The following is a 55,550-nucleotide window of genomic DNA, read 5'->3' as shown; positions in this document are numbered from 1 at the left end:
TATGTGCGGGACGCCGTCCGGCGCGCGGGCGTCACCGCGCCGCGCCTGGAGGACCTCGTCGCGACCCTCACCGAGCTCACCGCCGTGACGGTCGCCGACGCCCTGCGGGAGGCCCGCCTCGAGCGGGTGCTGGTGTCCGGCGGCGGGGTGCGCAACCCGGTGCTGCTGGACCGGATCCGGGCGCTCGCCGCGGGCGTCGCGATCGAGCCGGTCGACGTGGCGGGCGTGCCCTCCGACGAGAAGGAGGCCGTCGCGTTCGCGCTCATCGGCTGGGCGACCCTGCACGGTCTCCCCGGCAACGTCCCGAGCTGCACCGGCGCGCGCGGCCCCCGGGTGCTCGGCCGGCTGAGCCCCGCGCCGGGGGCCCCGCTGCCCGCGACCGAGGCCCTGCCCGCCTGGCCGCGGGTCGCCTTCGCCGCGGGGGCCGACGCGTGAGCGCCGCGGAGGCCGTCGCGGCCCTGCTCGCCTTGGGGGAGGAGGGCGCCCGCCCGGCGTCCGCCTCCGTCGCGATCTGGGCGGGGGACGACCTGGACCTCGCGGCCGGCGGGTGGGCCGTCCCGGCCGAGATCGGCGACGGCATCCCGATGACGAGCGCGCTGCTCCTCGACTGCGCCTCGGTCACCAAGGCGTTCGCGACGACGACGATCGCGATGCTGCTCGTTGCCCGCGGCGAGCTCCGGCTCGAGACCCGGGTGCGCGAGATCCTGCCCGCCTTCGTCCCGGCCGGATCCGACGCGATCACCGTCGAGCACCTCCTGACCCACACCGCCGGCCTCGCCCCGTGGCAGCCGCTCTACTGCGTGACGCGGGACCGCGACGAGGCGCTCGCGCTCGTGCAGCGGCTGCCGCTCCAGGAGCGCCCCGGCACCGTCTTCCGGTACTCCGACCTCGGTTTCATGCTCGCCGGCCTCGTGCTGGAGCGCATCGCGTCGGCGCGGCTCGACGAGCTGTTCCGCACGATGATCGCCGAGCCCCTCGGCATCCGCGCCCGGTTCGGGCCGGTTCCGGCGGACCTCGCCGCTGCGGGTGCGGACAGCGACGCCTGGGAGCACCGCATGGTCGCGACCGGCGATCCGTACCCCGTCGCGGCGCGCCCCGGCGACTTCGCCGGATGGCGTCGCGGTCTCGTGCGCGGCACCGCCGGCGACGTCAACGCGGCACACGCCCTCGGCGGCGTCTCGGGGCATGCCGGCCTCTTCGCCACGGCCGGCGACCTGGCGCGCATCGCCCGCGCCCTCTCCGCCGGCGAGCTCGTGCCCGCCGAGATCGTTGAGTTGTTCGCTCGCCCCTCCGCCGTCGAGCCGTCGCAGGGCGTGGGGTTCCGGCTCCGCGAGCTGCCGGGCGCCTCCCCGCGCCGGCTGCTCTGGCATCCGGGCTTCACCGGCACCTACGCCGCGTTCTCGCCCGACGGGCCGTTCGCGATCGCCGGCGGCGCGATGCGCCTGGTCGGCACGATCGGCCCGCTGACCGACGACGACCGCCTCCGGCGCGAGCCCGTCCCGGGGCCCCGCGTCACCGAGCTCATGCACGAGCTCGCCGGCCGTCACGCCGGCCGTCACGCCGACCCGAGCAGGGAGACCCGATGACCATCCCCGGAGCCCCCGAGGCCGGCGCCCCGGTCCTCTCGATCCGCGACCTCGCGGTGACGTTCACGACCTCACGCGGCGAGTTCGAGGCGATCCGCGGCATCGACCTCGAGCTCTCGGCGGGGGAGACCGTCGCCGTGGTCGGCGAGTCCGGCTCCGGCAAGTCGACCCTCGCGGCGGCGATCAACCGGCTGCTCGCCGACAACGGCCGCATCTCGTCCGGCTCGATCCGGCTGAGCGACGTCGACCTGACGAGCGCGAGCCGGAAGACGATGGTCGGCATCCGCGGCAACCGGATCGGCCTCGTGCCGCAGGATCCGATGACCAACCTCGACCCTGCGATGCGCGTCGGCGACCAGATCGTGGAGGCGCTCCGCGTGCACGGGCTCGCCCGCGGTGCGGAGGCGAAGCGGCAGGCGGTGGAGCTGCTGGAGGCCGCCGGCATCGAGGACGCGGAGCTGCGCTCCCGGCAGTACCCGCACGAGTTCTCGGGCGGCATGCGCCAGCGGGTGCTCATCGCGATGGCGCTCGCCTGCCGCCCCGAGATCCTCCTCGCCGACGAGCCGACCTCGGCGCTCGACGTCACCGTCCAGCGCCTCGTCCTCGACCAGATGGGCCGGCTCGCCTCCGAGCTCGGCGCCGCCGTGCTGCTCATCACCCACGACCTCGCGCTCGCGGCCGAGCGTGCGGACCGCGTCGTTGTCATGTTCCGCGGCGAGATCGTCGAGACCGGCCCGGCCGCCGATATCGTCGCCCGCCCGCGGCACGAGTACACCCAGCGGCTCCTCGCCGCGGCGCCCGGCATCGCCCGCCCCAAGGTCGTGCCGCCGGACCCGGCCGAGCCGGAGCCGGAGCCGCTCCTCCGGCTCGAGGGGGTCGTCAAGACCTACCGGCTCCGCGGTCGGCGCGAGCCGTTCCGCGCCGTCGACGGGGTCGACCTCGTCGTGCCGCGCGGGCGCACCGTGGCCATCGTGGGGGAGTCGGGATCCGGCAAGTCCACGACCGCGAAGCTCGCGCTCCGGCTGGAGGCCGCCGACGCGGGCCGGGTCGTCTACCGCGGCGAGGACGTCACCCGCCGGCGCGGCGACGCCCTCCGCGCGTTCCGCCGCTCGGTCCAGCCCGTGTTCCAGAACCCGTACGGGTCGCTCGACCCGCGCTTCACGATCGGTCAGGTCGTCGCCGAGCCGCTGCGCGTGCACGGGATCGGCGACGGGCCGGCCCGTGAGCGCGCCGTCGCGGCCCTCCTCGACAAGGTCGCCCTGCCCGCCTCGTTCGCCGACCGCTACCCGCACGAGCTCTCGGGCGGTCAGCGCCAGCGCGTCGCGATCGCCCGCGCGCTCGCCCTGGAGCCCGAGCTCGTGGTGCTCGACGAGGCGGTCAGCGCCCTGGACGTGCTGGTGCAGGAGCAGATCCTCGACCTCATGGTGACGCTGCAGCGCGACCTCGGGCTCTCGTACCTCTTCATCACGCACGACCTCGCGGTCGTGCGGCTCGTCGCGCACCACGTCGCGGTGATGAGGTCGGGTGCGATCGTCGAGAGCGGCGTCCCGGACGCGATCTTCCGCGATCCGCAGCAGGAGTACACGCGGCAGCTCATCGAGGCGGTGCCCGGGCGGGAGCTCGCGGGCTGACGCCGGGCCGTGCCGTACTAGGTTGACCGCATGCCGACGACGGAGCCCCGATGACCGCGACCGTGCTGCCCACCGGCGCCCTGCTGGACGCCCTGGAGCCGTGGCGCGCCGAGGAGTTCGCCGCCCACCTCGACCGCGCGCGGGAGCACATCCGGCCGTGGGTCGGCCCGTCGTTCGTGACCACCGACGTCGAGGGCGCTCGCCGCACCCTCCAGCGCTACGCCGACGGCGCCGCGCGGGACGGCATCCGCATCTTCGGGATCTGGGCCGACGGCGTGCTCGTCGGCGGGGTCATGTTCGTGGAGTTCAGCACGGCGACGGGCGGGTGCGAGATCGGCTGCTGGTCGGAGCCGGCGGGCGAGGGGCGCGGCCACGTCGGCGCCGCGGTCCGCGAGCTGCTGCGCTACGCGTTCGAGGTGCGGGGGCTGCACCGCGCCGAGTGGCGCTGCCGCACCGACAACGCGCGCAGCATCGCGCTCGCCGAGCGGCTCGGCATGACGTTCGAGGGGGTGCTCCGCGAGGCGTGGCCCGTCGCGGGGGTCTTCCACGACAAGGCGGTGTACTCGCTGCTCGCGCAGGAGTGGGAGGCCGCGCGATGACGGCCCCCGACGACACCCTGACGCCGGAGCTCGAGGAGGCGATCGCGCTCGGCTACGCCCGCCGCGACCGCGACGACATGGCGCCGACGATCCGCTACTTCGAGGAGCTGCTGGAGCGGCATCCCGGCCATCCGGTCCTCACCTACGAGGTCGCCGGCGCGTACGACACGGCCGGCCGGGAGGCGGAGGCGCGGGAGCGCTATGAGGAGGCGCTGCGGCTCGGGCTCTCGGGCGAGGCGCTGCGGCGGTGCCTCTGCCAGTACGGCAGCACGCTGCGGTGGCTCGGCGACCTCCCGGCGTCGCTCGCGGTCCTCGAGCGGGCCCGGCGCGAGTTCCCGGAGTCGGACGCCGTGCGGGTCTTCCTGGCGCTCACGCTCGAGGAGCTCGGCCGCGGCGACGAGGCGCTCGGCACCCTGCTCGGCATCGTGACCGCGCACGCCGAGGTCACCGATCTCGGGCGCTACGCGACGGGTCTCGCCGGCCTCGCCGACTGGCTGATCGCCGGGCGACCCGAGGACTGAGCGCCTAGGCCGGGGCGCCGGACGCCGCTCCGGTCCGGATCCGGACCTCCCGCTCCATGCGCTTCTCGTGCCGGGCGCGGCCCTTGACCGCCTCGGCCTCGCGGCTCTTCGGCGGCGCGCTCGTGACGAGCCGGTCGAGCATCCGCCGGGTCGCCTCCGCGATCTCGTCGATCGCCTGCTCGAACGCGGCGGCGTTGGCGCGCGACGGGCGCGTGGATCCGCTCACCTTGCGCACGAACTGCAGCGCCGCCTCGCGGACCTCGTCGTCCGTGGTCGGCGGCTCGAAGTTGTGGAGGCAGCGGATGTTGCGGCACATGCGGGCAGGGTAGCCCCGGCCTCGGCTCCCGCCCGAGCCTCAGGCCGGGCGCGGGCCCGCGTGCGCCGCCGGCGGGCGCGATCCCATCCGGCGCGCGAGCTCGTCCGCGACGCGGCGGACCTCCTCCGCGAGCCCCGCCCAGGCCTCCTCCGGGTAGCGCTCGGCGGGGAAGCTCACCGTCACGGCGGCCTGCGGCCAGCCCGTGCGGTCGGCGAAGGCAACCGCGACCGAGGCGATCCCCGCGGTGACCTCGCCGTCCTCGAAGCCGTGCCCGCGACGGCGGACCTCCTCGAGCACCGCGCGCAGCTGCGCGGGCGTATGAGGGCCGCGCTCGGACCGTCCGGCGAGCGACGCCCCGTCCGGAAAGAGGGCCCGCACCTGCGCCCGCGGCAGCAGGGCGAGCATGGCCCGGCCGCTCGCCGTGAGGTGGGCCGGGAGCCGGACCCCGACATCCGTCACGAGCGCCGGCCGGTGCGGGGCGCGCTCCTCGAGCAGGTAGATCACGTCGCGCCCGTGCAGCACCGCGAGGTGCGCGCTCTCGCCGATCCGGTCGACGAGGGCGGCGAGCAGACGCGCGCCGGCGCGGGCCAGCGGCTCCTGCCGCAGGTAGCCGGAGCTCAGCTCGAACGCGGCGACGCCGAGCGCGTAGCGGCGCTCCTCGGGGAGATGCACCACGAGGCCCTCGTGCTGCAGCGCGCGCAGGTGCTGGTACAGCGTCGAGCGCGGCAGGCGCAGCTCGCGGGCGACCACGGTGGCGGCGACCGGGCCGCGCTGACCGGCGAGGAAGCGCAGCACGGCCAGCACCTCGACGGCGGCGGGCGAGGTTCCCGCGACCGCGTCCATCGCTCCTCCTCCGGCGTCCGGGATCCCGGACGGTTTTCGTCCAGCATGCCACCCGGGGACGACCCCGGCGGAGTGGAATTCCGTGCATGCCGATCGTCGAGGATCTCGCCGCCGTCCCGATCACCGGGGCGGACCTGTCGGCCGAGGACGTGGTCCGCGTCGCCCGCTGCGGCGCCCCCGTCGCCGTCGCCGAGGCGGCGCTCGACGCGGTCGCCGCCTCCCGCGCCGTGATCGACGCGCTCGCGCGCGACGCCGTGCCGCACTACGGCGTCTCGACCGGGTTCGGCGCGCTCGCCTCGACCTCGATCCCGCCCGAGAAGCGTCGCGCGCTGCAGGCGTCGCTCATCCGCTCGCATGCGGCGGGCGCCGGACCGGAGGTGGAGGCCGAGGTCGTCCGCGCGACGCAGCTGCTGCGCCTGCGCACCCTCGCCACCGGGCGGACGGGCGTGCGGCCCGAGGTCGTCGGCCTCTACGCCGCCATGCTGAATGCCGGGATCACCCCGGTCGTGCACGAGAACGGGTCGCTCGGGTGCTCGGGCGATCTCGCGCCCCTGGCGCACATCGCGCTCGCCGCGACCGGCGAGGGCGATGTCACCGTGGACGGCCATCGGATGCCGGCGGCCGCCGCGCTCGCCGCCGCCGGCCTCGCCCCGGTCGAGCTGGTCGAGAAGGAGGGCCTCGCCCTCATCAACGGCACCGACGGCATGCTCGGGATGCTGTGCCTCGCGATCCACGACCTCCGCGTGCTGCTCGACGCCGCCGACGCGGCCGCCGCCATGAGCGTCGAGGCGCTGCTCGGCACCGACCGCGTGTTCGCCGCCGACCTGCAGGCGCTGCGGCCGCATCCCGGTCAGCGTCGCTCGGCCGCCGCGATCCGGGCGATGCTCGCGGGGTCGCCGATCGTCGCGAGCCATGCCGGCCCGGACGACATCCGCGTGCAGGACGCTTACTCCCTGCGCTGCGCGCCCCAGGTGCACGGCGCCGCCCGCGACACCGTCGACCACGCGGAGCGGGTCGCCGCGATCGAGCTCGGCGCCGCGATCGACAACCCCGTCGTCACCCCGGACGGCCGCGTGGAGTCGAACGGCAACTTCCACGGGGCGCCCGTCGGCTACGTGCTCGACTTCCTCGCCATCGCGGCCGCCGACGTCGCCTCGATGTCGGAGCGGCGCACCGACCGCATGCTCGACCCGGCGCGCAGCCACGGCCTCCCGCCCTTCCTGGCCGAGGACCCCGGCGTCGACTCCGGCCTCATGATCGCGCAGTACACGGCGGCGTCGATCGTCTCCGACCTCAAGCGGCTCGCCGTCCCCGCCTCCGTCGACTCGATCCCCACCTCGGCGATGCAGGAGGACCACGTCTCGATGGGATGGTCGGCCGCCCGCAAGCTGCGCCGCTCCGTCGACGGGTTGCGCCAGGTGGTCGCGATCGAGCTGCTGACGGCCGCCCGCGCGCTCGACCACCGCGCGCCGCTCCCGTCGAGCACGCCGATCACGCGGCTGCGGGAGCTGCTGCGCGAGGCGACGCCGGGCGCCGGGCCCGACCGGTTCCTGGCCCCCGAGATCGCGGCCGTGACCGCGCTGCTCGCCGAGGAGCGGCACCTGCCGATCGTCGGATCCGTCATCGAGGAGGACGCATGACCCCCGGACCCCGCCCCGTCCGCGCCCCGCGCGGCCGCGAGCTCACCGCCCGCAGCTGGCAGACCGAGGCGCCGCTGCGGATGCTCATGAACAACCTCGACCCCGAGGTCGCGGAGCGCCCCGACGACCTCGTCGTCTACGGCGGCACCGGGCGCGCGGCGCGCAGCTGGGAGGCCTACGACGCGATCGTGCGGACCCTCACGACGCTCGACGACGACGAGACGCTGCTCGTGCAGTCGGGCAAGCCGGTGGGCGTCTTCCGCACCCACGAATGGGCGCCTCGCGTGCTCATCGCCAACTCGAACCTCGTCGGCGACTGGGCGACGTGGCCCGAGTTCCGCCGCCTGGAGGGCCTCGGGCTCACGATGTACGGCCAGATGACCGCGGGCTCGTGGATCTACATCGGCACGCAGGGCATCCTCCAGGGCACCTACGAGTGCTTCGCCGAGATCGCGCGCCAGCGCTTCGGAGGCTCCCTCGCCGGCACGCTCACCGTCACCGGGGGATGCGGCGGGATGGGCGGTGCGCAGCCGCTCGCCGTGACGATGAACGGCGGCGTCGTCGTCATCGTCGACGTCGACGAGTCCCGGTTGCGGCGGCGGATCGACCACGGCTATCTCGACGAGCTCGCGGCGGACCTCGACGACGCCCTCGCCCGCGCGGCCGTCGCCGTCGCGGAGCGGCGCCCGCTCTCGATCGGGCTCGTCGGCAACACGGCCGAGGTGCTGCCCGAGCTGCTCTGCCGGGAGGCGCCGGTCGACATCGTCACCGACCAGACGAGCGCGCACGATCCCCTCAGCTACCTGCCCGTGGGCGTCGCGGTCGAGGACTGGCGGGGCGCGGCGGATAGCGATCCGGCCGGGTTCACCGAGCGCGCCTACGCCTCGATGGCGCGGCATGTGGAGGCCATGGCCGGCTTCGCCCGTCGCGGCGCGGAGGTGTTCGACTACGGCAACTCGCTCCGGGCGGGCGCAGAGCTCGGCGGCTACGGGGACGCCTTCGAGGTGCCGGGGTTCGTGCCCGCGTACATCCGGCCGCTCTTCGAGGAGGGCAAGGGGCCGTTCCGCTGGGCCGCGCTCTCGGGCGACCCGGCCGACATCCTCGAGACGGATCGCGCCGTGCTCGAGCTGTTCCCGGAGGACGAGGCGCTGCGGCGCTGGATCACGCAGGCCCAGGAGAAGGTGCGCTTCGAGGGCCTGCCCGCCCGGATCTGCTGGCTCGGCTACCAGGAGCGCCATCGGGCCGGCCTCCGCTTCAACGAGCTCGTCGCGTCGGGCCGCGTGTCGGCGCCGATCGTCATCGGGCGCGATCACCTCGACTCCGGCTCCGTCGCGTCGCCCTACCGCGAGACCGAGGCGATGAAGGACGGCTCCGACGCGATCGCCGACTGGCCGCTGCTGAACGCCCTGCTCAACACGGCGTCGGGGGCGACCTGGGTGTCGATCCACCACGGCGGCGGCGTCGGCATCGGCCGCAGCATCCACGCCGGTCAGGTGATCGTGGCCGACGGCACGGAGCTCGCCGCGCAGAAGCTGGCGCGGGTCCTGACGAACGACCCCGGCTCCGGCGTCATGCGACACGTCGACGCGGGCTACGCGCACGCGGCCGAGGTCGCGCGCGAGCGCGGGCTGCGCGTGCCCATGCTCGAGGGCTGAGATGGCGACCCTCGTCACGAACATCGGCGAGCTGAGAACGCTCGCCGCCGGCGACGAGCCGCGCCGCGACGCCGCCCTCGTGATCGACGGCGGGCGGATCGCGTGGATCGGTTCCGCCCGGGACGCACCCGCCGCCGACGAGGCCTACGACGCCGAGGGCGGCGCGGTTCTGCCTGGCTGGGTCGACTCCCACACCCACCTCGTCTTCGCCGGCGACCGGGCGGCGGAGTTCGAGGAGCGCATGGCGGGCCGGCCGTATGCCGCGGGCGGCATCCATCGCACCGTCGCGGCCACGAGGGCCGCGTCGGACGACGAGCTCCGCGCCAACCTCCGCCGACTGCGCGCCGAGGCCGCGGCGCAGGGGACGACGTTCCTGGAGACGAAGACCGGGTACGCCCTCGACGTCGAGGGCGAGCGACGGTCGGCGGAGATCGCGGCCGAGGTCGCCGACGTCGTCACCTTCCTCGGCGCGCACGTCGTCCCCGAGGGGGCCGACCCGGCCGCCTACCTGACGTCGGCCACCGGCCCGATGCTCGCCGCGGTCCGGCCGCACGTCGCGTTCGTCGACGTGTTCTGCGAGGCGGGGGCGTTCGATCCGGACCAGGCGCGGGCCGTGCTCGAGGCGGGACGCGCAGCCGGCCTCCGCCTCAAGGTGCACGGCAACCAGCTCGGCCAGTCGGGCGGGGTCGCGCTCGCGGTCGAGCTCGGCGCGACGAGCGTCGACCACGCGAACCACCTGTCGGCGGTCGATGTGGACGCGCTCGCCGCCTCCGACACCGTCGTGACGCTGCTGCCGTGCGCCGACCTCTCGACCCGGCAGCCGTTCCCGCCGGCGCGGGCGCTGCTCGACGCGGGCGCGACCGTCGCGCTCGCGACGAACGCCAACCCCGGCTCGTCGTTCACGACGTCCATGGCGTTCTGTATCGCGACCGCGGTGCTGCAGCTGCACCTGACCGTCGACGAGGCGCTGCGGGCGGCGACGCGCGGGGGAGCACGGGCGCTCGGGCGCGATCCCGACGCCGACGGGATCGGAGCGCTCGTCGTCGGCGGCCCGGCCGACCTCCAGCTGCTCGCCGCGCCCTCCGCGTCGCACCTCGCCTACCGCCCGGGGGTGCCGCTCACGCGGGCGGTCTGGAAGGGCGGCGTGCGGATCCATGGCTGAGCTCCACGACGATCCGCTCTGGCCGCGGGCGGGCGGCTGGCCGCCGCCGGAGCCCGGCGAACGGGCCGACGTCGCCCTCGTCGGCGTGCCCACCTGGCGCACCTCGATCACGCCCGGCGGCTGCGGCGCGACACCCGCCGCGGTGCGCGGGGCCCTCCGCCGGTACTCGCTCGAGACCGGGCTGCGCGTCGTCGACGCGGGCGACCTCGTCGATCCGGACGCGTCGTCCGACGTCGCCGCAGCGGTGATCGCCGCGCTCGACGCGCGGCTCGTCATCGCGCTCGGCGGCGACAACGCCGCGACCGTGCCCGTCGCGCTCGGCCGGGGCGCCGACGCCCTCGTGACGGTCGACGCGCATCACGACCTCCGCGACGGGGTCTCGAACGGGTCGCCCGTGCGCCGGCTGATGGAGGCGGGCATCCCGGGAGCGCGCATCGCGCAGCTCGGCATCGAGCCGCTCGCGAACTCCGCCGCCTACCGCGCGCGCGCCGAGGCCGCGGGCATCGCGGTGGTCGAGCGCCGCGAGCTCCGCGCCTCCCCGATGACGATCGCGATGCCGCGCGCCCTCGATGCCGTCGGTGCCGGCGGCCGCCGGATCCATGTGGATCTCGACGTCGATGCGTGCGACCGCGCCGTCGCGCCGGGCTGCCCGGCCTCGCTGCCCGGCGGGATCGCGGCCCTCGAACTCCGCGACGCCGCGTTCGCCGCCGGTGCGCATCTCGGGGTCGTCTCCCTCGATCTCACGGAGGTCGATGCGACGCGGGACGCCCCCGACGCCCGGACCGTGCGGCTCGTCGCGCTCTGCGTGCTCGAGGCCATCCGCGGGTTCGCGACGCGCCCGGCCGGGTCCGGCGGCACGCCGTAGGCCGAGCGGCGTCAGACGTCCCAGTCGAGGGTGCTGCCCGGGTCGGGGAGGGCCGGCCGGGCGTGGTGGTCGCGGATCGCGTCGCGCACCTCGTCGAGGAACGGCCGGACCTCGAGGTCCGCGACCGGCTCCGCGACCGGCTCCGCGACGATCTGGCTCGCCGGCCCGACCAGGACCTTCAGCACCTCCGGCCCCTCCGCTCCGACGGCCGGGACGTCGAGGGTGGCCGCGCGGCCCGCGTTGGCGAGCACCGCGGCGTACTCCAGGAGCGCCTCGGCCACCTCGTCGGTGGTGACGAAGGCGCCGCCGCCGTAGCTCACCCGCTGCATGCCTCGACGGTGCCAGACGGCTCCGCAACCGAGCGCCGACGCTCAGCCAACGCCCCGAGTGGTGGCCCTGGTCATCGCCTGGGCGCCACGGCCGCCCGTCGACGCCCGTGCCTACCGTCGACCGCAAACTCCAGGAGAGGGAAAGGACGCATCATGAGCGGCAAGCTGCTGTTCCTCGCCGGCCTCGCGGTCGGCTTCGTCGTCGGCGCACGTCAGGGTCGCGGAGCGTACGAGAGGCTGAAGGCACGGGCCTCCGATCTGTGGGCTCGCACCGCGCCGGGGAGGGCCTGATCATGCCCGACTGCACCGTCATCGCGACCTTCCAGGTCACGACCGAGGCCGATCGGGCCCAGGTTCAGGCACTGCTCGACCAGGGGCTCCGGGAGCTCGCGCCCATCGCCTCGCGGTACGGGGTGACGATCCGCGACGGTTCCGCGACCATCGAGGAGTAGGGGAGCCCTTCTCCCAGCCGGCGCTCAGAGTGCCGTGATCACGGGTGGGAGACGCCGGTCCAGGCACCGGACGGTCCCGCGGGGCGCCTGCTCGAGGCGCCGCATGAGACGGCCCTCATCCCCCGCCCGTACCGTCGTGGAGCGGCCGACAAGCCGAGGAAGAGGCAACAGCATGAGCGTCGTCGATACCCGGGCGACCCCCACGATCGAGCAGGAGCAGCCGGCGGAGTCCTCGCCGGTCAGGCGGTGGCAGGTGATCGCGATCGTCGTCGCCGGTTACGTGGCGGCCGCGGGCGCGGTCCTGGCGACGCTCCTGCTCCCGGTCCGATGACCCGCGGGCCGGCGGCCGGCGACCGGGGAGGCGTCACGCCGGTCCTGATCGTCGTGACCGCCGTGGTCGCGCTGGCCGCCCTCGCGGCGGCGGGGTACGGCGGCTGGTTCATCCTCACCCACTGACCCCGCGGTTTACGTGGACGATATGCGGCGGCTCCTACCATGGCCCCGTGCGGGTACTGGTCGTCGAGGATGAGCCGCTCATGGCCGGGGCGATCCGCGACGGCCTCCGTCTCGAGGCGATCGCGGCCGACCTCGCCGGCGACGGCGACACCGCGCTCGAGCTGCTCGCGGTCAACGCCTACGACATCGCCGTCCTCGATCGCGACAACCCCGGGCCGTCGGGCGACGAGGTCGCCGCGCACATCGTCGCCTCGGGCAGCGGGATCCCGATCCTCATGCTCACCGCCGCCGATCGCCTCGACGACAAGGCGTCCGGCTTCGAGCTCGGCGCCGACGACTACCTTACGAAGCCCTTCGAGCTCCGCGAGCTGACCCTCCGGCTGCGGGCGCTCGATCGTCGGCGCGCCCACCGCCGACCGCCGGTCCGGGAGATCGCCGGGCTGCGGCTCGACCCGTTCCGTCGCGAGGTCGTCCGCGACGGCCGCTATGTCGCGCTCACTCGCTAGCAGTTCGCGGTGCTCGAGGTGCTGGTCTCGGCGGAGGGCGGGGTCGTCTCCGCCGAGGAGCTGCTCGAGCGGGCCTGGGACGAGAACGCGGACCCGTTCACCAACGCCGTGCGGATCACGGTGTCGGCCCTGCGCAAGCGGCTCGGCGAGCCGTGGGTGATCGCCACGGTCCCGGGCGTCGGCTACCGCATCACAGACGGCGGCCCGGCCGACGGGGCCGCCCGTGCCTAGGCGCCCGGGGCTGAGCGTCCGGCTGCGCCTCACGCTCAGCTACGCCGGGTTCCTCGTCATCGCGGGCGGGCTCCTCCTCGCGGTCACGTACGTGTTCCTCCTGCGGTACGTGCCGACGTCGTCGTTCGACGGCCCGGGGCGCTACGACCTCATCCGGGCCTATCTGCCCGCCGCCTCCTGGGCGATGGTGTTCCTGCTGGCGCTGGGGATCGTCGGCGGCTGGGTCCTCTCCGGGGTCATGCTCGCGCCCCTCGCGCGGATCACGGTCGCGACCCGGCGGGCGGCGGCCGGCTCCCTCTCCCACCGCATCGAACTCGAGGGGCGCCAGGACGAGTTCCGGGAGCTGGCCGACAGCTTCGATCGGATGCTCGCGCGGATCGAGGCGCAGCTCGCCGAGCAGGCGCGGTTCGCCGCGAACGCCTCGCACGAACTCCGCACCCCGCTCGCGATCTCGCAGACGCTCCTCGACGTCGCTGCGAACGACCCCGACCGCGACCCCGCCGAGCTCATCGGGCGGCTGCGGACGGTCAACGACCGCGCGATCGAGCTGACGGAGGCCTTGCTCGTGCTGAGCCGGGCCGAGCAACGGGCCTTCGCCCGCGAGCGGGTCGATCTCTCGCTCGTGGCCGAGCAGGCGGCCGAGTCGCTGCTGCCCATCGCGGAGCGCAACGGCGTCGCCGTGGAGGTGCTCGGCGACGCGGCGGCCGCGCTCGGGTCTCCCGCGCTCCTGCTGCAGGTGGCGACCAACCTCCTGCACAACGCGATCGTGCACAACCTGCCGGAGGGCGGATCCGTCCGGATGGGGACGGCGCGCGCGGTCGGCGGCGTCCTCCTCGGTGTGGAGAACACGGGCGAGCGCCTCGCCCCGGAGCAGATCACGACGCTGACCGAGCCGTTCCAGCGGGGCACATCGCGCATCCGCAGCGATCAGGCGGGCGTGGGTCTCGGGCTCGCGATCGTCAAGAGCATCGTGCAGGCCCACGACGGGGTGCTGACGGTGGAGGCCCGGGAGGGCGGCGGGCTGCGCGTGACGGTGCGCCTCCCCTCGGCGCCCGCGGCCGCCTGACGTATCGCGCGCATATCGGCAATCGCATACGCGTCGGCAACGCGACGCTTCCTTGACTGGAGGCATGACCGCCACCGCCGCCCTCCCCCTCCCGCCCCGACTCGCGCACCGGCCTCCGGTCGGCCTCACCGTCTACGGTTGCGCGCCCGCGGAGGCCGCGCTCTTCCGAGAGCTGGCCCCGCGGCACGGTGTCGTGCCCGCGCTGGTCGGCGCCCCGCTCGCGCTCGTCGGCGACGCGGTGCTCCCGGCGCCGGGGAACGCGAGCGTGAGCGTGGAGCACACCTCCGAGGTGACGGCTGCGATGCTGGGCGCCTTGCACCGAGCGGGGGTGCGGCACGTGGCCACGCGCAGCATCGGCGTCGATCACATCGACCAGGCCGCCGCACGGGAGCACGGCATCGCCGTCACGAACGCCCGGTACGGTCCCGACGGCGTCGCCGACTTCACGGTCATGCTGATCCTCATGGCCGTCCGCCACGCAGGGAACGCGATCCGCGCGACGACACGTCGCGACCTCCGGCTCGGGGGGCGGCGCGACGCAGAGCTGCGCGAGCTCACCGTCGGCGTCGTGGGCGCCGGGCGGATCGGCGCCGCCGTGGTCGAACGGCTCCGCGGCTTCGGGTGCCGCGTCGTCGCCCACGATCCGGGCGGGACCTCCCGTGCGGCGGAGCGGGTCGGGCTCGCGGAGCTGCTGCGATCGAGCGACGTCGTCACCCTGCATGCCCCGCTCAGCGCCGCGACCCGGCACCTCATCGGCCGCGCGGAGCTCGCGGCGATGAAGCCGGGCGCGATCCTCGTCAACACGGCTCGAGGAGGTCTCGTGGACACCGTCGCCCTGCTCGGGGCGCTCGAGGCCGGGCACCTGGGCGGAGCCGCCCTCGATGTGATCGAGGGCGAGGACGCGGGGGAGGGCAACCCGTACCTCGGGCTGCTGCGCGCGCTCCCGAACGTCGTCGTCACGCCGCACACCGCCTACTTCACCGAGCGGGCGCTCCGCGACACGGTCGAGGAGACTCTCGTCATGGCCGTCGAGCTGGCCCGATGAGCCGCCCCGTCGTCGCGTTCCTCTTCGGTGGCGCGTCGGACGAGCACGACGTCTCGGTGAAGTCGGCGGGCGAGATCGCCGCCGCGCTCGACACGACACGATGGGAGCCGGTCTGGATCGGCATCACCCGATCCGGGGCCTGGATGCTCTGCGACGGGCCGGCAGCCGGGTGGCAGGACGGGAGCCTCCGCCGCGCCGTCGTATCGCCCGATCGCGACGTGCACGGGCTCCTCGTCGCCGAGGCCGATGGCGTGCGGGAGCTGCGCATCGACGCGGTCTTCCCGGTGCTGCACGGGCGAGGCGGCGAGGACGGCGCCGTTCAGGGGCTGCTCGAGCTCTCCGGCATCCCGTACGTGGGCTGCGACATCGCGGGCTCCGCGGTCTGCATGGACAAGGCCCTCGCGTACGTGGTCGCGCACTCCGCCGGGATCCCGACCCCGTCGTTCACGATCGTGCACGACGACCCGGTCCCGCCCGCGGTCGAGTACCCCGTGTTCGTGAAGCCGGCGCGCTCGGGGTCGTCGTTCGGTGTCCGCCGCGTCGACGCGCCGGGCGACCTGCCGGACGCGGTCGCGGACGCCCGCCGCTACGACCGGAAGGTGCTCATCGAGGGCGCCGTCGTCGGCACCGAGGTCGGCTGCGCCGTGATGGGCTCGGGGCCGGAACTCCTGGTCGGCGAGGTCGACATGATCACGATGGAGCACGGCTTCTTCCGCATCCACCAGGAGGCGGCGCCGGAGCAGGGCTCCGAGAACGCCGTCGTCACGGTCCCGGCGCCGGTCCCGCACGAGGTCCGCGACCGGATCCGCTCGACCGCCACGGCGATCTACCGGGCGCTCGGTTGCTCGGGGTTGGCGCGCGTCGACATGTTCCTCCGCCCCGACGGCGAGGTCGTGCTGAACGAGGTCAACACGCTGCCGGGCTTCACGTCGTACAGCCGGTATCCGCGGATGATGGCCGCCGCCGGCATCGGGATGACGGAGCTCGTGACCCGCCTCCTCGACGCCGCCCTGGCCGGCGCGCCCGTCCGGGTGCCGTGATGCACCCGGGGTTCGTCTTCCTCGACGAGGCGCTCGGCGGGGTGCGGTGGGACGCGAAGTACGCGACCTGGGACAACTTCACGGGCGCCCCGGTCGACGGCTACGAGGCGAACCGGGTGGTCGGATCGCTCGCGCTCGCCGAGGCGCTGCTCCGCGCGACGGGGCACGCGGGGGCGGAGGGGCTCGGCCTCCTGCTCTGGGACGGCTACCGCCCGCAGCGTGCGGTCGATCGGTTCCGCGACTGGGCGCGCGAGCCCGAGGACGGGCGCACCAAGGCGCGCTTCTACCCCCGGATCGAGCGCGCCGACATGTTCCGGCAGGGCTACGTCGCCGACCGCTCGGGGCACAGCCGCGGCGCCGCCGTCGATCTGACGCTGTACCGGCTCGACACCGGCGAGCTGCTGCCGATGGGCGGCGGGCACGACCTCATGGACGCGCTGTCGCATCACGGCGCGTCGGAGGCGACGGCGTCCGAGGCGGCGGCGCGGGCGACGCTCGCCCGGATCATGACGGGGAGCGGATTCCGCCCGTACGCGTGCGAGTGGTGGCACTACGCGCTCGCGGAGGAGCCGCATCCCGACGAGTACTTCGACTTCCCGCTGGCGGGCTGACCGTCGCGGGCCGGCTCCCGGGTAGCGTGCCCGGGTGAGCACGATGCGCGCCGTCCGGGTCCTGGCGTTCGGGCAGGAACCCGAGCTGGTCGACGTGCCCGTCCCCGCTCCGGGCCCGCGCGACGCGCTCGTCCGCGTCGAGGCGACGGGGCTCTGCCGCAGCGACGCGCACGCCTGGCGGGGCGCCGACGAGACGGCGCGTGCGCCCTACACGCCCGGCCACGAGTTCGTGGGAATCGTTGCGGCGGTCGGGGCGGAGGTGACACGCGTCGGGATCGGGCAGCGGGTGACCACCCCGTTCGTGTGCGGCTGCGGCGCGTGCGACGACTGCCGGGCGGGGCGCGCCCAGGTGTGCCGGTTCCAGGAGCAGCCGGGCTTCACCTACGACGGGTCGTTCGCGGAGTACGTCCTCATCCGCAACGCCGACCTGAACGCCGTGGTCGTGCCCGACGACGTCGATCCCGCGGGAGCGGCGCTCCTCGGCTGCCGATTCGCGACCTCCTACCGGGGGCTGGTCGACCGCGCCGCGCTCCGGGCCGGAGAGACGGTGGCCGTGCTCGGCTGCGGCGGGGTGGGCCTCTCGGCCGTCCTCATCGCGGTCGCCCTGGAGGCGCGGGTCGTCGCCGTCGACGTGGCGCCGGCCGCGCTCGAGCGCGCGCGGGCGGCCGGCGCGCACCGCACCGTCGGCATCGAGGGCCTCGACGACGATGCGGCGGTCGCCGCGATCCGCGGGGCGACGGACGGCGGGCCCGCGGTGGCGGTCGAGGCGCTCGGACGGGCGGCGACCCTCGCGGTCGGGGTGCGGTCGCTCGCGAGCGAGGGCCGGCTCGTGCAGATCGGGCTGCTCGGCGAGGATCCTGTCGTGCCGATGGGCGAGGTGATCGCACGCGAGCTCGCCGTCCTCGGCAGCCACGGCATGGCGGCGGCCGACTACCCGCGCCTGCTCGACCTGGTGCGGTCAGGCGGACTCGATCCCGCCTCCCTCGTCACCCGCACGATCGCGCTCGACGAGGCCCCCGCCGCGCTCAGCGCCCTCGGCGCCGGCACCGCGGCACCCGGAGTGACGATGATCCGCCCCTGACCCGTCGTCACCCGCGGTCCGAATCACGGAGATCCGGTCGCTTCGCCGCTGGGTGTCCGATGCCGCGGGTGCGGGGGTCAGGATCTCCGTGATTCGGACGACCAGCGCCGACGCGAGGGGACCTCGCCTGTCTTAGAGACGCATGGGGATGCGCTTGGTCGGCTGTGGCCGTGTCGATGCGATCGGAGGTGGCGCGGTGCCGGCGTGGCTGAGCGGGATACCCGTGGCGGGCGGTGCTGCGCTGATCGGGTCGGCCTCGGTCGCGGCAGCGGTCCTGATCGCCGCCGTCGCGACCGCCCGCTCGCGTCGACTCGTGATCGCGCTGCTCTCGGCGGTGCCCGGAGCGGCCGTCGGGCTCGCGACCGCGTGGATCACGACCGTCCCGCTCGATCTCTTCGACGTGCAGCTCAGCCCGGTGTCGACCGCGTGGATCGGCGCCGCCTTCGCCGCGGCCGGCGTCGCGGTCGCCGCGATCATCCAGGGCGGAACGCGGCGGCGGGTGCTCGGGGCGGTCGCCCTCGTGCTCGCGCTCCTCTCCGGCGCCCTCGGCGTGAACGCGGACTTCGGCCAGTACACGACCCTCGGGTCCTTCGTCGACCAGCCGATCGCGCTGCCGCTCGCGCGTCAGCTCGCGACGGCGCAGGCCGCCAACGCCCCCGGGACCGCCCCGCTCACCGCCGCGGCGGCCTCCGCGCCGGCCGCGGAGCTGTGGCGCGACACGCCGATCCCGAGCGCCCCGCACGACGGTGTCGTGGCGCAGGTCACGATCCCGGCGACGGTCTCGCACTTCCCTGCCCGCCCGGCCTACGTGTACCTGCCGCCGGCCGCGCAGGTGCCGGACCCCCCGCGCCTGCCGGTGCTGATCTTCCTCTCCGGTCAGCCCGGGGCGCCGCAGAACGTCATCCAGTCCGGCCGGATGGCCGACATCATGAACGCCTTCGCGCACGCCCACGGCGGCCTCGCGCCCATCGTCGTCGCCCCCGACCAGCTCGGCTCGCCCGCGTCGAACCCGATGTGCGTCGACTCCCCGCTCGGCGACTCGGCGACCTACCTCACGGTCGACGTGCCGAACTGGATCCGCACCCACCTCGCCGTCCAGCCGCAGCGCTCCGCGTGGGCGATCGGCGGGTTCTCGCAGGGCGGCACCTGCTCGATCCAGCTCGGCGCCGGATTCCCGAAGCTGTTCGGCAGCATCATCGACGTCTCGGGGCAGGTCCACCCCATCAACGGGAGCGTCGCCCAGACCATCGCGCGCGGCTTCGGCGGGGACGCCGCGAAGTACCGGGCCGCCCAGCCCCTCTCCCTCCTCGCCGCGCATGCGCCGTACTCTCACGTCGTGGGGGTCTTCGGGTCGGGAGCGCTCGACGCGAAGTACACGCCGGAGGCGAACACGGTCGCCGCGGCCGCCCGGGCGGCCGGGATCCGGACCTCGCGCGTCGTCTCGCCGGGCACAGCCCATGACTGGCACACCGTGCAGTGGGTCCTCGGCCGGCCGAGCACCCCGGTCTGGCGCCACCTCGGGATCGAGAAGCCATGACGCGGATCACCCGGTTCCTGCATCGCGCGCGACGCTATCCGGCGACGCTCGTCATCACGCTCCTGCTCGCGGGCCTCGGCATCACCGCGCTCGCGACCGGATCGCGCGGCCCATTCACGCTCGAGAGCGCCGGCCTCGACGCAGCGGGGCTCGGCGCACGGCACTGGTGGGTCGTCCTGTCGTCGGTCGTGCCGGTCGGCGGCCTGCTCCAGCTGATCGTCACGCTCGTGGCCACCGTCATCGGGCTCGGCCTGGCGGAGCGCGCGATGGGCACGCGGCGCGTTGTCGTGGCGTTCGTCGTCACCGGCGTCGTCGCGTCGCTGGTCGGGATCGGCCTCCAGACGCTCGGCACGCAGCTCGGGGAATCGTGGTCGCGCGCCGTGAGCGAGACCGACACCGTCGATCCCCTGACACCCGTCGCGGGCGCGCTCGCGTGGGCGTCGGCGTGGCTCGGTCAGCTGTGGCGGCGGCGCGTGCGCACCGTGCTCGTGGGCGGCGGGGCCGCGCTCCTGCTCTACTCCGGGCAGCCGGCGGACCTCTACCTGCTCCTCGCCGTCGTCCTCGGCCTCGTCGCGGGCCGGTTGCGGCACCCGGTGGTGCGCGCACCGCGCGGCGCGCGGGAGACCCGCTCGATGCTGTCGATCGTCGCGGCGATCCTCGCCGTGGGGCCGGTGCTGACGGTCGTGTCGGCGACCCGGTACGGCCTCCTCTCGCCGCTCGGAGTGGCGCTCCTCGGGGGCGCCCCGCGCGGCACCGCGGTGTGCCGGGCGCAGGACGTCGGCGCCGCCTGCATCGAGGGACTGACACATCACCGCCTCACCACGCCGGGCGGCCTGCTCGTTGCACTCCTCCCGCTCGTGCTGCTGCTCGTCGGCGCGCGCGGTCTCGCGGCGGGCCGGCGCGCCGCGCTCGTCCTCGTCATCGTCGTCAGCCTCCTCAACTCCGTCGCCGCCGCCTGGTACCTCGGCGTGCTGCCCGTCGTGGGCGGTCCGTTCGCGACGGGTGTGCGGGCCGGGCACGAATGGGAGCTCGCCCTGTCGCTGATTGTCAGCACGCTCATCCCGCTGGCGTTCGCGGTCGTGCTGTTCGTCTTCCGGCGCCTGTTCCCGCTGCACACGTCGGCGGCGCGCGCGCGGATGGGCGGCGCGGTCGGCGGGATCGGGGCCGCCGTGGTCCTCGCCGTCGTCGTCGCCGTGGCCGTCCTGCACCCGCAGGGGTTCACGCCGGCGCCCCGCCCGCTCACGGTGCTGCTGTCGATCGTCGACCGGCTGACGCCCGCTCCCTTCCTCCGTCACGCGATCGCGCCGCTGCGCGGAACGGACCCCATCGGCGAGGTCACCTTGGCCGTCGTGGGTCCGCTCCTCTGGCTCGTCGTGCTCGCGGCTGCGCTCGTCGTGCTCGGCGGGCGCCGGGTCGAGGCCGCGACCGCCGAGGCCCCCGGCATCGACGGTCTCCTCGCCGGCGGCTCCGGCACGCTGGGGCACATGGCGACCTGGCCCGGCGTGCGGCTCTGGACGGCGCCCGACGGCGCGGCTGGGGTCGCGTACCGGCTCGTCGACGGGGCGGCGATCACGGTCGGCGACCCGGTCGGCCGCGTCGCCGACCCCGATGCGCTCCTCGACGGTTTCCTGCGCTTCTGCGACACCACCGCGTGGCAGCCCGTGTTCTACAGCGTGCACGCAGAGTGGGAGCGCCGGCTCCGCTCGCGCGGCTGGTCGTCGCTCGTCGTGGCGGAGGAGGCGGTCATCGACCCGGCGACCTTCCAGCTCGCGGGCAAGGCGATGCAGGAGGTGCGCACCTCGGTCAACCGGGCCGACCGGCTCGGGCTGCACGCGGAGTGGCTGGTCGGCGACCGGCTGCCGCGCCGCCGGATGGACCAGCTCATGGAGCTCTCCGACGAGTGGATGGCGGGCCGCGACCTGCCGGAGCTCGGATTCACGCTCGGCGGCCTCGACGAGCTGGAGGACCCGGACGTCGAGGTGGGCCTCGTCGTCGACGAGGAGGACCGCATCCTCGCCGTCACGAGCTGGCTGCCGGTGCGCCGCGACGGCGCCCTCGTCGGCCGCACGCTCGACGTCATGCGCCGCCGCCGCGACGCGCCGAACGGCACCATGGAGTTCCTCATCGCCGACGCCGTCGCCCGTGCGCGCGAGGCGGGCCTCGAGCTGGTGAGCCTGTCCGGCTCCCCGCTCGCACGGTCCGAGACCACGACCCCGGGACCGCTGGACCGCGTGCTCGGCTCGCTCGGCGGCGCGCTCGAGCCGGTCTACGGGTTCCGCTCCCTCATGCGCTTCAAGGCCAAGTTCAAGCCGGCGCTGCGGCCGATGTACCTGGTCGTGCGCGACCCGCTCGCGCTGCCGACGATCGGCGTCGCCATCGCGCGCGCCTACCTGCCGGGCGCGGGCCTGCGAGAAGCCCGAGCAGTGCTATCCGCGCGCTGAGCGGGGTCCACGATGGGAGCATGCACTTCCGTCATCTGGGCAACTCCGGCTTCAAGATCTCCGAGATCACCTACGGCAACTGGCTGACCCACGGGTCGCAGATCGAGAACGACGCGGCGACCGCGTGCGTGCACGCGGCGCTCGACGCGGGCATCACGACGTTCGACACCGCCGACGTCTACGCGAACACCGCCGCCGAGACCGTGCTCGGCGAGGCGCTGAAGGGCGAGCGCCGCGAGTCGCTCGAGATCATGACCAAGGTCTTCGGGCCGATCGGGCCGAAGGGTCACAACGACGTCGGGCTCTCGCGCAAGCACATCCACGACGGCGTCAACGGATCGCTGAAGCGCCTGCAGACCGACTACATCGACGTCTACCAGGCGCACCGCTTCGACCACTTCACGCCGATCGAGGAGACGATGCAGACCTTCGCCGACCTCGTCCGCGCGGGCAAGGTCCTCTACATCGGCGTGAGCGAGTGGACCGCCGACCAGCTGCGCGCCGGGCACACCCTGGCGCGGGAGCTCGGCATCCAGCTCGTCTCCAACCAGCCCGAGTACTCGGCGCTCTGGCGCGTGATCGAGGCCGAGGTTGAGCCGACCTCGCGCGAGCTCGGCATCTCGCAGGTGGTCTGGTCGCCGATCGCGCAGGGCGTGCTCACGGGCAAGTACCTGCCGGGTCAGCAGCCACCGGAGGGCTCGCGCGCGACCGACGAGAAGGGCGGCGCGAACATGATCAAGCGCTGGATGTCGGATGACGTGCTGAACCGCGTGCAGCAGCTCACGCCGATCGCCGACGAGCTCTCGCTGTCGCTCGCGCAGCTCGCGGTAGCCTGGGTGCTCCAGAACGACAACATCGCGACGGCGATCATCGGCGCCTCGCGGCCGGAGCAGGTCGTCGAGAACGCGAAGGCGTCGGGCGTCACGATCCCGACCGAGCTCATGTCGCGCATCGACGAGGTGCTCGGCGACGCCGTCGAGCGCGATCCGTCGATCACGGCGACGCGGTCGCCCGCGCAGCGCGAGGCCTGACCCGCGCGGGTCGAGGAGCCGGCGCGGCCGGCGTATCGAGACCTCCATTCGCGCTGGAAGGTCTCGATGCGCCGCGTCGCGGCTTCTCGACCCGCCGTAGCGTGGCGGCATGACCGACACCGCCGCCGCTCGGAAGCAGGATCGCGGCTTCTTCGGCCAGCCCCGCCCGCTCGCGACGCTGTTCGGCGTCGAGACCTGGGAGCGGTTCTCGTTCTACGGGATGCAGGGCATCCTCATCCTGTACCTGTACTTCTCGGTGGCGGACGGCGGTCTCGGCATCCCGAAGCCGGTCGCCACGGGCATCGTCGGAGCGTACGGCGGCGCGGTCTACCTCGCGACGATCCTCGGCGCGTGGCTCGCCGACCGGGTGCTCGGCGCGGAGCGGACGCTCTTCGCGTCGGCGGCCGTCGTCATGCTCGGCCACATCGCGCTCGCCCTGCTCCCCGGGCTCGTCGGCGTCGCGGTCGGGCTCGTGCTCATCGCGCTCGGCTCCGGCGGCGTGAAGGCGAACTCCGCGTCGATCCTCGGCATGCTGTACGAGCGCGGCGACACCCGTCGTGATGCCGGCTTCTCGCTCTACTACTTCGGGGTCAACCTCGGGGCTTTCTTCGGACCCCTCCTGACCGGGCTCCTGCAGTCGACGCTCGGATTCCACATCGGATTCGGGCTCGCCGCGGTCGGCATGGCGGCGGGACTCCTCCAGTACGCGGTGGGCCGGCGCCGGCTGCCGGACGCGGCGCGCGCCGTGACCGACCCGCTGCCCGCCTCCCGGCGCCTGCCGATGGTCCTCGTCGCGGTCGGCGCGCTCGTGGTGATCGCGGTCCTCATCCTGACGGGGGTGATCCGCGCCGACAACCTCGTCCTGGTCGTCATCGGCGTCGTGATCGTCGCCGCGGTCGTCTACTTCATCCGGATGATCTCCGACCGGGCGATCTCGTCGGACGAACGCAGCCGGGTCGTCGCCTTCATCCCGCTCTTCGTCGTCAACGCGGTCTTCTGGTCGCTGTACCAGCAGCAGTTCACGGCGGTGCCGATCTACACCGACGAGCGGCTCGACCGCCGCGTGTTCGGGTGGGAGTTCCCGATCCCGTGGGTGCAGTCCATCAACCCGGTCTTCATCCTCATCCTGTCCATCGTCTTCACGGCGATCTGGACCCGGCTCGGCGCGCGGCAGCCGAGCGCACCCGTGAAGTTCGCGCTCGGCGCGATCGTGATGGGCGCGGCGTTCCTGCTGTTCCTGCCGTTCTCGGGAACGGGACCGCACGGCACGCCGATCCTGGCTCTCGTGGCGATCATCCTCGTCTTCACGATCGCGGAACTCCTCATCTCGCCGCCTGGTCTCTCGGCCTCGACGAAGCTCGCGCCCGACAAGTACACGACGCAGATGGTCGCGCTGTACTACCTGTCGATCTCGCTCGGCACGGCGGCGTCGGGTCTGCTCGCGGGGTTCTACGCCCCGAAGGTCGAGGTGCCGTACTTCCTGCTGATCGGCGCCGCGGCGATCGTGGTCGGACTGGTGCTGCTCGCGGTCGCGCGTCCCGTGCTGCGGCTCATGCGCGGCGTCCGCTAGTGCGGGTCGAGTAGCGCCGACGGCGCGCATCGAGACCCCATGATCCAGTCCCTCGAGCTGATCCTCGACGAGGACGCCGACGCCGCGATCCGCGCGGAGTGGGAGGCGCTCGCCGCCGCCGGGCTCCCGAGTCAGGCGCTCCACCGCGGGGTGAGCAACCGCCCGCACGTGACGCTGCTGGTGCGGGCGGCGCTGCCCCTTCCCGGCTCCGTGGAGGGGATCCCGCTGCCGCTGGTGCTCGGATCGCCGATCGTCCTCGGGGTCGGCGAGCGGCGCACGATCGCGCGGCTGGTAGTGCCGTCGCGCGAGCTGCTGGAGCTGCACCGAGAGCTGCACGACGCCGTCGGGCCCGGCGACGACGCCCCGCACTCGACGCCGGGGGAGTTGACGCCGCACGTGACGCTCGCGCGGCGCGTGCCGCTCGCCGACGTGGGCCGGGCCGTCGCCCTGGTCGGTGCGGAGCTCCGCGCGACCGCCGTCGGCCTCCGCCACTGGAACGCGGACACCCGCGTCGTCACGACGGTCGCCGCTGGGGACAAATGACGGAGAATCCGCGCACCGCCGGCCGGAATCGGCGGTGGAACGGGGATGCCGGTGGCTCTCGGCGGGTGTCTTCCGTCATTCGTCGCCGCCGCGGTCTACTCGGCGCGAACCGGCCGGAACACCCAGAGGCGGTAGAGGGCGAAGCGCAGGACGGTGCCGAGGCCGAGGCCGATCACGTTGGCCGAGATGTTGTCGTCGGCGGTGGTCCGCAGCCCCAGCAGGTCATGGCTGACGGCGAGGCAGATGAGCGACACCGCGCTGCCGATGAGGCTCGCGGCGAAGAACTCGACGGCCTCCCGCAGCACGACGTGGCGCGGCCCGGTCCGGCGCTCCCGGCGGAACGCGATCGTGCGGTTGCCGATCCAGTTGACGAGGATCGCGAGCGACACCGAGATGGCCTTCGCCCAGAGCTCGCCGTTCGCGACGTGGGCCGGCGACAAGGCGGTGGCGCGCAGCGCGTTGAAGACGCCGACATCGACGAGGAATCCGACCCCGCCGACCGCGAGGAACGCGAGCCCCTGCCGCAGCAGCGTGCGGAGGCGGGACGGGACGACGAGGGCGTGCTCAGACACGGGCGGGCTCCGGCTCCGCCGGACTCGCGCGGCGTGCCCGGGCGCGCGCCCGTCCGGCTCGGCCGCCGAGGCCGGCGAGGCCCCACGCCGTGACGCGGACCAGGGCCTCCACGACGATGCGGCCGCTCATCTTGCTCTGTCCGAGCTCCCGGTCGGCGAACGTGATCGGCACCTCGGCGATGCGCAGCCCGGCGAGCACCGACCGCCACAGCATCTCGATCTGGAAGCTGTACCCGGAGCTGTGCACGCGCTCCGGGCGGATGCGGGGGAGCGCCGCCGCACGGTAGGCGCGGAAGCCGCTCGTCGCGTCGTGCTCCTCGATCCCGAGGGCGAGCCGCGCGTAGAGCGAGCCGGAGCGGGAGATGAGTCGACGGGAGAGCGGCCAGCCCTCGACGACGCCGCCGGGGATCCAGCGGGCCCCGATCGCGAGGTCCGCGTGGTCGAGGGCCGCGAGGAGCGCCGGCAGCTGCTCCGGGCGGTGCGAGCCGTCGGCGTCCATCTCCACGAGCACGTCGTGGCCTCGCTCGAGCCCCCAGGCGAAGGCCGCGAGGTAGGCGGCGCCGAGGCCCTGCTTGCCCGGCCGGTGCAGCACGTGCACGTGGGAGTCGCGCGCGGCGAGGGCGTCGGCGATGTCACCCGTGCCGTCCGGCGAGGCGTCGTCGGCGATCAGCACATGCGCGTCGGGGACCGCAGCGCGGACCCGGGCGACGATCGCGGCGATCGACTCGGCCTCGTCGTAGGTGGGGATGCACACCAGGGCGGTCATGACTCCAGGTCACCAAGCGCGGTCCCAGAAACGTCCCAGACGTCCCGGTTCCTTTCGTGGGAGATTTCTGTGACCGGGATGGGGAGCATCATCGCGAAGGAGGTCCGCCATGACCGACGATCGACCCCGCCTGCTGCTGATCGAGGACGACGCCAAGCTCGGCCCCGTCATGCGCGACGTGCTCGAGGAGGTCTACGCCGTCACGCTCTGCGCCGACGCGAAGAGCGGATTCGAGACGGCGCGCGACGGCGACTTCGACGTCATGGTCGTCGACCGGCGGCTCCCCGGTGCGGACGGCAGCGACGTCGTGCAGGCCCTGCGCTCCGGCGGTGTGACGACCCCGATGCTCATGCTGACGGCGCTCGGCACCGTGCACGACAAGGTGCGCGGACTCGACGCCGGCGCCAACGACTACCTGGTCAAGCCGTTCGAGTACCCGGAGCTGTTCGCCCGGCTGCGCGCGATCCGCCGCGTCTTCTCCGGCGAGGGCCCTTTCATCCGGATCGGCGCGTGGGAGTTCTACCCCGAGAGCCGCGCCGTGTACTCGCCGTACGACGGCCGCTCGATCCTCACGGAGCGCGAGAACCAGCTGCTGCGGCTGCTGGCCGAGAACCCGCAGCGGACCTTCTCGCGGGAGCAGATCCTGCGCTCGGTCTTCGACGAGAACGACCAGCCGGGCACCGTCGACACCTACGTCCACTACGTGCGACGCAAGACCGATGTCGACATGATCACGACCGTCCGCGGGCAGGGCTACCGCCTGGGCCAGCTCTAGCCCTCCCGCTCCGGCCGGTCCCGGCTCCGCACCATCATCGCGCCGCTGTGACGAATGACGGAGATCCGGGCGTCCGTGATGCCGTCGTCCCCGGGATCCGGCGGTCGGGTGCAGAGGGGTCGCGCGGATCTCCGTCATTCGTGTCAGCTTCGCGGGAGCAGGAGGAGGCGATCGGGGCCGTCTCAGACTCTTCTGGGAAGGGATGCGCTGGACTGGGGGGCATGCTCCGCCCGATCCGCCGCCCGCGCCGGCACCGACTCGGCACCGCCGCGCTCGCCGCGACGCTCGTCGGCGTCGCCGCGGTCGCGATCTCGGCGATGGGCTCCTGGATCCCGTCCCTCTGGGGCGATGAGGCCGCGAGCCTCCTGTCGGCGGAGCGTCCGCTGCCGACGCTGTTCGTCGAGCTGGGCCACGTCGACGCGGTGCACGGCACGTACTACCTCTTCCTGCACTTCTGGATCCAGGTGTTCGGAACCTCGCCGTTCGCCATCCGGTTCCCGAGCGCGCTCGCGGTCGGGATCTGCGCGGCCGGCGTCGTGCTGCTCGGCCGGCGGATGCGCTCCCTCCCGTTCGGGGTCGCGGCGGGCGTCATCGTCGCGGTGCTCCCGCGCACGACCTACGTCGGCGAGGAAGCGCGCTCGTACGCGATGACCATGACCGTCGCGACCTGGCTCACCCTGATCCTGGTCGTGGCGCTCACCCGGCACGGACGCGTTCGAGGGCTCTGGATCGCCTACGGCGTCCTGCTCGCCTTCGGCACCTACCTCTTCATGTACACGGCGCTCGTCGCGGTCGGGCACGCGCTCGTGCTGCTCGTCATCACGCGCCGACGCCGCGTGTTGAGGCCGTTCTTCTTCGCCGCCGGCGCGGCCGCGGTCGCCGCGGCGCCCCTCATCGTGGCGGGTGCGCTCCAGAAGGGCCAGATCGCCTTCCTCGCCGAGCGCGACGTCGTCACGCCCGAGTCGGTCTTCGTCTCCACCTGGTTCGGCACCGACTGGTTCGCGGTGCTCGGCTGGGCCCTGGTGCTCGGCGGAGTCGCGGTCGCCGTCGTCCCCTGGGTACGGCGACGCGCGGGTCTGGTCCGTCATCCGGCGGACCTCCTCATCGTCGCCTGGCTCATCGTGCCGTCGGGCGTGCTGATCGGCACGAGCCCGATCGTCGCCGGCTTCACCGCGCGGTACCTCGCCCTCTGCACCCCGGCGATCGCCCTGCTCATGACGCTCGCCCTCTTCTTCCTCGCCGCGCGCTGGCGCCCCGCGCTCGTGATCGGGACAGCCGTCGTCGTCGCGGCCGCGATCGTCCCGTGGGCGTCCGAGCGTGGTCCCTACGCGAAGAACCGCAGCGACTGGGCGGAGATCTCCGCCCACCTGCAGGAGGTCGCACGCCCCGGGGACGCCGTTCTGTTCGACGAGGGGACTCGACCGTCCCGCCGCACCCGGCTGGCGCTGCGGACCTACCCGATCGCGACCCCGCTGCGCGACCCGCTGCTGGCGGCGCCTTTCTGGCGGACCGACACCTGGTACGACCGGACCCTCCCCATCGGGACCGCCATCGCCGACGGCCGATTCGACGGCATCACCCGCGTGTGGGCGGTGGAGTACGCGAGCGGCGGCCACGTCGACCGCTACGGTCTCGCGGACCTCGAGCGGCTCGGGTTCCATCGCGGGCGGGTGCTCACCCAGCACACCAGCCGTATCATCGAACTGACCCGTCCTTTGAGTCTCCTGGGGCCCTGCTTGAGAAACTAGGCGGATGATCCCGCCGCAGCTCACGCGCCTCGGCCGCCGCGCTCGGCGCCTGCCCTCCCGCGTCGCCCGGGCGATCGAGTCGGAGTTGAGGGCCGCGGCCCGGCGCCGCCCCGTCCTCGACGAGGTGGTGCTGTACGAGTCCTTCGCGGGCAACGGCGCCCTCGACAACCCCGAGGCGATCTTCCGCGCCCTCCTCGAGGCGCCCGACCAGGCTCATCGCCGGCACGTCTGGGTGCTCGGCCGGGGGCACCGGGCATTCCGCGACGAGTTCCGCCGCGATCCGCGGGTCCGCTTCGTCCGTCCCGGCACCGGCGCCTACTGGCGGGCGGTGTCACGTGCGGGCGTGCTCATCAACAACGCGACCTTCCCGCCGGGCTTCGACAAGCGCCCCGGCCAGACCTACGTCAACACCTGGCACGGCACCCCGCTCAAGCACATGGGCTACGACATGCCCGACGGCGCGATGCAGTCGTCGAACGTGCAGCGCAACCTCCTCCAGGCCGACGTGCTGCTGTCGCAGAGCGCGTGGATGACCGAGCGCATGTACCTCGACGCCTACAAGCTGCGCGGACTGTTCCGCGGCCGGATCCTCGAGGTGGGCTACCCCCGCGTCGACCGGCAGGAGCTGACCGCGGAGGAGGCCGACACGGTCCTCGACGCGCTCCGGGTCGGGCATCCGCGCCGGCGCCTCGTCGTGTACGCGCCGACCTGGACAGGGGAGCGGTTCGGCGCCCCGCGCGACGAGGCCGACGCCATGCTCGCGACCGTGTCCGGGTTGCAGGAGCGGCTCGGGACCGGGTTCCGCGTCGTGCTGAAGGCCCACCAGTCGGTGCAGCACCTCCTCGCGGGCCGACCGGGCACGCGCGACGTGCTCGTCTCCAACGACGTGCCGACGAACCTCGTGCTCGGGGTGGCCGACCATCTCGTGACCGACTTCTCGTCGATCTTCTTCGACTTCCTCGCGCGCGACCGCCCGATCTCGTTCTACGTGCCCGACGCCGGCGCATACCGGGAGGAGCGCGGCGCGTACATGACCGAGGACGAGCTCCCCGGTCCGGTGCTGCGCGATCTGGACGCCCTCGCCGCCCGGATCGCCGCAGACGACGCCGCCGACGCCTTCCGCGACCGCCGACGGGAGTGGGCCGAGCGCTTCACGCTCCGCAGCGACGGGCACGCGTCCGAGCGGGTGATCGACGATGTCCTGCGCGACCACCGGGTCCGCGCCGCGGCGACCGGCGACGACCGTCGGCGCGTGCTCCTCTATCTCGGCGGCATGCGCTCGAACGGCATCACCAGCTCCGCGCTCGCGCTCCTCCGGACCCTCGACCACGACCGGCTCGACGTCTCCGTGCTGATCGCGCGCCCCGCCTCCCGTGATCAGCGCGCGAACCAGGAGCGCATCGACCCGCGGGTCCGCCAGTTCATCCGGCAGGGCGGGATGACGGCCTCGAAGCTGCGGATGCTCCGCCTGCGTCTCCGCGAGCGCCTCCGCCCGGACGCGGGCGAGACCGAGAACCAGCGCCGCCTCTACGCGGACGAGTGGCACCGCGTCTTCGGCGACGCGCGCTTCGACGCGATCGTGGACTTCTCCGGCTACAGCCGGTTCTGGAGCCAGATCCTGCTCCACTCCCCGGACGCGCGGCGCACCGTCTGGCAGCACAACGACATGGCGGCCGAGGAGCATCGTTCGCTGGGCGGGGGCCGACGGATGCGGCTGGCCGCGATGTTCGCGCTCTACCCGCGCTTCGACGCGCTCGTCTCCGTGTCGCCCACGCTGGCCGAGGTCAACCACGCCGCGTTCGGCGATCGTCCCGGTCTCGAGCGCACGCCGTTCCTCTCCGCCCGCAATCCGCTCGACCTCGACCGGATCCGGGCGGGCGCCTCGGCGCCGCTCGACGAGGGGCTGGAGCTGCCCGTGCTCGACGAGCGCGGGGTCACCCGGTTCGTCTCCGTCGGACGTCTCAGCCCCGAGAAGAACCAGCGGCGCCTGCTGCGGGCGTTCGCCGCGGTGCACCGCGACGCGCCGGCGACGCGGCTCGTGCTCGTCGGGGGCGGCCCGCTGCGCGCCGAGCTCGAGCGCGAGATCGCGCGGCTCGGGATCGTCGACGCCGTCACGCTGACGGGTCCGGTCGAGAACCCGTTCGCGGTCATGTCGGCCTGCGACTGCTTCGTGCTGTCGAGCGACTACGAGGGCCAGCCCATGGTGCTGCTCGAGGCCGCGGTGCTGGGGCTGCCGATCGTCAGCACCCGCTTCGGCTCGGTCCGCGACGCCCTGCCCCCGGAGGCGCTCACGGTGGTCGATCCGACTCCGGAGGCGCTCGCCGACGGGATGCGCGCCTACCTCGACGGCCGGGTGCCCCCGGCCGCGATCGACATCGAGGCCTACGGGCGCGCGACGGCCCGGGAGGCGGAGGCCGCGATCCTCGGCGTGGACGCGGGCTCGTCGCCGCGCGCCTCCTCGAGCAGCGTCTCGGCCTCGGCGAGCACGGAGATCGCTGCGCGAGCCGCGACGGCGAGCACGACGACTCCCGCGACGATGCCGATGATCCGGCCCATGACGTCCTCCGATCGATTCCGACCCACTAAGGATCCGCATGCCGATCACAGAACCCTCTAACCCCGCGTCGGGCCCGCGCCGAGCCGACGTCCACCGTGCCGTCGCGGTCCCGGCGCTGCGGCCCCGGGTGATCGTCGCGATCATCGGCGTCGTGCTCGTCGCGGCGGGCGGGATCGCGCTGCGCACGAGCTCCTTCGACCTGCCGGTCGACCGCGCGCTGAACACCGCGCACACGGGCGCGATCGGTGCCCTCGGCGATGCGGTCTACCGCTTCGTCGGTCCGGTGCCGGCGATCATCGGGACGGCCGTGCTGACGGCGATCCTCCTGCTCGTACGCCGCGATCTGCGGGTGGCCGCCGGATTCGCGGTCACCATCGCGGTCACCTGGCTCTCGTCGGCCGTGGTGAAGATCGCGGTCGCGCGACCGCGGCCCGATCCGTCGCTGCTGCCCCATCCGTCGCCCGCGCAGACCGACGCCTCCTACCCGAGCGGGCACGCCGTGTTCATCACGGCCCTGGTCGTGACGGCGGTGCTCGTCACGCGCTCGCCGGCGCTCCGCCGCGTGTGGGCGATCGTGGGCGGACTCGCCGTGATCGGCGTCGGCGTCCTGCTCGTCTCGGACGGCGTGCACTTCCCGACCGACGTGCTCGCCTCGTGGATCTGGAGCCTCAGCCTCGCCCCGCTCGTCGCCGCGGTCTGGGTCCTGATCGTCAGACCGCGGGGGGCCGGGCCGCGTCGACGTGAGGCACGCGCAGGCTGACCCGCAGTCCGTGCGGTTCGACGTTCTGCAGCTCGAGCCGGCCGTCCCCGCGATCGGCGACGCGCTGCACGATCGCGAGCCCGAGGCCCGCGCCCTCAGTCGCGGTCGAGACGCGGGTGAAGCGGGAGGTCGCCGTGGGCAGGAAGTCCTCCGGGATCCCGGGGCCGTCGTCCTCGATCGAGAGCTCCAGCTCATCCGGGCCGCGTCGCAGCAGCCCCCGGATCGTCGTGCCCGCGCCGCCCGCCGCGATCGCGTTCCGCACCAGGTTGTCGACGACGCGGCCGAGGTCCGTCGCCGTGATCGCGTAGCCGTCGGCGGCGGGGTCCCCGTCGGCCTCGAACTCGACCGCGACGCCGGACGGCTCCGCGACGAGACGCGAGCGCTCGCCCGCCGCCTGGAACTCGACGCCGAGCTCGACCGCCGTCCCGAGCGGCCGGCCGTGGTCCGACTCCAGGCTCGAGAGCGTGAGCAGGTCGACGGCGAGCTGCGAGAGGCGCTTCGCGGTCTGGTCGATGTCGAGGAGGCGGTCCGGGTCGTCCGGGTGCCGCTTCGCGAGCTCGACCTGTCCGCGGAGGACGGCGACCGGTGTGCGGAGCTCGTGGCTCGCATCCGCGACGACCTGCCGCTCGCGCGCGGTCGCCTCGCGCACGCGGGCGAGGAACGCGTTGAGCGTCGACGCGAGCGCCGAGACCTCGTCCTGCGCGGGGCCGACCGGGAGCAGCTCGTCCGACTCGGGCCCCTCGAGCGTCTCGGCGCGCCGCCGCATCGCGGTGATGGGCCGCAGGGCCGCCGTGGTGAGGAACCACGACGCGAACCCGAACCCGACGAGGAGCACGGCGCCGCCGATGAGCACGATGTTGGTCAGGTTGCCCATGACCACCTCGGTCGTCGTCGTCTCGTTGCGTGCCGCGACGACGCGCCAGATCCCGTCGGCGCGGTTCACGATCCGGGCGGTCACCAGGTAGTCGGTGTCGCCGCGGGTGACGAAGTGGGAGCCCGGCTCGAGCCGCGCCAGCCTCGTCAGGTCGTCGCGGAGGGGATCGGGGAGATCCCCGCTGGTCGCCTTGCCCGACGGATCGAAGATGACCAGCCGCTCCTCGCTCCTCGGCACGTCGGAGATCCCGCCGGGGTCCTGCTGCAGCAGCGACACGTACGGGGACGTGGCGCTGTACAGGATCCTCTTATCGGAGTTGATCTGGGCCTGCTGCACCTGCTGGAGGAGCAGCGCGCCCGCGGCGGTCAGGAGCACCGCCGCCACGAGCACGCTGCCGATGGTGATGCGCCAGCGGATGCTGAGCCGTCGCCACCATCGCATGCGGGCAATTCTCCCGCGTGCGGAACCCCGCCCGCTGCGCGCCGGGCTCACCCGGCCGCGGCCAGCCTCCCCACCGGCTGCTCGACGAGGTGCTGCGCGTACGCGGGCACCGTGAGGAACTCGGGGAACGCCTCGCCGAGCGCGCCCTCGCGGAAGAGCGCGAGCGCCGCGTCGTAGCGGTCGTCCGCGTGACGCGGCAGCTCGGCGAGCACGGCGGCCGCCACCGCGTCCACGTGCGCCCGGGTCACGGGTGTGCCCTCCTCGGTGCGGACGCCGTTGCGGATCCACTGCCAGAGCTGCGAGCGGCTGATCTCGGCGGTCGCCGCATCCTCCATGAGGTCGTCGATCGCGACCGCGCCGGTGCCGCGCAGCCACGCCTCCAGGTAGCGGAGCGCGACCGACACGTTGGTGCGGACGCCCGCGTCGGTGATGAGCGGGTCGTCGATGTGCACGTCGAGCAGCTGCGCGGCCGTGACGGCGACATCGTCGCGCATCCGGTCCAGCTGGTTCGGGCGGTCGCCGAGCACCGCGTCGAACTCCGCGGTCGCCACCTCGACGAGGTCCGGATGCGCGACCCACGAGCCGTCGAAGCCGGCCTCCGCCTCGCGGCGCTTGTCGGCTGCGACTTGCGCGAGCGCGCGCTCGGTGACCTCGGGTCGCCGCCGGTTCGGGATGAAGGCGCTCATCCCGCCGATCGCCTGCGCCCCGCGGCGGTGGCAGGTGGCGACGAGCAGGTCGGTGTACGCGCGCATGAACGGCACGGTCATCGTGATCCGGGCGCGGTCCGGCAGCAGGTAGCGCCGCCCGCGGCCGCGGAAGTGCTTGACGATCGAGAAGATGTAGTCCCAGCGCCCGGCGTTGAGGCCCGCGGCGTGGTCGCGCAGCTCGTAGAGGATCTCCTCCATCTCGAACGCCGCCGGGATCGTCTCGATGAGCACGGTCGCGCGGATCGTGCCGTGCTCGAGGCCGAGCGCGTTCTCGGTGAAGGTGAAGACGTCGTCCCAGAGCCGCGCCTCGAGGTGCGACTCGATCTTCGGCAGGTAGAAGTACGGGCCGCGGCCGCGCTCCACGAGCTCCCGCGCGTTGTGGAAGGCGTAGAGCCCGAAGTCGACCAGCGACGCCGAGGCGGGGGAGCCGATCCCGGCGCGGTCGACGTAGCGCAGGTGCTTCTCGACCAGGTGCCACCCCCGCGGCCGGAACACGATCGTGGGCGTCCGCTCGGCGGTCACCCGGTACTCGCGGCCGTCCGCGGTGGTGTGCTCGAGTTCGCCGCGGATCGCGTCGCGCAGCGTGCGCTGCCCGCCGACGATCCCGTCCCACGTCGGGCTCAGCGCGTCCTCGTGGTCGGCGAGCCAGACCCGGGCGCCCGAGTTGAGGGCGTTGATCGCCATCTTGGCGTCGGTCGGTCCGGTGATCTCGACGCGGCGGTCCTCGAGACCGGGCCCGGGGCCCGCGACGCGCCACGACGGCTCGCGGCGGACCGGCTCCGTCTCCGGCAGGAAGTCGAAGTCGCGGCCGTTCTCGATCTCGCCGGCGCGGCGCATCCGCGCGATGAGCCGCTCCTGGCGGCGGTGCGCGAACTGGTCGTGCAGGCGGGCGACGAAGCGCAGCGCCTCCGGGGTCAGGATCTCGGCGAACCGCTCCTCGGGGGCTGTCAGCTGTTCGATGCGAGTGGTGGTCATGATCGGTCTCCTCGTGTAGCGGTGCGACAGGTCGCACGGTGTGATGCGAATGGCGGCGCCGGTGCGACGAATCGCACCGGTCAGTGGAACTGGGCGGATTCGGTGGAGCCGGCGAGCGCGAGCGTCTGCGACTCCGGGTTGAGGGCGGTGGCGACGCGGTCGAAGTAGCCGGTGCCGACCTCGGCCTGGTGCCGGGTCGCGGTGTAGCCGCGCGCCTCCGACGCGAACTCGGCCTCCTGCAGCTCGACGTAGGCGCTCATCTGGGTCTCCGCGTAGCGGCTCGCGAGTTCGAACATCCCGTGGTTCAACGAGTGGAAGCCGGCCAGGGTGATGAACTGGAACGCGTACCCCATGGCCGACAGCTCGCGCTGGAACCGCGCGATGGTGTCGTCGTCGAGATGCCGGCGCCAGTTGAAGCTCGGCGAGCAGTTGTAGGCGAGCTTCTGGCTCGGGAACTCGGCGTGGATGCTCTCGGCGAAGGTGCGCGCGAGCTCCAGATCCGGCTCCGACGACTCGACCCACAGCAGGTCGGCGTAGGGCGCGTAGGCGTGGCCGCGCGCGAGCACCGACTCGATGCCGTTGCGGACCTCGTAGAAGCCCTCGGCGGTGCGCCCGCCGGTCAGGAACGGGCGGTCGCGCTCGTCGTGATCGCTCGTCAGCAGCGTCGCGGCCAGCGCATCGGTGCGGGCGATGACGATGGTGGGGGTCCCCGCCACGTCCGCGGCCAGGCGGGCCGCGTTGAGCGTGCGGATGTGCTGCCCGGTCGGCACGAGCACCTTGCCGCCCATGTGGCCGCACTTCTTCTCGCTCGCGAGCTGGTCCTCCCAGTGCACGCCGGCCGCGCCCGCCTCGATCATCTGGTGCATGAGCTCGTAGGCGTTGAGCGGGCCGCCGAATCCGGCCTCGGCGTCGGCGACGATGGGAGCCATCCAGTCCCGGTCGTCGGCCGTGCCCTGCGAGATCTGCCCCGCCCGCAGCAGCGCGTTGTTGATCCGCCGCACGACGGCCGGCACCGAGTTGGCCGGGTAGAGGCTCTGATCCGGGTAGGTCTGGCCGCTCAGGTTGCCGTCGGCTGCGACCTGCCAGCCCGAGAGGTAGATCGCCTGCAGCCCCGCGCGCACCTGCTGCACCGCCTGGTTGCCGGTGATCGCGCCGAGCGCCGCGATCCAGCGCGTGGGGTCGTCGTTCTCCTGGATCAGCTCCCAGAGCCGCTCCGCGCCGCGGCGGGCGAGGGTGCGCTCCTCGCGGACGGGTCCGCGCAGGGCGATGACTTCGTCGGCCGTGTAGTCGCGGCGGACGTCGCTCCAGCGCGGGTCGGCGGCCCACTCGGTCTCGAGCTCGGCGGCGGTCTGGGTCTGGTCTCCCGGTCGGGAGGGCTCGTTGCGGTTCATGCGGTCCACCGTGACCGGATCCGCGTCTGTCGAACCCGTCGGAGTCGACAGGAAAAGTGCCGAATTCCGGCTCCGTCGAAGAACCGACGGGTCCAGGATGGTCGGCATGGACTCCGAGCCCCCTACCGCGCCCGACGATGAGGGCATGCTCGATCCGCTCGTCGTCGGCCGCCGCATCCGTGCTCTCCGCGCCGAGCGGGGCATGAAGCTCGAGGACCTGGCACCCGTCATCGGCCGCTCGGTCTCGCAGATGTCGGTGATCGAGAACGGTCGGCGGGAGCTGAAGCTCGGCGAGCTCGAGCGGCTCGCCCGCGCGCTCGGCGTACGGGTCGACGAGCTGCTGCGCGCCGAGCCGCCGAGCCGGCGCGCCGCCCTCGAGGTCGCGCTGCAGCGGGCGCAGCGCGGCCCGCTCTACCAGGGGCTCGGCCTGCCGCCCCTGCCGGTGCGCAAGTCGCTGAGCGACGAGGCGATCGAGACGGTGCTCGGCCTGCACGCGGAGCTCGAGCGACTACACCGCGAGCGCGCGGCGACCCCCGAGGAGGCGCGTCGGGCGAACGGCGAGCTCCGCGCCGAGCAGAGCGCCCGCGGCAACTACTACCCGGAGCTCGAGCGCACCGCGACCGAGATGCTCGCCGCCGTCGGCCATGCCGGGGGGCCGCTCTCGCAGCGCACCGCCGCCGGGCTCGCCGGCCATCTCGGATTCGAGCTGCACTATGTGCCGGACCTCCCCGACTCCACGCGGAGCATCACCGACATCGAGCACGGCCGCATCTACCTGCCGATGCGCGCCGGGGCCGACCCGCGGTCCACGCTCCTGCAGGCGCTCGCCGCCCACGTGCTCGGCAAGCGCGAGCCGCAGGACTTCGGCGAGCTGCTGCGGCAGCGGGTCGAGACGAATTACCTGGCCGGCGCGCTGCTCGTGCCCGAGGCGAGCGCGGTCGAGTTCCTCACGGCGGCGAAGGGCGCGCGGGAGCTCTCGGTCGAGGATCTGCGCGACGCGTTCGCCGTGAGCTACGAGATCGCGGCGCACCGGTTCACCAACCTCGCGACCGAGCACCTCGGCATCCCGGTCCACTTCCTCAAGGTGCACGCGTCGGGAGCGATCTCGAAGGCGTACCAGAACGACGGCGCGCAGTTCCCTGTCGACGCGCTCGGCACGGTCGAGGGCCAGATCGTCTGCCGCTGGTGGAGCGCCCGGCAGGTGTTCGAGCGCCCCGACCGGATGACGCCCTACTCGCAGTACACCGACAAGCCCAAGGGCACCTACTGGTGCACCTCGCACGTGGCGTCGTCGTCGACGGGCGACTTCTCCATCAGCGTCGGCACGCGCTTCGCCGAGGCCAAGTGGTTCCGGGGGCGCGACACGGCGCACCGGCTCACCTCGCGCTGCCCCGACGAGTCGTGCTGCCGGCGGCCGGATGCGCGGCTCGCCCGGCGTTGGGACGACAAGGCCTGGCCGAGCGCGCGCCTCAACTCCTCGCTGCTCGCGGCGATGCCGACCGGCACCTTCACGGGCGTCGACCGCGCGGCCGTGTACGAGTTCCTCGAGGCGCACGCCCCCGCCTCGGACGACCGGTGACCAAATACCCTGCGGACGCGCCGGACGCAAGACCCGGCGGCGTGTCGGGTGCTGCGCCTAAGGTCGGACGCATGACCGATCAACTCACGCCTGCCGTGGCGGATGCCGCGACGACGTGGGTGCAGGTCACCGAGGAGCTCTGGGTGGCCTCGGCCGGGGGCGAGTTCGTCGGCACGATCGAGCGCGTCGAGGACCGCTACATCGCCGTCGACGGGCACGGCACACCGATCGGCGTGAACGGCGCCCTGGAGGGCGCGAAGGCGCGCTTCGACGATCGGCCTAAGGAGCTCGGGCTCCCGGGGCTGCGCCTCGGTCCGTTCGCCCGACTCGCCATGTGGCTGCGTCGTCGACGCTACGCACGGCTCGCGATGCGCCGGGGAGCAGCTACCGTCTCCCCATGACCGAGGAGCGCCGCGCGCCCACCCTGGTGGATGTGGCGCGGGCGTCGGGCGTGTCGCACCAGACGGTCTCGCGCGTGCTCAACGGCTTCGCCGGCATCCGCCCGGCGACCCGGGATCGCGTCCTCGCCGCGATCGACGAGCTCGGCTACCGGAGGAACCTGGCCGCTCGCGCGCTCGCCGCGGGGCGCACCCACAGCATCGGGATCCTCACCCCGTCGGTCCCCGAGCACGGGCCGACCAGCAGCCTGTTCGCCGTCGAGGGCGCGGCCCGGGAGCACGGCTACCGGCCGCTCGTGACCGCGGCGGCCGCCGACGACGCGGCGACGCGCGCCGCGCTCGGGTTCCTGCTCGATCAGGCCGTGGAGGCGCTCGTCGTCGTGGTGCCGCACGCGGGCGTGGTGCGCGCGCTCGAGGACCTCGGCGTCGTGCTGCCGGTCGTGGCGCTGCAGGCGCCCGCCGGCCCGACCGGCGACGTCGTCGGCGTCGACCACGCGCGAGGTGCGCGCCTCGCCACCGAGCACCTCGTCGCGCTCGGGCACCGCCGCATCCAGCACGTCTCGGGTCCCGCCGGATGGACGGAGTCGGCGGCGCGGCGTCGCGGCGTCGCCGAGGCGCTCGACGCGGCCGGGCTCGAGCGCCTGCCCGTGATCGAGGGCGATTGGACGGCGGCCGCGGGATTCGAGGCGGCGGGGCGACTGGATCCCGGCGTGACGGCGGTCGCGTGCGCGAACGACCAGCTGGCGATCGGCGTCATGGCGGCCCTCGCCGACAGCGGGCGGCGGGTGCCGGACGACATCAGCGTCACGGGCTTCGACGACCTGCCCGAGGCGGCCTTCCTGCGCCCCGCGCTCACGACCGTGCGGCAGGACTTCGACGAGATCGGTCGCCGGGCGGTCGAGCTCATCGTGCGGCGCCTGGACGGCGACGGGGGAGGCGCGGTGCAGCGGATCGCGATCGAGCCCGAGCTCGTCGTCCGCTCCTCGACCGCACCGGCTCGACCCGACCGCGTGTGAGCGCTAACATCGGGGCATGACTCCCGACGTCGAGAGCGCCATCGAGCGGACCCGCGCCGAGGTCGCGACCCTTCACGCGGAACTCGTCCGATACGGCCTCGTCGTCTGGACCGGGGGCAACGTCTCCGGTCGTGTCCCCGGCGCCGACCTCTTCGTCATCAAGCCGTCCGGGGTCTCGTACGACGACCTCGCGCCGGAGAACATGATCCTCTGCGACCTCGACGGCGACGTCGTGCCCGGCACCCCGGGCAGCGAGCGGAGCCCGTCGAGCGACACCGCGGCCCACGCGTACGTCTACCGCGAGATGCCCGAGGTCGGCGGCGTCGTGCACACCCATTCGACCTACGCGGTCGCCTGGGCGGCGCGCGGCGAGGAGATCCCCTGCGTCATCACGGGCATGGCCGACGAGTTCGGCGGCCCCATCCCGATCGGCCCCTTCGCGATCATCGGCGACGACTCCATCGGCCGCGGGATCGTCGAGACCCTCCGCGGGCACCGCTCGCGCGCGGTCCTCATGCAGAACCACGGCCCCTTCACGATCGGCGTCAGCGCGCGCGACGCGGTGAAGGCGGCGGTCATGTGCGAGGACGCGGCGCGCACCGTGCACATCGCGCGGCAGGCGGGCGAGCTCGTCCCGATCCCGCAGGAGAAGATCGACGCGCTCTACGCGCGCTACCAGAACGTGTACGGCCAGGCGACGGACGCCCGTCGCGAGGACGCGCGGTGAGCGGCGGTCTCGTCCTCGGCATCGAGCTGGGCTCGACCCGCATCAAGGCCTGCCTCGTCGACGCCGACGACCCCTCGCGGATCGTCGCGACCGGGTCGCACGAGTGGGAGAACCGTCTTGTCGACGGGCTCTGGACCTACGACCTCGACGAGGTGTGGTCGGGCGTCACCGCCGCGTACGCCGACCTCGGCACGGCCCCGGAGCGGCTCGCCGGCATCGGCGTGTCGGCCATGATGCACGGCTACCTGGCCTTCGACGCCGCGGGCGGGCTCCTCGTGCCGTTCCGCACCTGGCGCAACACCAACACCGGGCCCGCGGCGGCCGAGCTCACCGGGCTGTTCGGAGTCAACATCCCGCTCCGCTGGTCGATCGCGCATCTGCACCAGGCGGTGACGGACGCCGAGCCGCACATCCCGCGGATCGCCTCGGTCACGACGCTCGCCGGGTACGTGCACGAGCGCCTCACCGGGCGCCGGGTGCTCGGCGTCGGCGACGCCTCGGGGATGTTCCCGATCGACCCGGCGACGCGCGACTACGACGCCGAGCTCGTCCGCCGCTACGACGAGCTGGTCGGCGACCGCCTGCCGCACCCGCTCGCCGAGCTGCTGCCCGAGGTCCTCGTGGCCGGCCGGCCGGCGGGGGAGCTGACCGCCGAGGGCGCCGCCCTCCTCGACCCGAGCGGCGTCCTCCAGCCGGGCGCCACCGCCGCGCCGCCCGAGGGCGACGCGGGGACCGGGATGGTCGGGACCAACGCGATCGCCCCGCGCACCGGCAACGTCAGCGCCGGGACGAGCATCTTCGCGATGGTCGTGCTCGAGCGGCCGCTCGGCGCCGTGCACGAGGAGCTCGACGTCGTCACGACGCCGCTCGGCGACCCGGTCGCGATGGTGCACTGCAACAACGGGGCGAGCGAGGTCGCGGCGTGGGCGGGCGTCTTCGGGCGCTTCGCCGAGGCCGCCGGCACGCCGCTCGACACCGACGCGGTCTACGAGGCGCTCTTCCGCGAGGCGCTCGCGGGCGAGGCCGACGCGGGCGGCGTGATCGCCTACAACCACCTCGCGGGCGAGCCGATCGCCGGGCTGTCCGAGGGCCGGCCGCTGGTCGTGCGCCCGCCGGACGCCCGTCTCACCCTCGCCAACCTCATGCGCGCCCAGCTGTACGGCGTCTTCGGCACGCTCGCCCTCGGGATGCGGGTGCTCGACGAGGAGGGTGTCGCCCTGGAACGCATGTATGCCCACGGCGGTATGTTCCGCACCGCCGGGGTCGCCCAGCGCTTCCTCGCCGGCGCGCTCGGGGCTCCCGTCACGGTCGCGAGCGACACCGCCTCGGAGGGCGGGGCGTGGGGCATGGCCGTGCTCGCCGCCTTCGCCGCCCGTTCGACGACCGGCGACACCGACCTCGCCGGGTACCTCGACGACGCGGTCTTCACCGGCCCCGCCCCCGCGACGGCCGACCCCGACCCCGCCGACGTCGCCGGGTTCGGCGCCTACCTCGACCGCTACCGCGCCGGCCTCGACGTCGAGCGCGCCGCGATCCCCGCCGTCTCCACCACCCCCTCCCGAGAAGAAGAGCAATGACCTCGATCGTCCCCGACCTGAAGAAGTCCGTCGTCTGGTTCCTCACCGGCAGCCAGGGGCTGTACGGCGAGGAGACGCTGCGCCAGGTGGCGGAGCAGTCGAAGACCGTCGCGGCAGGACTCGCCGGCTCGGCCGACATCCCGGTCACCGTCGAGTGGAAGCCGGTGCTCACCGACCCCGAGTCGATCCGCCGCGCGATGCTCGACGCGAACGCCGACGACGCCGTGATCGGCGTCATCACCTGGATGCACACCTTCAGCCCGGCGAAGATGTGGATCTCGGGGCTCGACGCGCTGCAGAAGCCGCTCCTGCACCTGCACACCCAGGCCAACGTCGAGCTGCCGTGGGCCGACATCGACTTCGACTTCATGAACCTCAATCAGGCCGCCCACGGCGACCGGGAGTTCGGCTACATCGAGTCGCGCCTGAACATCGCGCGCACCACCGTCGTCGGCCACGTCTCCGATCCGGCCGTGACGCGACGCGTCGGCGTCTGGACGCGTGCCGCCGCGGGCCGCGCCGCCACCCGCGGCATGAAGGTCGCCCGGTTCGGCGACAACATGCGCTACGTCGCCGTGACGGAGGGCGACAAGACCGAGGCGGAGCTGCGGCTCGGCGTGCAGGTGAACACCTGGCCGGTCAACGAGCTCGCGGCCGCGGTCGCCGACCAGACGGACGCCGGCGTCGACGCGCTCGTCGCCGAGTACCTCGACCTGTACGACGTCGTGCCGGAGCTGCGTCCGGGCGGCGATCGCGCCGCCTCGCTCCGCGACGGCGCGCGCATCGAGCTGGGGCTGCGCTCCTTCCTCGAAGCGGGCGGGTTCCACGCGTTCACCGACTCGTTCGAGGACCTCGGCGACCTGACACAGCTGCCGGGCCTCGCGGTCCAGCGCCTCATGGCCGACGGCTACGGCTTCGGCGCGGAAGGCGACTGGAAGACGTCGGTGCTCGTGCGCACCGCCAACGTCATGGGCGCGGGCCTCGCGGGCGGCGCCAGCCTCATGGAGGACTACACGTACCACCTGGAGCCGGGGCAGGAGCTCATCCTCGGCGCCCACATGCTCGAGGTCTCGCCGACGCTGACGACCGCCAAGCCGAGCCTCGAGATCCACCCGCTCGGCATCGGCGGCAAGGACGACCCGGTGCGCCTGGTCTTCACGGCCGATCCCGGACCGGCGGTCGTCGTCGCGCTCAGTGACATGCGCGACCGGTTCCGGCTGGTGGCGAACGTCGTCGACAACGTCGCCCTGCCGCATCCGATGCCGAAGCTCCCGGTGGGCCGCGCGATCTGGAAGCCGCAGCCCGACTTCCGCACGTCCGCGACCGCGTGGCTCATGGCGGGCGCCGCGCACCACACGGTCATGTCGACGCAGGTCGGCGTGGACGTGTTCCGCGACTTCGCGAAGATGTCGGGCGTCGAGCTCCTGGTGATCGACGACGGCACGACCGTCGACGGCTTCGACCAGCAGCTGCGCTGGAACGCGGCCTACTACCGGCTCGCGCAGTCGATCTAGCGGGAGCTCGGCCCGCTCCCCGCCCCCTCGGTACCCGCGCGGTGGTGGAACGAATGACGGAGATCATGTCTCCGACGTGCGGAAGGTGGCCGGGATGACGGGGTCGAGACGCCCGGGCGGGCGCTGATCTCCGTCATTCGTGACAGTCGCGTCGAGGCGTGCGGCGGTCGTGACGGGAGGCGGGTCAGCGGGCGGAGCGGCGGCCGCGGTCGAGGAGCGGCCCGACGCGGTAGGGGATGAGTTCGCCCATGGAGAGCGATGTCTCGGTCCGCTCGACGCCGTCGATCGCGAGGATCGCGGCGTCCACGTCGAAGAGGCGGTGGATGTCGGGGGACACGACGGTCGCCACGAGGTCGGCTGAGCCGCTCATCCCGTGCGCCTGGACGACCTCCGGGATCGTCGCGATCTCGTCGACGATGCGGGCGAGGTCCTTCTGCCGCGTCGTCACCGAGATGAACGCGGTCACGGGGTAGCCGAGCGCCTCCGGGCTGATGCGCCGGTCGAACGCGAGGAACGCGCCGGCGTCCTCCAGCCGTGACATGCGCGCGTAGACCGTGTTGCGCGAGACGCCGAGCGTGTCGGCCAGGGCGACGAGCGACGCCCGCGGATCGTCGACGAGCGCGGCGAGGAGCTGCAGGTCGAGCGCGTCGAGACCGGGCATGGTGCACAGGGTACCCAAGATCTCCCTGCGTTTGATGAGCATTATGCGCAGTCGAGCAGGTATCTATTGAGCGGATCGGCCACCTCCGCGCAGAATGACCGCAACGGTCACGCGACGAGGCGGAGGCGATCATGGCGAGGGTGCCATCGGAGCTGGATGAGACGGACATCGTGCAGCTGCTCGATCCGAGCGGCGCGCGCCGCCCGTCGGCGGCGTACGACTCCCTCGCCGCCGACCTGACCCCCGACGACCTGCTCGCCCTCTACCGCGACATGCGCGTCATCCGCCGCATCGACGACGAGGCGACCGCCCTGCAGCGCCAGGGGGAGCTCGCGCTCTGGCCGCCGCTGCGAGGTCAGGAGGCGACCCAGCTCGCCTCGGCCCGGGCGCTCGGCGACGGCGACTTCGTGTTCACGAGCTACCGCGAGCACGGCGTCGCGTTCGCGCGCGGGGTGCGCGGCGTCGACCTCGTGCGGGTCTGGCGCGGGGCGACGGCCTCCGCCTGGCACCCGTACGAGCACCGCGTCGCGACGCCGCAGGTCATCATCGGCGCGCAGAGCCTGCACGCGACCGGCTGGGCCATGGGCGAGGTGCTCGCGAAGGGCGACCAGACCCCCGATGCCGGGGTGGCCTACTTCGGCGATGGCGCGATGAGCGAGGGCGACGTCGCGGAGGCCATGGTGTTCGCCGCCTCGTTCCGCCTGCCGGTCGTCTTCGTGTGCTCCAACAACCAGTGGGCGATCTCGGAGCCCGTGACGCTGCAGGCGCCGGGGACGCTCGCCGACCGAGGTCCCGGATTCGGCATCCCGTCGGTGCGCGTCGACGGCAACGATGTGCTCGCCGTCTACGCGGTGATGCGCGAGGCGCTGGATCGCGCCCGCGCTGGCGAGGGGCCGACCCTCATCGAGGCGGTCACCTACCGGATGGGACCTCACACCACCGCCGACGACCCCACCCGCTACCGCACGGCGGAGGAGCTCGCGGCGTGGGCGGAGCGCGATCCCGTCGACCGGCTGGAGCGCCTGCTGCGCGCCGAGGGGATCCTCACCGACGAGCGGGAGGCAGAGGTCGGCGCGGCCGCGGACGAGGCCGGCGGCGAGCTGCGGGCCGCGTGCATCGCCCTGCCGGACCCCGAACCGCTCGCCGTCTTCGATCACATCTACGCGGAGCCGAATCGGCAGATCGAGCGCGAGCGCGCCGAGTACGCCGCCTACCTCGACGGATTCCGCCTCGACGACGCCACGGAGGCCCGGCGATGACCATGCTCACCCTCGGAGGCGCGCTGCGCTCGGGCCTCCGTCGTGCCCTCGCCGAGGATCCGGACGTCGTCCTCCTCGGCGAGGACATCGGCGTGAACGGCGGCGTGTTCCGCGTGACCGACGGCCTGCAGCGGGAGTTCGGCCCGCGCCGGGTGATCGACACCCCGCTCGCGGAGTCCGCGATCCTCGGTACCGCGGTCGGCCTCGCCTACCGCGGGTTCCGGCCGGTGTGCGAGATCCAGTTCGACGGCTTCGTCTATCCCGCCTTCGACCAGATCGTGTCGCAGCTGGCGAAGATGCACTCCCGCACGAACGGCGACGTGCGGATGCCGATCACGATCCGCATCCCGCTCGGCGGCGGCATCGGCGCCGCCGAGCACCACTCGGAGTCGCCGGAGGCGTACTTCGCGCACACCGCGGGGCTCCGCACGGTCGTCGCGTCGACGCCGCAGGACGCCGCCGTGATGCTGCGCCAGGCGATCGCCTCGGACGACCCCGTCGTCTTCTTCGAGCCCAAGCGGCGCTATCACGTCAGGGCGGAGGTCAACGAGGAGGTGGACCTCGCGACGGCGCTCCCGCTCGACCGCGCGCGCGTCGTGGCGCGGGGCACGGATGCGACCGTGGTCGCCTACGGCGGCATGGTCGGCGTGTGCCTCGATGCCGCGGCGGCCGCCGCCGACGAGGGGGTCTCGCTCGAGGTGATCGACCTGCGGTCGCTGTCGCCGGTCGACTGGGACACCGTGGAGGCCTCCGTGCGGAGGACCGGCCGGCTCGTCGTCGTCCACGAGGCCGCCGGGCATGCCGGCTTCGGCGCGGAGATCGCGGCGACGCTCACCGGGCGCTGCTTCGAGCTCCTGCTCGCCGCACCCGTGCGCGTGACGGGGCACGACATCCCCTACCCGGTCGCGAAGCTCGAGAAGCACCACCTGCCGGACCTCGACCGCGTGCTCCACGGCGTGGACCGGGTGCTGGGGCGCGTCCTGGTGGTCGAGCCGGTCGAGACCACGGCCCCCGCGCGACCCGTTCCCTCCGCTCGCGAGCTCGTCCGATGACCGCCCGCGAGTTCGTGCTCCCCGACCTCGGCGAGGGTCTCACCGAGTCGGAGATCGTCAGCTGGCACGTCGCCGAGGGCGAGACGGTCGCCCTCAACCAGGTCATCGCTGAGGTCGAGACCGCCAAGGCCCTCGTCGAGCTGCCGTCGCCCGTCGCGGGCGTCGTCGCGCGCCTCCACGCGGAGCCGGGCGCGACGGTCTCGGTGGGCGAGCCGCTCGTCACCTTCGAGGTCGACGCCCCGCTGGTCGAGCCCGGCAAGGTCGACGCCCCGCCGGTCGATTCCTCGCCGACGACCGAGGTGCGCGAGCCGACGCTCGTCGGGTACGGCGCCGCACCCGAGCGCGGAGGCCGCCCGCGTCGCCGACCCCGCCGTGAGGTGCTCGCCCCGCCGCCCGCGCATCCCGACCCGGCGCACGAGCGCGTGCGCTCGACGCCGCCGGTGCGCACCCTCGCGCATCGGCTCGGGGTCGACATCGAGCAGGTGACGGGGCACGGGCCGGACGGCCTCGTGACGCGGGAGGACGTGGAGGGCGCCGCGAGCGGGGTCTCGGCACGCCCGCCGGAGGCGGATTCCTCGACCCACGACGGGGAGGACCGTCGGATCCCGGTGCACGGCGTGCGGAGGCGCACGGCCGAGGCGATGGTCGCGAGCGCGTTCACCGCGCCCCACGTGACGGTCTGGACCACGATCGACGTCACCCCGACGATGGAGCTGCTCGACCGCATCGCCGCGACACCGGAGGCCGCCGGCATCCGGGTCACGATCCTCGCGGCCGTCGCCCGCGCGACCTGCCTCGCCCTCCGGCGGCACCCCGAGCTCAACAGCTCGTGGGACGACGCCGCGCACGAGATCATCGAGTACGCGCGGATCGGGCTCGGGATCGCGGTCGCGACCGAGCGCGGGCTGGTCGTCCCGAACCTCCCCGACGCCGGCGGACTCGGCCTCCTCGACCTCGCCGCCGCGATCGGCGGCCTCGCGGAGCGGGCGCGCGCCGGTCGCACGGAGCCCGCGGCATTCGCGGGCGGCACGTTCACGATCAGCAACATCGGCGTCTTCGGCGTCGAGGGCGGCACCCCGATCCTCAACCCCGGGCAGACCGGCATCCTCGCCGCGGGCGCGGTCGTGCGGCGGCCGTGGGAGCACGAGGGCGGCATCGCGCTCCGGCAGGTGATGACGCTCAGCCTCTCGTTCGACCACCGCGTCGTCGACGGCGAGCAGGGGTCGCGCTTCCTCCACGACGTCGGCGCGCGGCTCGCCGACCCGGCCCTCGCCTTCGCGCGGAACTGAGCCGCGCCCCATGACCGTCCTCACGACCTCCGTCGACCCCGGCTCCGCGTCGGCCGCCGCGAACGACGCCGACCAGCGCGCCCTCGTCGCCGAGCTGCGCGAGCGCCTCGCGACCGCGGCCCTCGGCGGCTCGCCCGCCGCCCGCGAGAAGCACGTCGCCCGCGGCAAGCTGCTGGCGCGCGATCGGATCGACCGGCTCCTCGACGAGGACAGCCCCTTCCTCGAGATCGCGCCGCTCGCCGCCTTCGAGCTCTTCGACGACGACACCCCCGGGGCCGGCGTCGTCGCGGGCATCGGCGTCGTCTCCGGCCGGCTCGTGATCGTCGTCGCGAACGATGCGACCGTCAAGGGCGGCACGTACTCCCCGATGACGGTCAAGAAGCACCTCCGCGCGCAGGAGATCGCGCTCGAGAACCGGTTGCCGTGCGTCTACCTGGTCGACTCGGGCGGCGCGTTCCTGCCGATGCAGGACGAGGTGTTCCCCGACCGCGACCACTTCGGCCGCATCTTCTTCCACCAGGCGCGGCTGTCGGCCGCCGGGATCCCGCAGATCGCCGCCGTCATGGGCTCGTCGACGGCGGGTGGGGCCTACGTGCCCGCGATGAGCGACGAGACGGTCATCGTGCGAGGCGAGGGCACCATCTTCCTCGGCGGGCCACCGCTCGTGAAGGCCGCGATCGGCGAGGTCGTGACCGCGGAGGAGCTCGGCGGCGGGGAGCTGCACGCACGCACCTCCGGGGTCGTCGACCACCTCGCCGAAGACGACGAGCACGCGCTGGAGATCGTCCGCGGCATCGTCGCGACGCTCGCGCCCGATCCCGCACCGGTCTGGGAGGTGCTCGAGTCGATCGAACCCGTCGTCGATCCCGCGGGCCTCTACGCCGCCGTGCCGGTCGACGTGCAGCAGCCCTACGACCCGCGTGAGGTGATCGCCCGACTGGTGGACGGCTCCGCGTTCCAGGAGTTCAAGTCCGAGTACGGCACCACCCTCGTGACGGGCTTCGCCCGGATCCACGGGCATCCCGTCGGCGTCGTCGCCAACCACGGCGTGCTCCTCGGCGAGTCGTCGCGCAAGGGCGCGCACTTCATCGAGCTGTGCGACCAGCGCGGGATCCCGCTCCTGTTCCTGCAGAACATCTCCGGTTTCATGGTGGGCCGGGATGCCGAGGCCGCGGGCATCGCCAAGGACGGCGCGAAGATGGTGACCGCCGTCGCGACGACCCGGGTGCCGAAGCTCACCGTGATCGTCGGGGGCTCGTTCGGTGCCGGCAACTACTCGATGTGCGGTCGCGCCTACTCGCCGCGGTTCCTGTGGTCGTGGCCGGCCTCGCGCATCTCGGTCATGGGCGGCCCGCAGGCCGCGTCGGTGCTCTCGACCGTCAAGCGCGAGCAGCTCGAGGCGCGCGGCGAGGAGTGGTCGGCCGCCGACGAGGAGGCGTTCCGCGCCCCGATCCGCGAGAGCTACGAGCGTGCGGGCAGCCCGTACTACGCCACCGCCCGGCTCTGGGACGACGGCATCATCGACCCGCTCGACACCCGCCGGGTGCTCGGCATGGCCCTCGAGGTGTGCTCGCGCACGCCCCTGCCCGAGCCGCGCCTCGGGCTGTTCCGGATGTGACCGCGCCCATGGCCCCGCTCTTCTCCTCCGTCCTCGTGGCGAACCGCGGCGAGATCGCCGTCCGCGTGATCCGCACGCTGCGGCGGCTCGGCATCCGTGCGGTCGCGGCGTACTCGGATGCCGACGCCGGCGCGCTCCACGTCACGCTCGCCGACGAGGCCGTGCGCAGCGGGCCGGCGGCGGCGGCCGCGTCGTACCTGTCGATCCCGGCCCTCCTCGACGCCGCGAGGCGCACCGGGGCCGAGGCGATCCACCCCGGCTACGGCTTCCTCTCCGAGAGCCCGGAGCTCGCGCGCGCGTGCGCCGACGCCGGCATCGTCTTCATCGGCCCCGGGTCGGAGGCGATGACGGTCATGGCCGACAAGATCGTCGCCAAACAGACCGTCGCGGCGCGCGGGGTGCCGGTCGTGCCCGGCAGCGAGGGGCAGCGGCTGACCGACGACGAGCTCGTCGCGGCCGCCGCGACCGTCGGCTACCCGCTCCTCGTCAAGCCCGCGGCGGGCGGCGGCGGCACGGGCATGCAGGTCGTGGCCGAGGAGTCCGAGCTCGCCGGGGCGCTCGCCTCCGCCCGCCGCGTCGCGGCCTCGGCATTCGGCGACGACGACCTGCTGCTCGAGCGCTTCGTCGAGACGCCGCGGCACATCGAGCTGCAGGTGATGGCCGACCGCCACGGCGGCGTCATCCACCTCGGCGAGCGCGAGTGCTCGCTGCAGCGCCGCCACCAGAAGGTCATCGAGGAGGCGCCGTCCGAGCTCCTCACCCCGGCGCAGCGCGAGCGGATGGGCGCGGCGGCCTGCGAGGTCGCGCGGAGCGTCGGGTACGAGGGCGCCGGCACGGTCGAGTTCCTCGTCTCCGACCGCGACCCGGACACCTTCTTCTTCATCGAGATGAACACCCGCCTGCAGGTGGAGCACCCCGTCACCGAGCAGGTGACGGGCCTCGACCTCGTGGAGCTGCAGCTGCGGATCGCGGCGGGTGAGCCGCTCCCGCTGCGGCAGGAGGACGTGACGCTCACCGGCCATGCGATCGAGGCCCGGATCTACGCGGAGGCGCCGGCACGCGGCTTCCTCCCCGCGACCGGGGCGGTGCTCGATCTCGACGAGCCGACCGGGTCGGGGCGGCGCTGGGACAGCGGACTGACTCCGGGTCTCGTGGTCTCGGGCGACTACGACCCGATGCTCGCCAAGGCGATCGCGACCGGCGCCGACCGCGCCGAGGCGCTCGACCGGCTCGACGCCATGCTCGCGGAGGCGGTCATCCTCGGCGTCGACACCAACGTCGACTTCCTGCGCTCCCTCCTCGCCCTGTCCGACATGCAGGAAGGTCGCCTCGACGTCGGCCTCATCGACCGGCTGCCGCCCCGGGATCCCGCGGTTCCGTCGGATGCGGACCTCGCCGCCGTCGCGGATCTCCTGCATTTCGGGCCGCGCGCGGTGGGGCCGTGGGGGCTCGACGGGTGGCGCGCGGGGCGCGATCAGGCGCCGTCGACGGGCGCGCTGCGGGCGCTCGGCGGTCACGCCTACGCGTTCACGCACGACGGCGTCACGGAGACGGTCCGGATGGTGCCCGACCCCGACGGCTCGACCGTCTGGCTGCATCGCGCGAGTCGCACCCTCGCGATCGACGCGCCGGACCGGGCCACCCGCCTGGCGCGCCGGCTCGCCGCGGCCGAGCGGGCCGCCGGGCCGGTGAGCCCCGAGGTCCGCGCCGCCATGCCCGGCACCGTCGTGCAGGTCGCGGTCCGCGACGGCGACGTCGTGGCGGCGGGCGACCTCCTCGCGACGGTCGAGGCCATGAAGATGGAGCACCCGCTCACCGCCCCGCTCGCCGGCACCGTGCGCATCGCGCTCCAGCCCGGCCATCTCGTCCGGCGCGACCAGGTCGTCGCGACCATCGACCCCGATCCCGATCCCCAGGAGGACGCATGACCGAGTTGACCCCCGAGCAGGAGCGCCTCCGCGCCGACGTGCGCGCGTTCGCCGACGAGGTCGTCGCGCCGCGCGCCTACGAGTACGACACCGAGCGCCGGCTGCCGCTCGACATCATCGGCCAGATGGGCGACATGGGGCTCTTCGGCCTGCCGTTCCCCGTCGCGGACGGCGGGCAGGGCCGCGACTACGTCGACCTGTGCCTCGCCGTCGAGGCGCTGGCGCGGGTCGACCAGTCGATCGCCGTGACGCTCGAGGCGGGCGTCGGGCTCGGGATCATGCCAATCTTCCGGCACGGGACCGACCCCCAGAAGCAGCGCTTCCTCCCCGACCTGCTGGCCGGCCGGGCGCTCGCCGGCTTCGGCCTGACGGAGGCGGAGGCCGGATCCGACGCGGGCGCCACGAAGACGACCGCGCGCCTCGACGGCGCCGAGTGGGTCATCGACGGCACGAAGCAGTTCATCACCAACTCCGGGACCCCGATCACCTCCGTCGTGACCGTCACCGCGGTGACCGGCGAGCACCGGCGCGGCGACGGCTCCGTCAAGAAGGAGCTGTCGTCGATCCTCGTGCCGACCGACACCCCCGGATTCCGCGCGGAGCCGGCCTACGACAAGGTCGGCTGGCACACCTCCGACACGCACCCGCTGACCCTCACCGACGTCCGGGTGCCGGAGTCGAACCTGCTCGGCGAGCGCGGCCGCGGGTTCGCGAACTTCCTCCAGACGCTCGACGAGGGCCGGGTCGCGTTCGCGGCGCTCTGCGCGGGAGCCGCTCTCGGCTGCCTCGAGGAGGCGCTCCGCTACGCGCGGAGCCGCAACGTGTTCGGGCGCCCGATCGGCTCCAACCAGTACGTCGCGTTCAAGATCGCCCGCATGCAGGTGCGGGCCCACCAGGCGCACTTGGCGTGGATGGACGCCGCGCGCAAGCTGGTCGCGGGGGAGCCCTTCAAGGCGGAGGCGTCGATGGCGAAGCTGATCGGGTCGGAGGCCGCGATGGACAACGCGCGCGACGCGACGCAGGTGCTCGGCGGCTACGGCTTCCTCAACGAGAGCCCCGTCGCGCGGCACTACCGCGACTCCAAGATCCTCGAGATCGGCGAGGGGACCTCCGAGGTGCAGCTCATGGTGCTGACCCGGGAGCTCGGGCTCGCGACGGCGGACGGCCGATGAGCGACGCGCCCCGCGACGAGCCGACCGCCGTGCCGGGGCGCGTCGTCGAGCAGCGCGGCCTCTGGTTCGAGGAGTTCGAGGTCGGCACCCGCTACCTGCACCGCCCGGGCCGCACCGCGACGGAGGCCGACAACACCCTCTTCACGACCCTGACCATGAACAGCCAGGGCCTGCATCTCGACGCCGCCTGGGCGGCGCAGCAGGAGTTCGGCGAGCGGCTCGTCAACTCGATGTGGACGCTGTCGACGATGGTCGGGGCCTCCGTCGCGCAGCTGACTCTGGGCACGATCGTCGCGAACCTCGGATTCACCGAGGTCACCTTCCCGGCGCCGCTCCGGCACGGCGACACCCTCTACTCCGAGACGACGGTGCTCGACAAGCGGCTCTCGAACTCGCGGCCCGGGCAGGGCATCGTGACGCTCGAGCACGTCGGGCGGAATCAGGACGGGATCGTCGTCGGCCGCGCCGTCCGCACGACCCTCGTGCGGACCGCACCGGAGCCGCGACCGTGACGTTCGCGTTCGGCCCGGCCCTGCTGTTCTGCCCCGCGGATCGGCCGGACCGGTACCGCAAGGCGCTCGATCGGGCGGATGCCGTGATCCTCGACCTCGAGGATGCCGTCGCCCCCGATGCGCGCCCGGCCGCCCGCGCGGCGCTCGCCGCGAATCCGCTCGACCCGGCGCGGGTGATCGTGCGCGTGAACGAGACCGGCTCGGCCGATCAGGCGGAGGATCTGGCCGCCGTCCGGGCGGCCGCCTACCGGACCGTCATGATCCCGAAGGCCGACGCGCGCCTCGACGACGCGGCGCTCGCCGACCTCGACGTGATCGCGCTCTGCGAGACCGCGGCCGGGGTGCTCGACGCGCGGGCGCTTGCCGAGCGGCCGGGTGTCGTCGCGCTCATGTGGGGCGCGGAGGACCTCGTCGCCTCGCTCGGCGGCTCCGCGAGCCGCGACCGCGCGGGCGCCTACCGCGACGTGGCCCGGCACGCGCGCTCGACCGTGCTGCTCGCGGCGGGGGCCGCGGGGGCTGCGGCGATCGACACGGTGCACCTCGACATCGCCGACCTCGACGGGCTCGCGGCCGAGGCGGAGGACGCGGCCGCGGTCGGCTTCGCGGCGACCGCCTGCATCCACCCCTCCCACGTCGACGTCATCCGCCGCGCCTATGCGCCGAGCGACGTCGAGGTCGCCGACGCGCGCCGGATCGTCGACGCCGCGCGCGAACACGGCGGCGTCTTCCGCCTCGACGGCCGCATGGTCGACGGCCCCGTCATCCGCCACGCAGAGTCCGTCCTCCGCCGCGCCGCTCCGCGGGTCGAATAGCGCCGCTGGCGTGTACCGAGACCCTTTCCTGATCGACCCCGGCTACCGCGCGCCGGTGACGATCCACCGCGTGCCCCGCGCCCGCAGCGACAGGGTCACGCAGCGCGCGGCGAGGTAGCCCACGCAGAAGGCGAGCTGGATCGCGACCACCGCCGCCGCACCCGGCGGCGCGAGCGAGGCGAGGGCCAGCAGCGGCACGAACACGGCCAGGTTCACGACGCCGGTCCAGGCCAGGTACCGCGCGTCGCCCGCGCCGATGAGGATGCCGTCGAGCACGAACACCACCGCCCCGAGCGGCTGCGAGGCCGCGAGCACGAGCGCACCGGGCGCGATCGCGGCGCGCACCGCCGGATCCGAGGTGAAGAGTCCGCCGATCACCGGCGACGTCGCCGCGAGCAGTGCGCCGAGCACCAGCCCGGTGAGGACGCCCCAGCCGAGCAGCCGGCGCACGACCGCCCGCACCCGCGGCACGTCGGCGGCGCCGAGTCCATGGCCGGTGAGCGCCTGGCCGGCGATGGCGAAGGCGTCGAGCGCGAGCGCGAGGGTGCTGAACAGGGTGAAGACCACCTGCTGCGCCGCGAGCGTCGTGGTGCCCTCGCGGGTCGCGACGACGACGGTCGCCACGAGCGCCACCCGCAGCGACGCGGTGCGGACGAGCAGCCAGCCGCCCGTGAGCGCCGACGACGACACCCCGGCGACGCCGGGCCGGAGCCCCGCCCCGGTGCGACGGGCCGTCCGTACCGCGATGACGACGCAGGTCGTCGCCATCCCGGTCTGGGCGACGACGGTGCCGGCCGCCGATCCCGCGATGCCCCAGCCGACCGGGTAGATGAGGAGCGCGTTGAGCCCGGCGTTCGTCGCGAACCCGATCACCGCGATGACGAGGGGCGTCCGGGTGTCCTGCAGGCCGCGGAACAGCCCGACGGCGGCCGTCACGATGAGCATCGCGGGCAGTCCGAGCACGGCGATCCGGAGGTAGACGACGGCGGCCGCGGTGGTCCGGGCGCCGGCGCCGAACGCCCCGGCCAGCGCCGGGGCCGTGACCCAGCCGACCGCCGCCAGCACGACGCCGACCCCGAGGGCGAGCCACATCCCGTCGATGCCCGCGCGGATCGCGCCCCGCTCGTCGCCGGCGCCCAGGCGGCGAGCGACCGCCGGGGTCGTCGCGTAGGCGAGGAAGATCAGGAGCCCGATCGCCGTCTGCAGGATCGTCCCCGCGACGCCGAGCCCCGCGAGCTGCGTGGCTCCGAGATGCCCGACGAGAGCGCTGTCGGTGGCGAGGAACAGCGGCTCCGCGACGAGCGCCCCGAGCGCGGGCACCGCGAGCGCCGCGATCTCGCGGTCGAGCGGGGTCGGGCGGAGCGGGCGCCGGGCCGGGGTCACCTCCCGAGCTTGTCGGGATGCGTGATCCGCCACCAGTCGCTCGGCGGCCGGATGGTCGACTCAAGCACCACCGGCACCGTGACCGTCGTCGTCCCCGAGGTCCACGTCACGGCGCCGACCCGTTGCCCGGCCTTGCCGGTCGTGATCATGCCGGTCGACATCGTCACCGTGATGGGAGCGTTCGACCAGGTGGTCACCGTCGCGTCCCGGGCGAGCACCATGTGCGCGCTCGCGCCCCACCGCGTCGTGTAGGTGCCGACGACATCGCCCTCCCTTCCCAGCATCGTGCTGTGGAATCCGTTCACGACGTTGTGGAGCATCGTCTCGACGTCGCCGTCCACCGACTCCCGCGAACTCCCGCCCAGCACGACGCCGAAGACGCGGAGCGCCGGGCGGTCGAGGGCGGGCACCGGGACCGTGGCCGAGAACAGCAGGTCGGATCCCGTGTCGAGTGTGCCGGTCTTGATCCCGTCGACGCCGTTCCGGCCGAGCATGTCGTTCGTTGCGCTCATCCCGTCGACCGGGCTGCCGGGGATGTCGAGGGAGTGCAGACCGACGATCTCGGCGACGGCGGCGTTCGCCATGGCCAGCTTGCCGAGCGCGATGAGGTCCGCCGGCGTCGACCTGTTCCGGTCGTCGAGACCCGTCGGCTCGACCATCGCCGTGTGCGTGAGGCCGTTCGCGGCGAGCCACGTGCGGGTCGCCGCGAGGAACGCGCCCGGCGAGCCGT

The 55,550-nt window shown here is 73.9% G+C and carries 52 protein-coding genes and 1 pseudogene (2 of these 53 running past the window's edge); 42 read left to right on the top strand and 11 right to left on the bottom strand.

Annotated elements, in window-relative coordinates; all coding sequences use genetic code 11:
• The 5 genes in view from ACTHM3_RS05345 to ACTHM3_RS05325 are tightly spaced (at most 50 nt apart) and all read left to right on the top strand, a layout consistent with a single transcriptional unit that may run on beyond the window.
• Positions 1-435 carry the 3' portion of an anhydro-N-acetylmuramic acid kinase gene (locus tag ACTHM3_RS05345; protein WP_440405067.1) on the top strand. Its footprint begins 759 nt before the window's first position, so 435 of the gene's 1,194 nt are visible here — the last part of the coding sequence; the start codon falls outside the window, past its left edge; it ends in the stop codon at positions 433-435.
• Positions 432-1,586, top strand: a complete 1,155-nt coding sequence (locus tag ACTHM3_RS05340; protein WP_440405066.1) for a serine hydrolase domain-containing protein — start codon at positions 432-434, stop codon at positions 1,584-1,586. Before ACTHM3_RS05345 ends, ACTHM3_RS05340 begins: the two co-directional genes overlap by 4 nt.
• Positions 1,583-3,217 (top strand): dipeptide ABC transporter ATP-binding protein, encoded by a 1,635-nt coding sequence (locus tag ACTHM3_RS05335; protein ID WP_440405065.1) that lies wholly within the window; start codon positions 1,583-1,585, stop codon positions 3,215-3,217. The genes ACTHM3_RS05340 and ACTHM3_RS05335 overlap by 4 nt, the downstream gene beginning before the upstream one ends.
• A 50-nt stretch (positions 3,218-3,267) precedes the next feature.
• A complete protein-coding gene (locus ACTHM3_RS05330; RefSeq protein WP_440405064.1) occupies positions 3,268-3,816 on the top strand; it encodes a GNAT family N-acetyltransferase in 549 nt (182 codons plus the stop codon).
• The gene (locus tag ACTHM3_RS05325) at positions 3,813-4,337 is read left to right on the top strand and encodes a tetratricopeptide repeat protein (RefSeq protein WP_440405063.1); all 525 of its coding nucleotides are present in this window, start codon (positions 3,813-3,815) and stop codon (positions 4,335-4,337) included. The genes ACTHM3_RS05330 and ACTHM3_RS05325 overlap by 4 nt, the downstream gene beginning before the upstream one ends.
• A 4-nt stretch (positions 4,338-4,341) precedes the next feature.
• Here the strand turns inward: ACTHM3_RS05325 and ACTHM3_RS05320 are convergent, their stop codons facing one another.
• Positions 4,342-4,653, bottom strand: a complete 312-nt coding sequence (locus ACTHM3_RS05320) for a DUF2277 domain-containing protein (RefSeq protein WP_440405062.1) — start codon at positions 4,651-4,653, stop codon at positions 4,342-4,344.
• A gap of 39 nt (positions 4,654-4,692) precedes the next feature.
• On the bottom strand, positions 4,693-5,496 hold the full coding sequence (locus ACTHM3_RS05315) for an IclR family transcriptional regulator (RefSeq protein WP_440405061.1): 804 nt from the start codon (positions 5,494-5,496) through the stop codon (positions 4,693-4,695).
• An 86-nt stretch (positions 5,497-5,582) separates the two neighbouring features.
• On the opposite strand from ACTHM3_RS05315, the gene hutH reads away from it, so the two are divergent.
• The 4 genes from hutH to ACTHM3_RS05295 are packed head-to-tail and all read left to right on the top strand — an operon-like array spanning position 5,583 to position 10,818.
• Positions 5,583-7,136 (top strand): histidine ammonia-lyase, encoded by a 1,554-nt coding sequence (hutH, locus tag ACTHM3_RS05310; protein ID WP_440405060.1) that lies wholly within the window; start codon positions 5,583-5,585, stop codon positions 7,134-7,136.
• A complete protein-coding gene (gene hutU / locus ACTHM3_RS05305) occupies positions 7,133-8,791 on the top strand; it encodes a urocanate hydratase (RefSeq protein WP_440405059.1) in 1,659 nt (552 codons plus the stop codon). The genes hutH and hutU overlap by 4 nt, the downstream gene beginning before the upstream one ends.
• Position 8,792: 1 nt before the next feature.
• Positions 8,793-9,953, top strand: coding sequence for an imidazolonepropionase (gene hutI, locus ACTHM3_RS05300; RefSeq protein WP_440405058.1), 1,161 nt, complete (start codon positions 8,793-8,795; stop codon positions 9,951-9,953).
• Positions 9,946-10,818, top strand: coding sequence for an arginase family protein (locus ACTHM3_RS05295; RefSeq protein WP_440405057.1), 873 nt, complete (start codon positions 9,946-9,948; stop codon positions 10,816-10,818). Before hutI ends, ACTHM3_RS05295 begins: the two co-directional genes overlap by 8 nt.
• An 11-nt stretch (positions 10,819-10,829) precedes the next feature.
• Here the strand turns inward: ACTHM3_RS05295 and ACTHM3_RS05290 are convergent, their stop codons facing one another.
• Positions 10,830-11,147: a hypothetical protein gene (locus tag ACTHM3_RS05290; protein WP_440405056.1), complete on the bottom strand. Its 318-nt coding sequence runs from the start codon at positions 11,145-11,147 to the stop codon at positions 10,830-10,832.
• A gap of 153 nt (positions 11,148-11,300) precedes the next feature.
• Between ACTHM3_RS05290 and ACTHM3_RS05285 the strand changes: the two genes are divergently transcribed.
• The 15 genes and pseudogenes from ACTHM3_RS05285 to ACTHM3_RS05215 all read left to right on the top strand — a co-directional run bounded on the left by ACTHM3_RS05285 (position 11,301) and on the right by ACTHM3_RS05215 (position 24,757).
• A complete protein-coding gene (locus tag ACTHM3_RS05285; RefSeq protein ID WP_440405055.1) occupies positions 11,301-11,438 on the top strand; it encodes a hypothetical protein in 138 nt (45 codons plus the stop codon).
• A gap of 2 nt (positions 11,439-11,440) precedes the next feature.
• A complete protein-coding gene (locus tag ACTHM3_RS05280; protein WP_440405054.1) occupies positions 11,441-11,599 on the top strand; it encodes a hypothetical protein in 159 nt (52 codons plus the stop codon).
• Between the two features lie 172 nt (positions 11,600-11,771).
• Entirely contained in the window at positions 11,772-11,930 is a 159-nt protein-coding gene (locus ACTHM3_RS05275; RefSeq protein ID WP_440405053.1) for a hypothetical protein, read from the top strand.
• Positions 11,927-12,055, top strand: a complete 129-nt coding sequence (locus ACTHM3_RS05270; RefSeq protein ID WP_440405052.1) for a hypothetical protein — start codon at positions 11,927-11,929, stop codon at positions 12,053-12,055. Before ACTHM3_RS05275 ends, ACTHM3_RS05270 begins: the two co-directional genes overlap by 4 nt.
• Before the next feature lie 47 nt (positions 12,056-12,102).
• Positions 12,103-12,792 (top strand): annotated as a pseudogene (locus ACTHM3_RS05265) (response regulator transcription factor).
• Positions 12,785-13,858 carry a sensor histidine kinase gene (locus ACTHM3_RS05260; RefSeq protein WP_440405051.1) on the top strand — a complete coding sequence of 358 codons (1,074 nt, stop codon included), beginning with the start codon at positions 12,785-12,787 and terminating at the stop codon, positions 13,856-13,858. The pseudogene ACTHM3_RS05265 and the gene ACTHM3_RS05260 overlap by 8 nt, the downstream one beginning before the upstream one ends.
• Before the next feature lie 64 nt (positions 13,859-13,922).
• The gene (locus ACTHM3_RS05255; RefSeq protein ID WP_440405050.1) at positions 13,923-14,903 is read left to right on the top strand and encodes an NAD(P)-dependent oxidoreductase; all 981 of its coding nucleotides are present in this window, start codon (positions 13,923-13,925) and stop codon (positions 14,901-14,903) included.
• On the top strand, positions 14,900-15,943 hold the full coding sequence (locus ACTHM3_RS05250) for a D-alanine--D-alanine ligase family protein (RefSeq protein WP_440405049.1): 1,044 nt from the start codon (positions 14,900-14,902) through the stop codon (positions 15,941-15,943). The genes ACTHM3_RS05255 and ACTHM3_RS05250 overlap by 4 nt, the downstream gene beginning before the upstream one ends.
• Positions 15,943-16,554 (top strand): D-Ala-D-Ala dipeptidase VanX, encoded by a 612-nt coding sequence (vanX, locus tag ACTHM3_RS05245; protein ID WP_440405048.1) that lies wholly within the window; start codon positions 15,943-15,945, stop codon positions 16,552-16,554. The genes ACTHM3_RS05250 and vanX overlap by 1 nt, the downstream gene beginning before the upstream one ends.
• 43 nt (positions 16,555-16,597) lie before the next feature.
• Entirely contained in the window at positions 16,598-17,635 is a 1,038-nt protein-coding gene (locus tag ACTHM3_RS05240) for an alcohol dehydrogenase catalytic domain-containing protein (RefSeq protein WP_440405122.1), read from the top strand.
• 223 nt (positions 17,636-17,858) lie between these two features.
• Positions 17,859-19,172: an alpha/beta hydrolase gene (locus ACTHM3_RS05235; RefSeq protein ID WP_440405047.1), complete on the top strand. Its 1,314-nt coding sequence runs from the start codon at positions 17,859-17,861 to the stop codon at positions 19,170-19,172.
• Complete coding sequence (locus ACTHM3_RS05230) at positions 19,169-21,613, top strand: bifunctional lysylphosphatidylglycerol flippase/synthetase MprF (RefSeq protein ID WP_440405046.1); 2,445 nt, start codon at positions 19,169-19,171, stop codon at positions 21,611-21,613. The genes ACTHM3_RS05235 and ACTHM3_RS05230 overlap by 4 nt, the downstream gene beginning before the upstream one ends.
• 20 nt (positions 21,614-21,633) lie before the next feature.
• Positions 21,634-22,644: an aldo/keto reductase family protein gene (locus ACTHM3_RS05225; protein WP_440405045.1), complete on the top strand. Its 1,011-nt coding sequence runs from the start codon at positions 21,634-21,636 to the stop codon at positions 22,642-22,644.
• Positions 22,645-22,753: 109 nt separating this feature from the next.
• Positions 22,754-24,214 (top strand): peptide MFS transporter, encoded by a 1,461-nt coding sequence (locus tag ACTHM3_RS05220; RefSeq protein ID WP_440405044.1) that lies wholly within the window; start codon positions 22,754-22,756, stop codon positions 24,212-24,214.
• 39 nt (positions 24,215-24,253) lie between these two features.
• Positions 24,254-24,757: a 2'-5' RNA ligase family protein gene (locus ACTHM3_RS05215; RefSeq protein WP_440405043.1), complete on the top strand. Its 504-nt coding sequence runs from the start codon at positions 24,254-24,256 to the stop codon at positions 24,755-24,757.
• 95 nt (positions 24,758-24,852) lie between these two features.
• Here the strand turns inward: ACTHM3_RS05215 and ACTHM3_RS05210 are convergent, their stop codons facing one another.
• The gene (locus tag ACTHM3_RS05210; RefSeq protein ID WP_440405042.1) at positions 24,853-25,329 is read right to left on the bottom strand and encodes a GtrA family protein; all 477 of its coding nucleotides are present in this window, start codon (positions 25,327-25,329) and stop codon (positions 24,853-24,855) included.
• Positions 25,322-26,095: a polyprenol monophosphomannose synthase gene (locus tag ACTHM3_RS05205; RefSeq protein ID WP_440405041.1), complete on the bottom strand. Its 774-nt coding sequence runs from the start codon at positions 26,093-26,095 to the stop codon at positions 25,322-25,324. Before ACTHM3_RS05205 ends, ACTHM3_RS05210 begins: the two co-directional genes overlap by 8 nt.
• Before the next feature lie 109 nt (positions 26,096-26,204).
• On the opposite strand from ACTHM3_RS05205, the gene ACTHM3_RS05200 reads away from it, so the two are divergent.
• The 4 genes from ACTHM3_RS05200 to ACTHM3_RS05185 all read left to right on the top strand — a co-directional run bounded on the left by ACTHM3_RS05200 (position 26,205) and on the right by ACTHM3_RS05185 (position 31,935).
• Complete coding sequence (locus ACTHM3_RS05200) at positions 26,205-26,870, top strand: response regulator transcription factor (protein ID WP_440405040.1); 666 nt, start codon at positions 26,205-26,207, stop codon at positions 26,868-26,870.
• Between the two features lie 221 nt (positions 26,871-27,091).
• Complete coding sequence (locus tag ACTHM3_RS05195; RefSeq protein WP_440405039.1) at positions 27,092-28,618, top strand: glycosyltransferase family 39 protein; 1,527 nt, start codon at positions 27,092-27,094, stop codon at positions 28,616-28,618.
• A 4-nt stretch (positions 28,619-28,622) separates the two neighbouring features.
• Complete coding sequence (locus ACTHM3_RS05190) at positions 28,623-31,235, top strand: CDP-glycerol glycerophosphotransferase family protein (RefSeq protein WP_440405038.1); 2,613 nt, start codon at positions 28,623-28,625, stop codon at positions 31,233-31,235.
• Entirely contained in the window at positions 31,213-31,935 is a 723-nt protein-coding gene (locus tag ACTHM3_RS05185; protein WP_440405037.1) for a phosphatase PAP2 family protein, read from the top strand. Before ACTHM3_RS05190 ends, ACTHM3_RS05185 begins: the two co-directional genes overlap by 23 nt.
• Here ACTHM3_RS05185 and ACTHM3_RS05180 read toward each other — a convergent pair.
• From ACTHM3_RS05180 to aceA, 3 genes are all read right to left on the bottom strand, one after another.
• Entirely contained in the window at positions 31,886-33,250 is a 1,365-nt protein-coding gene (locus ACTHM3_RS05180; RefSeq protein ID WP_440405036.1) for a sensor histidine kinase, read from the bottom strand. The genes ACTHM3_RS05185 and ACTHM3_RS05180 overlap by 50 nt on opposite strands.
• Before the next feature lie 47 nt (positions 33,251-33,297).
• On the bottom strand, positions 33,298-34,932 hold the full coding sequence (aceB, locus tag ACTHM3_RS05175; protein WP_440405035.1) for a malate synthase A: 1,635 nt from the start codon (positions 34,930-34,932) through the stop codon (positions 33,298-33,300).
• Positions 34,933-35,012: 80 nt separating this feature from the next.
• A complete protein-coding gene (aceA, locus tag ACTHM3_RS05170; RefSeq protein WP_440405034.1) occupies positions 35,013-36,323 on the bottom strand; it encodes an isocitrate lyase in 1,311 nt (436 codons plus the stop codon).
• 106 nt (positions 36,324-36,429) lie between these two features.
• Between aceA and ACTHM3_RS05165 the strand changes: the two genes are divergently transcribed.
• The 6 genes from ACTHM3_RS05165 (at position 36,430) to araA (ending at position 43,134) form a co-directional block, all read left to right on the top strand.
• A complete protein-coding gene (locus ACTHM3_RS05165; RefSeq protein WP_440405033.1) occupies positions 36,430-37,902 on the top strand; it encodes a helix-turn-helix domain-containing protein in 1,473 nt (490 codons plus the stop codon).
• 71 nt (positions 37,903-37,973) lie between these two features.
• Positions 37,974-38,303, top strand: coding sequence for a hypothetical protein (locus ACTHM3_RS05160; RefSeq protein ID WP_440405032.1), 330 nt, complete (start codon positions 37,974-37,976; stop codon positions 38,301-38,303).
• Positions 38,300-39,316 carry a LacI family DNA-binding transcriptional regulator gene (locus ACTHM3_RS05155; protein ID WP_440405031.1) on the top strand — a complete coding sequence of 339 codons (1,017 nt, stop codon included), beginning with the start codon at positions 38,300-38,302 and terminating at the stop codon, positions 39,314-39,316. Before ACTHM3_RS05160 ends, ACTHM3_RS05155 begins: the two co-directional genes overlap by 4 nt.
• A gap of 16 nt (positions 39,317-39,332) precedes the next feature.
• On the top strand, positions 39,333-40,043 hold the full coding sequence (locus ACTHM3_RS05150) for an L-ribulose-5-phosphate 4-epimerase (RefSeq protein WP_440405030.1): 711 nt from the start codon (positions 39,333-39,335) through the stop codon (positions 40,041-40,043).
• Positions 40,040-41,620 carry a xylulokinase gene (locus ACTHM3_RS05145; RefSeq protein WP_440405029.1) on the top strand — a complete coding sequence of 527 codons (1,581 nt, stop codon included), beginning with the start codon at positions 40,040-40,042 and terminating at the stop codon, positions 41,618-41,620. The genes ACTHM3_RS05150 and ACTHM3_RS05145 overlap by 4 nt, the downstream gene beginning before the upstream one ends.
• Entirely contained in the window at positions 41,617-43,134 is a 1,518-nt protein-coding gene (gene araA / locus ACTHM3_RS05140; RefSeq protein WP_440405028.1) for an L-arabinose isomerase, read from the top strand. Before ACTHM3_RS05145 ends, araA begins: the two co-directional genes overlap by 4 nt.
• Before the next feature lie 184 nt (positions 43,135-43,318).
• Here the strand turns inward: araA and ACTHM3_RS05135 are convergent, their stop codons facing one another.
• On the bottom strand, positions 43,319-43,795 hold the full coding sequence (locus ACTHM3_RS05135; RefSeq protein ID WP_440405027.1) for an Lrp/AsnC family transcriptional regulator: 477 nt from the start codon (positions 43,793-43,795) through the stop codon (positions 43,319-43,321).
• A gap of 131 nt (positions 43,796-43,926) precedes the next feature.
• Between ACTHM3_RS05135 and pdhA the strand changes: the two genes are divergently transcribed.
• The 8 genes from pdhA to ACTHM3_RS05095 are packed head-to-tail and all read left to right on the top strand — an operon-like array spanning position 43,927 to position 53,437.
• The gene (pdhA, locus tag ACTHM3_RS05130; RefSeq protein ID WP_440405026.1) at positions 43,927-45,054 is read left to right on the top strand and encodes a pyruvate dehydrogenase (acetyl-transferring) E1 component subunit alpha; all 1,128 of its coding nucleotides are present in this window, start codon (positions 43,927-43,929) and stop codon (positions 45,052-45,054) included.
• Positions 45,051-46,106: an alpha-ketoacid dehydrogenase subunit beta gene (locus ACTHM3_RS05125; RefSeq protein ID WP_440405025.1), complete on the top strand. Its 1,056-nt coding sequence runs from the start codon at positions 45,051-45,053 to the stop codon at positions 46,104-46,106. The genes pdhA and ACTHM3_RS05125 overlap by 4 nt, the downstream gene beginning before the upstream one ends.
• Positions 46,103-47,395, top strand: a complete 1,293-nt coding sequence (locus ACTHM3_RS05120; RefSeq protein WP_440405024.1) for a dihydrolipoamide acetyltransferase family protein — start codon at positions 46,103-46,105, stop codon at positions 47,393-47,395. Before ACTHM3_RS05125 ends, ACTHM3_RS05120 begins: the two co-directional genes overlap by 4 nt.
• Positions 47,396-47,405: 10 nt before the next feature.
• Positions 47,406-49,013, top strand: a complete 1,608-nt coding sequence (locus tag ACTHM3_RS05115; RefSeq protein ID WP_440405023.1) for a carboxyl transferase domain-containing protein — start codon at positions 47,406-47,408, stop codon at positions 49,011-49,013.
• A gap of 8 nt (positions 49,014-49,021) precedes the next feature.
• Positions 49,022-50,941, top strand: a complete 1,920-nt coding sequence (locus tag ACTHM3_RS05110; protein ID WP_440405022.1) for an acetyl/propionyl/methylcrotonyl-CoA carboxylase subunit alpha — start codon at positions 49,022-49,024, stop codon at positions 50,939-50,941.
• Positions 50,938-52,113: an acyl-CoA dehydrogenase family protein gene (locus ACTHM3_RS05105; protein WP_440405021.1), complete on the top strand. Its 1,176-nt coding sequence runs from the start codon at positions 50,938-50,940 to the stop codon at positions 52,111-52,113. Before ACTHM3_RS05110 ends, ACTHM3_RS05105 begins: the two co-directional genes overlap by 4 nt.
• Positions 52,110-52,625, top strand: a complete 516-nt coding sequence (locus tag ACTHM3_RS05100; RefSeq protein WP_440405020.1) for a MaoC family dehydratase — start codon at positions 52,110-52,112, stop codon at positions 52,623-52,625. Before ACTHM3_RS05105 ends, ACTHM3_RS05100 begins: the two co-directional genes overlap by 4 nt.
• Entirely contained in the window at positions 52,622-53,437 is an 816-nt protein-coding gene (locus ACTHM3_RS05095; RefSeq protein ID WP_440405019.1) for an HpcH/HpaI aldolase/citrate lyase family protein, read from the top strand. The genes ACTHM3_RS05100 and ACTHM3_RS05095 overlap by 4 nt, the downstream gene beginning before the upstream one ends.
• A gap of 42 nt (positions 53,438-53,479) precedes the next feature.
• Here the strand turns inward: ACTHM3_RS05095 and ACTHM3_RS05090 are convergent, their stop codons facing one another.
• Positions 53,480-54,820 carry an MATE family efflux transporter gene (locus tag ACTHM3_RS05090; protein ID WP_440405018.1) on the bottom strand — a complete coding sequence of 447 codons (1,341 nt, stop codon included), beginning with the start codon at positions 54,818-54,820 and terminating at the stop codon, positions 53,480-53,482.
• On the bottom strand, positions 54,817-55,550 hold the 3' portion of the coding sequence (locus ACTHM3_RS05085) for a D-alanyl-D-alanine carboxypeptidase family protein (protein ID WP_440405017.1). Its footprint extends 637 nt past the window's final position; 734 of the gene's 1,371 nt are visible here — the last part of the coding sequence; the start codon falls outside the window, past its right edge — the gene reads right to left on this strand; its stop codon occupies positions 54,817-54,819. The genes ACTHM3_RS05090 and ACTHM3_RS05085 overlap by 4 nt, the downstream gene beginning before the upstream one ends.

It is taken from the genome of Pseudolysinimonas sp. (genome assembly GCF_051954455.1).
GTDB lineage: Bacteria > Actinomycetota > Actinomycetes > Actinomycetales > Microbacteriaceae > Pseudolysinimonas.
Note: the sequence above shows the minus strand (reverse complement) of the source record. Positions and strands in the feature narration are given on the sequence as shown.

Excerpts from the sequence above, each read along its gene's own strand:
- ACTHM3_RS05335 (WP_440405065.1), top strand. The coding sequence starts at position 1,583 with ATGACCATCCCCGGAGCCCCCGAGGCCGGCGCCCCGGTCCTCTCGATC.
- ACTHM3_RS05330 (WP_440405064.1), top strand. The coding sequence starts at position 3,268 with ATGACCGCGACCGTGCTGCCCACCGGCGCCCTGCTGGACGCCCTGGAG.
- ACTHM3_RS05325 (WP_440405063.1), top strand. The coding sequence starts at position 3,813 with ATGACGGCCCCCGACGACACCCTGACGCCGGAGCTCGAGGAGGCGATC.
- ACTHM3_RS05320 (WP_440405062.1), bottom strand. The coding sequence starts at position 4,653 with ATGTGCCGCAACATCCGCTGCCTCCACAACTTCGAGCCGCCGACCACG.
- ACTHM3_RS05315 (WP_440405061.1), bottom strand. The coding sequence starts at position 5,496 with ATGGACGCGGTCGCGGGAACCTCGCCCGCCGCCGTCGAGGTGCTGGCC.
- hutH (WP_440405060.1), top strand. The coding sequence starts at position 5,583 with ATGCCGATCGTCGAGGATCTCGCCGCCGTCCCGATCACCGGGGCGGAC.
- hutU (WP_440405059.1), top strand. The coding sequence starts at position 7,133 with ATGACCCCCGGACCCCGCCCCGTCCGCGCCCCGCGCGGCCGCGAGCTC.
- hutI (WP_440405058.1), top strand. The coding sequence starts at position 8,793 with ATGGCGACCCTCGTCACGAACATCGGCGAGCTGAGAACGCTCGCCGCC.
- ACTHM3_RS05295 (WP_440405057.1), top strand. The coding sequence starts at position 9,946 with ATGGCTGAGCTCCACGACGATCCGCTCTGGCCGCGGGCGGGCGGCTGG.
- ACTHM3_RS05290 (WP_440405056.1), bottom strand. The coding sequence starts at position 11,147 with ATGCAGCGGGTGAGCTACGGCGGCGGCGCCTTCGTCACCACCGACGAG.
- ACTHM3_RS05285 (WP_440405055.1), top strand. The coding sequence starts at position 11,301 with ATGAGCGGCAAGCTGCTGTTCCTCGCCGGCCTCGCGGTCGGCTTCGTC.
- ACTHM3_RS05280 (WP_440405054.1), top strand. The coding sequence starts at position 11,441 with ATGCCCGACTGCACCGTCATCGCGACCTTCCAGGTCACGACCGAGGCC.
- ACTHM3_RS05275 (WP_440405053.1), top strand. The coding sequence starts at position 11,772 with ATGAGCGTCGTCGATACCCGGGCGACCCCCACGATCGAGCAGGAGCAG.
- ACTHM3_RS05270 (WP_440405052.1), top strand. The coding sequence starts at position 11,927 with ATGACCCGCGGGCCGGCGGCCGGCGACCGGGGAGGCGTCACGCCGGTC.
- ACTHM3_RS05255 (WP_440405050.1), top strand. The coding sequence starts at position 13,923 with ATGACCGCCACCGCCGCCCTCCCCCTCCCGCCCCGACTCGCGCACCGG.
- ACTHM3_RS05250 (WP_440405049.1), top strand. The coding sequence starts at position 14,900 with ATGAGCCGCCCCGTCGTCGCGTTCCTCTTCGGTGGCGCGTCGGACGAG.
- vanX (WP_440405048.1), top strand. The coding sequence starts at position 15,943 with ATGCACCCGGGGTTCGTCTTCCTCGACGAGGCGCTCGGCGGGGTGCGG.
- ACTHM3_RS05240 (WP_440405122.1), top strand. The coding sequence starts at position 16,598 with ATGCGCGCCGTCCGGGTCCTGGCGTTCGGGCAGGAACCCGAGCTGGTC.
- ACTHM3_RS05230 (WP_440405046.1), top strand. The coding sequence starts at position 19,169 with ATGACGCGGATCACCCGGTTCCTGCATCGCGCGCGACGCTATCCGGCG.
- ACTHM3_RS05225 (WP_440405045.1), top strand. The coding sequence starts at position 21,634 with ATGCACTTCCGTCATCTGGGCAACTCCGGCTTCAAGATCTCCGAGATC.
- ACTHM3_RS05220 (WP_440405044.1), top strand. The coding sequence starts at position 22,754 with ATGACCGACACCGCCGCCGCTCGGAAGCAGGATCGCGGCTTCTTCGGC.
- ACTHM3_RS05215 (WP_440405043.1), top strand. The coding sequence starts at position 24,254 with ATGATCCAGTCCCTCGAGCTGATCCTCGACGAGGACGCCGACGCCGCG.
- ACTHM3_RS05205 (WP_440405041.1), bottom strand. The coding sequence starts at position 26,095 with ATGACCGCCCTGGTGTGCATCCCCACCTACGACGAGGCCGAGTCGATC.
- ACTHM3_RS05200 (WP_440405040.1), top strand. The coding sequence starts at position 26,205 with ATGACCGACGATCGACCCCGCCTGCTGCTGATCGAGGACGACGCCAAG.
- ACTHM3_RS05195 (WP_440405039.1), top strand. The coding sequence starts at position 27,092 with ATGCTCCGCCCGATCCGCCGCCCGCGCCGGCACCGACTCGGCACCGCC.
- ACTHM3_RS05190 (WP_440405038.1), top strand. The coding sequence starts at position 28,623 with ATGATCCCGCCGCAGCTCACGCGCCTCGGCCGCCGCGCTCGGCGCCTG.
- ACTHM3_RS05185 (WP_440405037.1), top strand. The coding sequence starts at position 31,213 with ATGCCGATCACAGAACCCTCTAACCCCGCGTCGGGCCCGCGCCGAGCC.
- ACTHM3_RS05180 (WP_440405036.1), bottom strand. The coding sequence starts at position 33,250 with ATGCGATGGTGGCGACGGCTCAGCATCCGCTGGCGCATCACCATCGGC.
- aceB (WP_440405035.1), bottom strand. The coding sequence starts at position 34,932 with ATGACCACCACTCGCATCGAACAGCTGACAGCCCCCGAGGAGCGGTTC.
- aceA (WP_440405034.1), bottom strand. The coding sequence starts at position 36,323 with ATGAACCGCAACGAGCCCTCCCGACCGGGAGACCAGACCCAGACCGCC.
- ACTHM3_RS05165 (WP_440405033.1), top strand. The coding sequence starts at position 36,430 with ATGGACTCCGAGCCCCCTACCGCGCCCGACGATGAGGGCATGCTCGAT.
- ACTHM3_RS05160 (WP_440405032.1), top strand. The coding sequence starts at position 37,974 with ATGACCGATCAACTCACGCCTGCCGTGGCGGATGCCGCGACGACGTGG.
- ACTHM3_RS05155 (WP_440405031.1), top strand. The coding sequence starts at position 38,300 with ATGACCGAGGAGCGCCGCGCGCCCACCCTGGTGGATGTGGCGCGGGCG.
- ACTHM3_RS05150 (WP_440405030.1), top strand. The coding sequence starts at position 39,333 with ATGACTCCCGACGTCGAGAGCGCCATCGAGCGGACCCGCGCCGAGGTC.
- araA (WP_440405028.1), top strand. The coding sequence starts at position 41,617 with ATGACCTCGATCGTCCCCGACCTGAAGAAGTCCGTCGTCTGGTTCCTC.
- ACTHM3_RS05135 (WP_440405027.1), bottom strand. The coding sequence starts at position 43,795 with ATGCCCGGTCTCGACGCGCTCGACCTGCAGCTCCTCGCCGCGCTCGTC.
- pdhA (WP_440405026.1), top strand. The coding sequence starts at position 43,927 with ATGGCGAGGGTGCCATCGGAGCTGGATGAGACGGACATCGTGCAGCTG.
- ACTHM3_RS05125 (WP_440405025.1), top strand. The coding sequence starts at position 45,051 with ATGACCATGCTCACCCTCGGAGGCGCGCTGCGCTCGGGCCTCCGTCGT.
- ACTHM3_RS05120 (WP_440405024.1), top strand. The coding sequence starts at position 46,103 with ATGACCGCCCGCGAGTTCGTGCTCCCCGACCTCGGCGAGGGTCTCACC.
- ACTHM3_RS05115 (WP_440405023.1), top strand. The coding sequence starts at position 47,406 with ATGACCGTCCTCACGACCTCCGTCGACCCCGGCTCCGCGTCGGCCGCC.
- ACTHM3_RS05110 (WP_440405022.1), top strand. The coding sequence starts at position 49,022 with ATGGCCCCGCTCTTCTCCTCCGTCCTCGTGGCGAACCGCGGCGAGATC.
- ACTHM3_RS05105 (WP_440405021.1), top strand. The coding sequence starts at position 50,938 with ATGACCGAGTTGACCCCCGAGCAGGAGCGCCTCCGCGCCGACGTGCGC.
- ACTHM3_RS05100 (WP_440405020.1), top strand. The coding sequence starts at position 52,110 with ATGAGCGACGCGCCCCGCGACGAGCCGACCGCCGTGCCGGGGCGCGTC.